Below are 57,671 nucleotides of genomic sequence, written 5' to 3'. Positions count from 1 at the left end.
ATGGATATGAACCGCAAAGTGATCAATGAAGAGGATATCCGCCAATGTGCTGAGTGGATCCATGGAGCCCGTCAGACATTAGCAATAGGGATGGGGGGCGGTTCTACTATGGTCGCACAAGAGTTCCAACATCGGCTGTTTCGCTTGGGATATCCTGTGACTGCTTATAATGATGGGTTGCTCGCACGGATGGTTGCCGCGACTGCTGATAGTAATGATCTGTTGATAGTGATGTCGGTGACAGGGTATACGCCAGCGATTATTGAGGTGGCTGAGACGGCCAAGCAATATGGAGTGAAGGTTATTGGAATCACGAGCAGTGGAAGCCCACTCGCGAAAGTCTGCGATATCGTTCTGCCTATTGTGACGCAAGAAACCGACTTTATATACAAACCCTCAGCTTCTCGCTACGCCATGTTGGCACTGGTGGATGTGCTTTCTATGGAGTTAGCCGTCAGCCATAAACGCCGTTCTCGTGATCGCCTTCGTCGATTAAAAGTTGCGTTGGATTCGCATCGCGGTGGTGGTGATAGGCAGCCTTTAGGCGATTAGACGGGCATTTCTTTCTATTCGAAAACAAAAAGAGGTCGCTCATCGCGACCTCTTTCAAAAATAATGTCGATCGTTGACAGTATTACTTTTTCTTTTTAACACCTGATTTTTTCTTTTCTGCTTTTTTTGCCGCTTTCTTTTTGTTCTTCTTCTTAAAAGTTGGCTTCTTATGCTGAGGTCTCAAGCCTTCAACAAAGCGTTCTTTTATGTCTTCTTTTGTATAGCGAGCAACGCGATCTAACATTGGTTGATCGTGTGCTTCAACAATAGAGAGCGCATTTCCTTTTTTACCAGCACGAGCGGTTCGCCCAATGCGGTGAAGGTATACGTCAGCAGTTCGCGGCATGTCGAAGTTAATTACATGAGAAACATCGGGTAAATCGATACCGCGGGCCGCAACGTCGGTGGCTAGAAGCACATTAACTTCACCGTCACGGAAACGGCGAATGGCATTGTTGCGGCGATCTTGTGGCATTTCACCTTGGATCCAAGCGCAATTTATCTGCGCGCTTTCTAAGTGCGCACGTAACTCCGCAAGGCGATCGCGTGTTTTAAGAAAGACAATGGAGCGCTCTGCTTGCTCAGTTATGATGTGCTTAAGGAGAGCTAATTTGTGATCCATGGTATCGGCACGGTGATACCACTGAGTAATCTTTTTGCGCTCGCGACGTGAAGGTTCGGCATCCAGTTCTGCAGGCTCTTTGAGTAGATCGGCAGTAAAACCTTCAACTCCACGCCCCTCTAAGGTCGCGGAAAACAGCATGGATTGTTTACGCCAGCGACACTCTGAAGACAAACGATCAACGGTCGGGCCAAAACCCATGTCCAGCATGCGGTCGGCTTCATCCAATACCAACCATTCAATAGCACGACAGTCAAAACGTTCCGCTTCAATGTATTCCATTAAACGACCTGGTGTCGCAACCACAATATCTTGAGTAGTGGAAAGGATGTCGGCATGTTCTTGGTACTGAACACCACCCGTGATGGTGAAGATCTTTAAATTCGTATTTTTCGCCAATGCTCTCGCTTGATCCGCAACCTGCATTGCCAATTCGCGAGTAGGAGTCAGGATCAAAATTCGCGCTGGGCCGGCTTTACGACGCGGAAAGTCTTGCAGGTATTGCAGCGCAGGAATGACAAATGCGGCTGTTTTACCTGTACCAGTAGGCGCAGAAGCTAAAATGTCGCGACCGTCTAGTGCTTGTGGAATGGCTTCAGCCTGAATTTGAGTTGGGCGTTCATACCCCATCTCTTCAATGGCCTCCAGCAAATTTGGATCTAAATCGAGTTCAGCAAAAGTTCTGATCACAGTGGGTCTCCACAAGCGTGCGAATAAATATTTGGGCGCGAATTATATACTCATCGGCGTTTAGATAAAATGTATTTTCTGATGAGCTTTTTACATCTTCAAGTAAAAGTCCTGAGTTAGCGCAACAAAATCAGAGCTGTATTGACCATTTTGATTGATGATTAACGTTGAACGCACCGTCTTGCATGGCAGCTTAGACAAACTCAACATAAGCCGTGTGGGGGCTTTGCGTTCTGTGGTTTGAATATCGCAGCGAGAATGCAAATACCAGCCTGATTTCAAAGCAAGGTCGATGAACGCTTCTCCTTCAACTGACGGCAAGATAAAACTTGCGTTGCCATGAGTAGCGAGCAAGGAGTGGCATTTGTTAAGTAAGCTTTCATGATCCAGAGTATTCGTATGACGAGCATCAGCCCTAGAGCGATCGTCCGCTTGTTGTCCATTATTGAAATAGGGAGGGTTACAGATGATCGCATCAAACTGGTGTGAAAAGGTGTGATTGAGTACATCATCATGGATGAGCGTTAAACGCGAGTGCCAAGGGCTCTCACTGAAGTTATATGCAGCAGCTTTGGATGCATTTTCTTCAAGCTCGATAGCCACAATTTCTAGGCGGCTTGCAGAGCGCTGCGCGCACATTAGGGAAAGCAAGCCAGTGCCAGTACCGATGTCCAATATACATCCATTTTTCGGAAGCGCGGTCCATGCTCCAAGCATGACGCCATCAGTGCTCACTGGCATACCGCTGTGACCACCGGAAATAGAGAATTGTTTAAATTGAAAATCTTTGGTTTTGGTACGCATACTTTGCTTTTCACTTAACGGGTTAACGCGATTAAGAGGTGTATCAAAAAGGGATTATATTAAATTCTTGTTAATAGAAGGATAATTAATTTGAATGGTTATATGGTCTGATTAATTAAGATTTAATAGTGTTTATATCTGCAAAAGGATATGAAAGTCGAATTATTATTGTGTTTTTTATCACACTCTTGTTTCTGACCTCTCTTTTGTTCATTATTCGCCCCTTATTTATAGAATAAAATTTCATAATATTTGCAAACACAAGATTATTATAAGGGTTTTCAGTGAGTCAGAAACTAAAATCAACTGATGTGATCGCTTTGGGTTTCATGCTCTTTGCGTTCTTTTTAGGAGCGGGTAACATTATTTTCCCTCCTCTAGCGGGTCAATTGGCCGGCGAAAACTTAATTCCAGCGATGTCTGGATTCCTGTTTACTGCGGTAGGTCTACCTTTGATCACCATTATTGCTATTGCAGTTGCTGGTGGGTCTTGGGAACACTTGTCCAAGCATTTGCCTAAACAAGCAGCAACACTCATTGTGGTGCTTATCTTTATCATCATTGGCCCTGCATTTGCAGCCCCACGTACTGGTTTGGTTGCTTATGAGATGGCAGTGAAGCCATTTTTTGCTGACGCACAACAGCTTCATTTAACGACTTTCTCTGTATTGTTTTTTGCCGTAGCGATGTTTTTCGCTTGGTCTCAAGGCAAACTGATCGATACGATCGGAAAGGTACTGACGCCTGTTCTGTTTATTGGTCTGATTACACTTGCAGTGTCAGTTTTTGTTGACCCTCAAGGTGTACAGTCTGCTGCTCAAGGTGACTATGTGAGTCAGCCGTTGATCACGGGTTTCCTTGAAGGCTACAACACCATGGATACGTTTGGCGCGTTGATGTTCGGAATTCTGATTGTCGATGCACTTCGTAGCAAGGGGATTACTGAATCGCGTCCAACAACGAAGTACTTGATCAGCGCAGCAGTGATTGCTGCTGTTGGTTTAGCGTTTGTTTACGTGTCTCTATTCTATTTAGGATCGACCAGCGGTACCGTTGCTGCGGGTTCTGATAACGGTGGCGTTATCTTGAGTCTGTATGTCCAAGCTCTGTTTGGTGCTTCGGGTCAAACGGTTCTATCGGTTATCGTATTATTGGCGTGTTTGACGACAGCGATTGGCTTGATTTCAGCCTGTTCAGATTACTTTAGTTCGGTTACACCTGTGAGCTATAAGGCGTGGGTTGTGATCATTGGCGTTGCATGTGCTGTCGTGGCTAACGTAGGTTTGAGCCAGCTGATTGCATTGTCGGTTCCTGTATTGTTTGCACTCTACCCTGTCGCCATTGCATTAGTGGCACTTGCGTTTGTTCGTAACCATCTGCCAAACCCAGAAGTGGCGTATCGCATTGTAGTCTTGGTTGCGTTTGTATTCGCACTGTTGGATGCAGCAAAAGTGGCGGGTATCAATGTGAATGCGTTTAATATGCTGCCGCTATTTGAGGTGGGAATGGCGTGGTTAATGCCGACGTTTGCAGCCATTATCTGTATGTTCTTTATTGGAACATCTCGCAAGTCACTGACGGAAGAAACAGCGTAAATTATCGTTGGGTTGTTCGTAAAAATGATAAGGGGCTGATATTCATCAGCCCCTTTTTGATTCATTACCCGACCGATACATGTTTAGTGTCGATTTGGCACTGAAGTTTGGAATTCAGATACCGAAAGTTTTATAACGCGTCGTGGTATTCCACTAGGATCTGTTCGCACCACGCTTCAATTCGAGAATCACTCAGTTCGTATTGAGAGTCTTCATCCAAAGCCAACCCTACAAAATGTGACTTGTCTTCTGTCAATGCTTTCGATGCTTCGAACTCATAGCCTTCATTTTTCCAGTAACCGATGAACTGAGCGCCCGTTTTTTTCAATTCGTCATGAAGAAGTCCCATCGCATCGAGAAACCACTCGCCATAACCTTCTTGATCGCCTAAGCCGAATAACGCGACGTGTTTGCCTTTTAGCGACACGCCATCGATGTGCTCCCATACAGCACTCCAATCCTCTTGAATTTCACCGAAATCCCACGTGGAAATTCCAAGCACTAACAGATCATAGTCGTTCATTAATGATAGTGGTGTGTCTTTTACATTAAATATATCCACTAAGTCTTCACCAATGATGGCGCGAATCTTCTCTGCTGCCATTTCAGTGTAAAAAGTTGTAGAGCCGTAAAAAAGTCCGATTTTCATGATCTGTGATTGTTGATTGTAGAGATGGCAGATTCTAACGGGAAATGAGAAGGAATTGCAGGATTTATACTTATTGAGAGGAATTTAATAGTATTATTTTCGCGTGTCACATAGTCTGTGACTGATATAAGTAGAAAGAGAGATAAGAATGACGCAAGTAAGTCATCCCGATAGCTATTTAATAGAGCAGTTCTTAGATGCAATGTGGATGGAAAGAGGGCTATCTGAGAACACGCTCGCTTCCTACCGAAACGATCTTTTTAAATTATTGAATTGGATGGCTGAATCTAATTTCCGTTTGGATTTTATCAGCGTTTCAGGGTTACAAGATTACCAATCTTGGTTAATGGACCAAGGCTTTAAGCAAACCTCTCGAGCGAGAATGCTTTCGGCTATACGCCGTTTGTTTCAATATCTTCATAGAGAGAAAGTAAGGGCAGATGACCCTAGTGCCTTGTTAGTTAGCCCTAAATTGCCACAACGTCTCCCGAAAGACTTGAGTGAAGAGCAGGTTGAAGCGTTACTCAACGCACCAGATCCAAATGACCCGATAGAACTACGCGATAAAGCCATGCTTGAACTCTTGTATGCGACTGGGCTACGAGTAACTGAACTGGTGAGCCTGACGATGGAAAATGTCAGCTTACGTCAGGGTGTCGTTCGTGTAATGGGTAAGGGTGGAAAAGAGCGATTAGTTCCAATGGGAGAAAATGCCATCGATTGGATTGAAACCTTTTTAGAGCAAGGGCGTCCAAGCATATTAGGCGAAAAATCGTCTGACGTTGTGTTCCCGAGTAAACGTGCACGACAGATGACAAGGCAAACCTTTTGGCATCGAATAAAGTTTTACGCAGCGCTGGCAGATATTGACTCTGACGCATTGTCACCACACGTACTTCGCCATGCTTTTGCAACGCATTTACTGAATTACGGTGCAGATTTGAGAGTGGTGCAAATGTTGTTAGGACATAGTGACTTATCAACCACGCAAATTTATACTCACGTCGCAACCGAGCGACTGAAACAGATTCACGAACAACACCACCCAAGGGCGTAGTTCGTATATGACTATTTTTTTAAGGTGAAATCATGCAATTTTTGCGCAAACTTGGTGTAGTAGCAGCTGGCGCGCTGGCTTCTTTTTCTCTTTTCGCGGCCGATGCAGATGTCAGCACCATTACAGAGCAATTCGGTAAATTGGGCTTGGCAGTAAGCAGCGTAACAGACAGCGATATCGCGGGTCTTTACGAAGTAGAAACCAATCAAGGGCTATTTTTGTCTACACAGAAAGGCGACTACTTTATCCAAGGTAAAATTTACGCTCTAGACGACAAAGGCAACTTTACTGATGTAATTGCTAAGCGTTATGCCGACAAAATTGGCGACTTCTCTTCTAGCTGGATCGAATACAAAGCCAAAGAAGAGAAACACGTTGTAACCGTATTTACCGATATTGATTGCGGTTACTGCCTGAAATTGCACCGTCAGATGCAAGAGTACAACGAGAAAGGGATTACGGTTCGTTACATGGCGTACCCTAGAGCAGGCGTACAAAGCCAAGTCGGTCAGCAGATGTCACAAATCTGGTGTTCTGTCGATCAGAAAGCGGCTATGGATGAAATGAAACTTCAGCGCAGCTTCAGCCAAAAAGTCAGAGAAAAGGAAGAGTGTTTAAGCACTATCGCCGCACATCGTGATTTAGGCTCTAAAATGGGTGTCCGTGGCACACCTGCAATCGTGACTAGCAACGGCAGTGTGATTGGTGGTTACTTATCACCAGATGACCTTACTGCTCAGCTGGAAAGACTGAACTAATACTAAACGGATGCCTGAGGGAAACCTCAGGCAAACGTATTCTCTCTGATTGAAATTCTAATATATGATCGAAATTCAAAGACGCCCTCAAGATACACCTCACTCTCTTCCCGACTCTATTTCGCCTCTGCTTCAGCGAATTTACGCAGCACGAGGAGTTCAATCACTCGCTCAGCTTGATACCACAGCCAAGGCATTACACTCCTATCAGTTGTTGGGTGGGATTTCGCAAGCCGTTGAACTTTTGTTTGAATCAATTCAACAGAAAAAACGGATTATTGTTGTTGGCGATTTTGATGCCGATGGCGCGACTAGCTCTGCCTTGTCTGTGTTGGCGTTGAGAATGCTAGGTAGCCATAACGTTGATTATCTGGTTCCTAACCGGTTTGAAGATGGATACGGGCTAAGCCCCGAAGTGGTTGATCAAGCGATTGAACTTGGCGTAGAAGTGATCATGACTGTGGATAATGGTGTTTCGTCAATTGATGGCGTTCGTTATGCCAAAGAAAAAGGGATCACAGTCATTGTTACCGATCACCATTTGCCGGGTCATGAATTGCCAAATGCTGATGCCATAGTGAACCCTAATCTTGAAAGCTGCGAATTCCCATCAAAATCATTGGCAGGTGTGGGTGTCGCATTTTATATGATGATGGCGCTGTGCGTGCATATGCGAAAGATCAATTGGTTTGCCTCACAAGGTATGCAAGAACCAAAGTTGATGGAACTGATTGATTTGGTTGCGTTGGGTACCGTTGCAGATGTAGTTCCTCTGGATGAAAACAACCGAATTTTGGTTCACCAAGGATTACAGCGTATTCGTGCTGGTAAAGCACGCCCTGGCATTCAAGCGTTGATTGAAGTGGCAAAGCGTGATGCGCGACGTTTAGTTGCGTCCGATTTTGGCTTTGCGTTAGGCCCTCGAATTAACGCAGCGGGTCGGCTTGATGACATGTCATTCGGTGTCGAGCTATTGATGAGTAACAATATCCATGCGGCTAGACGCATGGCCAGTGAACTCGATGGCTTGAATCAAACTCGAAAAGAGATTGAAGAGGGCATGAAGCAAGAAGCCATGGCATTTTGTGAGCGGCTGCAGTTTGGTGAAAATGCAGAACTGCCTTACGGTTTGGTTTTGTTTCAACGAGACTGGCACCAAGGTGTGATTGGCATTTTGGCGTCGCGTATTAAAGAAAAGTTTCATCGTCCAGTCATCGCGTTTGCCGATGGTGGCGAAGGAAATATTAAAGGCTCTTGTCGCTCCATTCCGGGGCTACATATGCGTGATACACTGGATAAAATCGATACTCAAAACCCGGGATTGATCGCTAAGTTTGGTGGGCATGCCATGGCGGCAGGTCTGACAATCAAAGAATCTGATTTTGAAAAGTTCAGTCAGTTATTTGATGAAGCCGTTCGTAATGACTTAGATGAAGCCTCTCTAAAGGGCATTTTGTTATCGGATGGCGAATTACAGCCGGAAGAGTTTTCCATGCACGTTGCGGAAACATTGCGCTCAGCAGGGCCATGGGGACAAGCCTTTCCAGAGCCGTTGTTTGATGGTGAATTCAAAGTAATGCATCAAAAGCTGGTGGGTGAAAAACACTTAAAGTTGATGTTAGAGCCTTTACACAAAGGGCACCCGACCAACATTATGATTGATGGTATTGCCTTTAACGTGGATTTACGTCGGTGGCCAGATGCATCGGTAAAAACGGTACGTTTGGCGTACAAGCTTGATATTAATGAGTTCCGTGGCAACCAGTCACTTCAATTGATGATCGACCATATCGAAGCTAAGTAACCTGATCTCGGGATAATAGCTTGCTTTCTAATGGCTCTTTTCACTGAATACTGCGTTGAACCCTCTCCCAATAACCCGTTATTGGTTCGTGGTTTCGCCTTGTCTTAAGTGAAAATTTCTCATTAGAATGTCTCGATATAAAATTTTTATTTGTTTTATTGGGTTAGCTAACCTCTTATCCCGAGTTCAGTTTAAGTAACCTAAACGACCTTTCAACCCTGTCCCGCTGCTGATTGAGAGTAGCGGGCATCTTCATTTTCTAAGCTCAAATTACGCAAATTTTTCCTGTATCTCTGTCACATTTTTCAGTAGAATTCCTCGGTTAAATTATACAGAAATTGAGCAGACATGTTTGAAATCAATCCCATTAAAAACCGCCTACAGGACGTGACAGAGCGCACGAATGTCCTGAGGGGGTACCTTTGACTATGACGCTAAGAAAGAGCGTCTAGAAGAGGTTAACGCAGAACTAGAACAACCTGATGTATGGAATGAACCTGAGCGTGCACAAGCTCTAGGTAAAGAGCGAGCTTCTCTTGAAGCAGTCGTTGAAACTATCGATTTGCTTGATCAAGGCGTAGAAGACGTAGATGGTCTTCTAGAGCTAGCGATCGAAGAAGAAGATCAAGAAACGTTCGATGAAATCGACCCTGAGTTGGTTGAACTTGAACTGAAACTTGGGAAACTCGAATTCCGCCGCATGTTTGCAGGCGATCACGACTCTTCCGATTGCTACATCGATTTGCAAGCGGGCTCTGGTGGTACAGAAGCACAAGACTGGACCAACATGATGTTACGCATGTATTTGCGCTGGGCCGAATCAAAAGGCTTTAAAGCAGAAGTCATTGAAGTGTCTGAAGGTGATGTCGCGGGCTTGAAATCGGCCACGGTTCGTATTTCTGGTGAATACGCTTACGGCTGGCTTCGCACAGAAACGGGTGTTCATCGTTTGGTTCGAAAATCGCCATTTGACTCAGGTGGTCGTCGCCATACATCTTTTGCGTCTGCGTTTATTTACCCAGAGATTGATGAAAACATCGACATTGATGTGAACCCTTCGGACCTTCGTATCGATGTTTATCGTGCGTCGGGTGCGGGTGGACAGCACGTTAACACCACGGAATCAGCGGTGCGTATTACTCACCTTCCAACCAATACTGTGGTGCAGTGCCAGAACGATCGTTCTCAGCATAAGAACAAAGATCAGGCGATGAAACAGCTTCGCGCGAAGCTATTCGAGCTTGAATTACAAAAGCAAAATGCGGAAAAGCAAGCCAATGAAGACGCGAAATCGGACATCGGCTGGGGAAGCCAAATCCGTTCTTACGTTTTGGATGATTCACGCATTAAAGATTTACGCACCGGCGTCGAGAATCGCAATACACAAGCGGTTCTAGACGGCGATCTAGACAAATTTATCGAAGCCAGCCTGAAATCAGGTTTGTAAGCTTTCACCGACAATCGACAGGATACATCGAAAATGACTGATGCTGTTCAAAACGAAACCCAACAAGAAGCCCATTCGCAAGAAGAGAACAAGCTGATCGCAGAGCGTCGCGCGAAATTGGATGAAATTCGCAAGAACTGTGATGCAAACGGTCACCCAAACGACTTCCGTCGTGACAGCTTGGCTGGCGACCTTCAGAAGGAGTTCGGTGAAAAGAGCAAAGAAGAACTGGAAGCGCTGAATCATACGGTTTCTATTGCTGGCCGAATCATGGCTAAGCGTGGTCCTTTCCTTGTGATTCAGGAAACATCTGGTCGCATTCAGGCTTACGCAGCAAAGCCGGTTCAAAAAGAACTCAAAGAGAAATACCAAGGCTTAGACATCGGTGACATCATCGGTGTAACAGGTGCACTGCACAAGTCTGGTAAAGGTGACTTATACGTAAATATGGAAGAGTACGAATTGCTGACCAAAGCATTGCGACCTCTTCCTGAGAAATTCCATGGTTTGACGGACCAAGAAATGCGTTACCGTCAGCGCTATGTTGATCTCATCGTAAATGAAGATTCTCGCCAAGCATTTATCGTTCGTTCTAAGTTGGTGTCATCAATCCGTAACTTCATGAGTGGCAAAGGCTACCTAGAAGTTGAAACACCAATGATGCACGTGATCCCAGGCGGTGCTACAGCTCGCCCGTTCATTACTCACCACAATGCGCTAGACATTGACATGTACTTGCGTGTTGCACCTGAGCTTTACCTAAAGCGTTTGGTTGTTGGAGGGTTTGACCGCGTATTCGAAATCAACCGTAACTTCCGTAACGAAGGTTTATCACCTCGTCACAACCCAGAATTCACCATGATGGAATTCTACCAAGCGTACTCTGACTACAAAGATTTAATGGATCTAACGGAAGAGATGCTCAGCACGGTTGCACTGGATGTTCTTGGTTCAACGTCTATGCCTTATGGTGATGAGACAGTCGAATTTGGTGGTCAATATGCTCGAATGAGTATGTTTGAAGCGATCAAGCACTACAACCCAGAGCACGCAGACATTCAAGCGCTAACAGAAGAAGACCTTCAAGACCGTGAAAAGATGGTTGCGATTGCAAAATCCGTTCATGTTGAAGTGGAAACGTTCTGGACTTGTGGTCAGTTGCTTGAAGAAATCTTTGGTGAAACGGCTGAGCCTCAACTCATCCAGCCTACATTCATTACAGGCTACCCAGCGGACATTTCTCCATTGGCTCGTCGTAGTGATGACAACCCGTTCTTTACAGACCGTTTCGAGTTCTTTATCGGCGGCCGTGAAGTGGCGAATGGCTTCTCGGAATTGAATGATGCAGAAGATCAAGACGCTCGCTTTAAAGCTCAGGTTGACGCAAAAGATGCGGGTGATGATGAAGCAATGTATTACGATGCGGATTACATCACTGCACTTGAACACGGCTTGCCACCGACAGCAGGTCAGGGAATTGGTATAGACCGATTGGCGATGCTATTCACAAACACGCATACCATTCGTGATGTAATTTTATTCCCAGCGATGCGACCACAGCAGTAAAAATTTTATGTCTCAAAATTAAAGCCACCTTCGGGTGGCTTTTTTGATCTTAATTTGAGCGCTGAAATTTTATAAATATGTGATTTTGCTCTGCAAAATGAGCGATCTTTTCACTTTATCTTTATGTGTCTCACTATTGACAACGGTTATTGGTTAGTCTGTTCCTGCTTGACTGTTTAACAAATTATACTATGTCTTAACTATGAGACGTTTTATTGTCGCAAGATTAATTCATATGTAAATCGTTTTTAAATCGTCACGCACCTTAAAACCACGATGAAGATCGTAACAACAATATAGATTGATTAAGGAAGTATTAATGGGTACTCAATTCCGAATGGATTCTGTACCGGGTTCACTTGTTGTTGTTGGAGGCACATACGAACCTTGGCTTGCAGTATTAGAGCAGGTAGGTTGGCGTTGCCAGCGATGTGATGACCTTCGTGAAGCACAAACATTGTTCTCAGAGATTGGTCCTTGCATTGGGATTGTTGATTTAAGCCAGGATGAGTTCAGTCTCAACGGTCTGGCAAATTTAGTCAGCAGCCACAAGCAGGTTCGTTGGCTGGCATTTATCAGGGAGTCTCAATTGAGCTCTGATACCATATGTCAGTTCATAGTAAACTTTTGTATTGATTTTTTTACTGCGCCCATACCAGACGCACAACTTCTCAATACAATTGGCCACCAACTTGGAATGCTGAAACTGGAGAAGAAAGTTTGGCCGAGCTATGGTCAAACTAGTGATATGGGTATGATTGGGGAGTCAATGCCTATAAAACGTCTGCGAGATCAGGTTCGAAGAATCGGACCTACCGATGTCAGCATTTTGATTTTTGGGGAATCAGGATCGGGTAAAGAAAAAGTCGCTCAAGCGATACATACCACATCGGCACGTTCTAAAGGTCCATTTTTTAGTGTGAACTGCGGAGCGATATCAGAGCAGAGAATGGAGATGGACATATTCGGCATCGACAGAGGCGACGACTGGGGAGAGTCACCACTGTTGGAACAAGCCGATGGAGGAACCATCTTATTCAACGACATTTTGAACATGCCATTATCTCAGCAACAGCATTTGCTGTTCTATTTACAGGAAGGAAAAGTCGAAACAAAAGAAGGGGCGAAAGAAGTGGATGTCAGAATTTTGGTTGCTAACCATTCTGATATGGAAAAAGCCCTGTTAGATGATGACTTCAACGAAGAACTTTATCATCGCCTTAACGTGTTAAGGATTAATGTTCCTAGTTTGAAAGAGCGCTCAGGTGACATTGCTGTACTAGCAAATCACTACTTGAACGTATACTCACGTGAGTACAACGCACAAGCGAGAAGCTTCTCTGATCAAGCATTAAGAGCATTGACTCAGCACCATTGGCCTGGAAATGTTCGAGAGTTAATGAATCAAATAAAACGCGTTGTGTTGATGTCAGATTCAGTCGTTATTGAAGAGTCTCAACTGGATTTACCAAAACGTGCCGATAACCAGAGAAGTTTGCGAAGTATTCGTGAACGTTCAGAACGCGATGCGCTAGTACTTGTACTGGAATCGCATGATGGTCAAGTGACTCCCGCAGCTAAAGAGTTGGGTGTTTCTCGCGCTACCATGTACCGTCTTTTGAATAAGCACAATCTCATATCGGAAACCAGAGCATAATTCTGACATCAATCAGTATGACTGCTTTACAAAACGCTCACTTATTTTAAGTGGGCGTTTTTTTATTGGCTAGTGAGAACTAGAAAATAGGTGAGTAATAGCAGGTAAAAACAATACTTAAGTGGTGAACCGTATTCTTATCGTCTTTTAATTTAGGAGTTATATGAATTTTTGTTCTGATATATAACTCATAATTTGCGATATATTCTGCTATTCAGTCTCCGGTTAAGTTGCATACAGATGAATTGGCTTTTTTTATAAACTGCGTGAATATGCGCTTGAAATATATCCTCTTGGGGTTAGAATTTAACCGTGACAGCAAGTCACCATTTATCATTTCAATTTTGGATTAGTTAACAGTAGGAGGCACAAAATGCTAAACATTTTTATCGCACAGCATGATTGTGTCGCCAATGATCTAGGTCTTGCCATGGATACCCGTGGTACCTCTACACCTAAGCAACGTTAATTAATCCGTGACCATTTGGGCCGCGGAGAAGCGGTCTAACTTGGACAGTCTATAAAAATCTATCCTGTTTTTTTGACCGCTTTTTCCAGCCTATATATTTATTTTCTGGAGAAAAAGTTATGCGTCACTCTATTTACATCCAACTGGCCACATTTTTAGTAAAAGCAGATATTAACCGTGAAGATCGTGCGTGGAAGCGCAGAGTGAAAAGGGCTCAGCACAACATTCCATGGCACAACGCACATTTGCTTCAAGATATTGGTCTTGACCCTGAAGGTCGCCAAATTGGTACAAATGAGCAACCTTCAGCCACCGCGGAACGTCGTGTTCGTCACCTTAGACGATTGTTACGAACGCGAATTCCAACGTAACAAAAGGGGCTAAGTACTTATTCGATTAGTACTTAGCCCCTAAAATCTAAACGTTACCTGTTAATCAGGGGCAAGGATTGGAGTATTGCACTCCAATCTCTTGCAGAGACGCTAGCAACTCTTCTGATAGATCCACTTCTAAACTGTCGATATTACTCTTCAACTGTTCCATTGTGGTTGCACCAATGATGTTGGATGCAACGAATGGACGCTGATTCACAAACGCCAATGCCATTTGAGCAGGATCTACCCCATGCTCTTGCGCTAATTTCACGTACGCTTCCGTCGCTTTCACTCCGTTTGGAGTAAAGTAGCGAACGAATCGTTCGTAAAGCGTGCAGCGCGCACCTTCCGGTTTCGCATCATTCAAGTATTTTCCACTGAGTGCGCCAAACGCAAGCGGTGAGTACGCAAGTAATTCAACACCTTCATTGTGAGCGATTTCAGAGAGCCCTACTTCAAACGTACGATTCAATAGGTTGTATGGATTCTGGATTGTGATAGCTCTTGGTAAGTCGTGCTTCTCCGCCAATCTTAAATAACTCATCACTCCCCAAGGTGTTTCATTGGATAACCCGATGTAACGAACCTTTCCTTGTTTAACAACATCAGCCAAGGCTTCCAAGGTTTCTAGAATTGGAGTGTCATTTTGGTCATCAGGATAAGGGTAATTCAGTTGTCCAAAACAATTCGTTTTTCGTTGCGGCCAATGGATCTGGTAGAGGTCGACATATTCGGTTTGTAGGCGATTTAGACTCTCGTCGATGGCTAGGTGGATATTACGCCAGTCGAGTGCCATGTCTTCACGGATATAAGGGACACCGCTTGGACCTGCAACTTTAGTCGCGAGTACCACTTTTTCTCGCTTACCCGACTTTTTGATCCAATTTCCTATGTATTCTTCTGTTCGACCTTGCGTATCCGAGTTAGGAGGAACGGGGTACATTTCTGCGGTATCGATAAAGTTAATGCCTCTTTCTAAGGCGTAATCAAGTTGAGAAAAAGCCTCTGATTCGGTGTTTTGCTCACCGAATGTCATGGTACCTAAACACAACGGACTGATCTCAAGAGTTGAATGCGGTAACTTCTTTAATTGCATATACATTCCTCATTTTTTCTTCACTATAAACTGATTGTTATGGATGCGGTCAAGTAAAAACTGTTAATGATTTGTTCAACATTAAGTCGATTCTTGTCTATGCTTTAGAGATGACCTGCAAAGAGTGCATGGTTAATTGACGATCCAGGGAAGAGAATTATGCAAAGAGAACAGCTTAATCATTGGTTGCATGCAAAGCATATTGAGCAGGGAAAAGAGCCTAAAATTTATGTAATTAGCTGTGCCAATCTATCCAGCTATTTGCTGGCGGTAGAATATAAGCACAAGTTGGAGCCTATCCGAGGCAAAGAAGAACCATTGCATTTTGATTCTTTGGAGTTGGTAAAAAGCGCGTTGCACAAAATGGGGGTTCATACCGCGTATTTAAGGCTACACAACGTCTATGACGAATGTGGAGAGAGTGGCATGGCGCTTTACCATGACATTGAGATGTCTATTCACTAGGGCGGCGAATTGAACCGCCTCCAAATACTCAAAGGCTCATTGATCAAAAAACTGTTCTAAGATCCTTTGCGTGAATCCTTTCTTTAAATAAAAGCCTCTTGGGAGTGTCATGATTGGCGTGCCATTTGCTCCATAGGCTTCAGTGAGTGCTCGACTGTTGGCTGCTTTGGGACGAAGTTGTAGAGCTTCTCCATGACGAGCTGTAATCTGTTCTACTTGCCCTAGAACGATTTGTTCCATCAGCTCTTCCCAATCTTGCTTTAAGATTTGCGCTTCTTTTTCATTGGGCGACCATAGAACAGGAAAGCCAACTTTACGTTCAGCGACAGGCAATTCTCTTTCGCCTTCAACAGGAACCCAGAGTACCCGCGATAGTTTTTGCCGTATGTGGCTATTTTCCCACGTTAGTCCTTGTACACCGATTAAGGGAGCGACAGCAACAAATGTGGTTTCTAGTGGGGTCCCTTTATGGCTGATAGGAATGCTTTTGAGTTCGATCCCAAGATCAATAAAATCCTGCTGCGGCTTACTGCCTGCACTTGCCCCTAAATGCCACTCAAGTAATTGGCCCACCCAACCTTTATCTCTTCTCAGGTTTTCAGGCACGGAGATTCCAGCTTCTTCTGCTAGCTCACTTAACGTATAGCCTGCAATATTAATGGCGCGAGTATGAAGTTCTTGCTCGGATGTTGGTGTGGGTTTCATGGAATGTGAATACAGCAATAAAAGAGTCACTTTATCATAACTATGGAACGAATGACTTAACATCGAAATTGGATCTGACATTTTTATAAATGTACGCCAAAGATCTTTTCCCAACTTATCCACAGAACTTAGTTTAATGCTCAAGTAAATAAAAGAACTGGATCTATAATCAGGGTTTTATTGATTGTTTTTCTGCCTGTATTTTAACTTTGAGCTAAAATTTAACCACTTTGTGTGGATAAGGAAACCTGTGGTTGATCTTTAACCGATCTGAGGAGTGGATTAAATTCATTGAAAATTCCAGCTTATAGTCAAAAGTAATAATTGCTTATATTATTGTATTTCAATAGTTTTTGTTATTTTTGGTGATTCTTACCTAAGGTGCTTTTAAAGATCTTAGATCACGTCAATTGTCTTGTAATCGGTTTCTTCACACACTTATTCACAGAAAAGGTGAATAAATGTGGAGTTGGTCTCATTCCTGTGTTGATAACTTCCTCTTTGATGAAAACTTATCCAGTGCGGTGCTTGTCTGACAGAAAAAAACGCATTATGCGACATGTAAGTTTGCCCCTATTGGGGATATGTGGAAAAATCACACTTAACAGAGATTTATATTAGAGGTTAGCCAGTGATCGATGGCGATGGTTACCGCTTAAATGTGGGAATTGTAATTTGTAACAACCATGGTCAGGTATTCTGGGCGAAACGATACGGACAGCATTCATGGCAATTCCCTCAAGGAGGAATTGATGAAGGCGAAACACCAGAAGAAGCAATGTTTCGTGAGCTGTATGAAGAAGTGGGTTTAACTCAAAAAGACGTTAAAGTCGTCGCGACCAGTCGTCATTGGCTACGCTATAAGCTACCCAAACGATTGGTACGATGGGATTCAAAACCCGTTTGTATCGGACAAAAACAGAAATGGTTCTTGCTACGATTAGACTGTGATGAGTCTAGAATCAATATGCAGCGTGGCAGTACCCCTGAATTTGATGGTTGGAGATGGGTCAGTTATTGGTACCCAGTAAGACAGGTTGTTTCGTTTAAGCGTGACGTTTATCGGCGTGCGATGAAAGAGTTTGCTACGCTTGCAATGCCGTTCAGAGAACGAAAAGTAAAAGGTAAGCGAAAGAATCGGAGAGGATAACTAAATGCTCACTCAGTTGAGGGATATCGTAGAACAGGTTTCTAGAGTTGAACACATCCATGAGGCTTTGGATGTTTTGGTTAAAGAAACGTGTCACGCTATGCAAACTGAGTGTTGCACATTTTATTTTGCTAATGATGAGTTATCCCGACTGGAGCTGATGGCCACTAAAGGCTTAAAGTTTGAAGGCGACAAAATTCATATTGGTTATCATGAGGGCTTGGTGGGTTTGGTTCGCAGAACTGCCGAGCCACTTAACTTAGCAGAAGTATCTTCTCATCCTAATTTTAAATTCTTTCCTCAACTTGGGGAGGGAATTTACCATTCCTTTCTAGGCACCCCGATTATTCACCGCAAGCAAGTACTTGGGGTACTTGTTATTCAGCAAAAATCCCCTCGACTTTTTTCAGAGATGGAAGAGTCGTTTCTCGTCACTCTCTCTGCGCAGCTTGCCGTTATTATTGCTCACGCACAGGCGCAAGGGCATTGGTTACTGAATGACGCTAACAGTCAGAAGATGGCAGGAATAGCTGCCTCACCTGGTGTCGCTGTTGGCGATTTTTGGTGGGATGATACGCAGCCTAAACTTTCGGATATCTACCCTGCCAGTACGTTAAATGTAGAGCAAGAACAAGAATGGTTAGCGCTTGCCATAGAAAGTGCAAAGGCGGATTTCAGGCGACTTAGAAAGAAGCTAGACAACGATATAAACAAAGATACATTGGCCATTTTTGATTTGTTTACTCACCTTCTCAACGATCCTATGTTGAGGAATGATCTTAAAGAGCAGATTCAAAAAGGAGACCGAGCCGATTGGGCGTTGCGCCAAGTGGTGGAGACGTATTCTAACCGTTTTGCTCAAATGTCTGACGTTTACTTACGTGAGCGTGCGCAGGATATTCGAGAGCTTGGTCAAAGGTTGCTGTATTTTCTTCACTCTAACGAAGTGGGAGAGCTTGAGCTCCACCAGCCAGTGATTCTTGTCGTGAATGAGCTTACCGCCTCTACGTTAGCAAGCTTGCCCAAAGATAAGCTTTTGGGGGTTGTTTCAATAGAAGGGGCGGCAAACTCGCATGCAGCGATTTTGTCTCGTGCTTTAGGTATTCCCGCTATTATGGGCGCAAGTGTTACACCGCAAAAGCTTACGGGGAAGCCAGGTATTGTTGATGGGTATAGCGGTGAGATCTTTGTTGACCCACCGGTCCAACTTCTTAATGAATACCGATCGTTACGAGATGAAGAGTTTGAGCTTTCTAAAATGGTTGAAGGAGAGCTCAAAGAAGAGGCAAAAACGAAAGATGGCTGTCATGTAAATGTTTTGCTCAACGCGGGTTTGAGTGCCGACACTAACATTTCAGTGAACCAAGGTGTTAATGGTGTTGGTTTATATCGTACCGAGATATCTTTTCTGCTTCAGCATCGTTTTCCATCAGAAGAAGAACAGTATCAACAGTATCGACGGGTTTTGGAAACCTACCCAAACAAACAAGTAGTTATGCGAACCCTAGATGTAGGGGGAGATAAACCACTTCCTTATTTGCCGATTGAAGAAGACAATCCATTTTTAGGTTGGCGAGGCATTCGTTTTACACTCGACCACCCTGATATCTTCCTAATGCAACTGCGTGCCATGTTGAAAGCCAGTGATGGCTTGAGTAACTTGAGTATTCTTCTTCCTATGTTGTCAGGAAACCAAGAATTAGACGATGCGCTGGCACTCATCCAGCAAGCTTATGATGAGGTATCGCAAACCCATCATAACGTGGTAAAACCACAAATTGGTGTCATGTTGGAAGTCCCTTCCATGCTCTATTTACTGTCATTTATGGCTGATAAAATTGATTTTGTATCGGTTGGTACCAACGACTTGACCCAATATTTGCTGGCAGTGGACAGAAACAATGCCCGAGTATCGGGAGTTTATGAGTCTGTTCACCCTGCCGTGATTCAAGCTCTGGCACAAATCGAGGCAACATGTCGAACGCATAACTTATCTGTTAGCATTTGTGGGGAATTGGCTGGAGATCCTATTGGCGCTTTATTACTTGTTGGGTTAGGGTATCGCTCGCTGAGTATGAATACCGCTAACGTAGCTCGTGTTAAATATCTACTTAGACAATCTAAGGTGACCGATTTACAGATGTTGGCTAAAAGTGCGTTGTCTCAGCCTTACGGAAAAAATATTCATGACCAAGTTATTGAATACTTGGAAGCACAAGACTTAGCTGGTTTCGTTCGCGCCGGTAAAAAATAGAGGTTCACTTGAACATAGAGCTAATCTTTCAGTTCCTATTGCTGGGGAGTGTTGTCGGTGTCTTAGCGGGATTGTTAGGGATTGGAGGAGGCTTAATTGTTGTGCCTGCGCTGCTTTGGCTTCTTCCCGCAGCGAATATCTCTACCGATCTTATTATGCACATCGCTTTAGCGACTTCTTTAGCAACCATCATACTTACGTCTGGGTCATCAGCTCTTAATCACCTTCGGTTAGGAAACGTAGACATGTTTGTTATTAAATGGTTGATGCCGGGAGTGGTTATCGGGGGGCTCGCAGGTTCGTTTATTGCTGAAGCCATCCCCACTCAGCACCTTATTAAAATATTTGGGGCTATCGTGTTGGCGCTGGCAATTCAAATGTTGATGTCTTTACGCTCAGCTACCACTTCTCCAATGCCATCTGCTGGAACCACTTTAGGGTGCGGTGGTCTTATTGGCGTTGTATCAAGTTTAGCTGGAATTGGTGGCGGCTCATTGACCGTACCATTTTTAAGCCGGCATGGTGTTGAAATGCGCAAAGCGATAGGTTCCTCGTCGGTTTGCGGATGTGTTATTGCCTTAGCAGGAATGGCGGGATTTGTTGTACATGGATTAGAAGCACAAGGATTGCCTAAATACAGCTTAGGCTATGTTTACTTGCCGGCATTATTTGGTATTGTGGCGACATCTGTATTAACGACTCGTATAGGCGCCAAATGGGCGACTAAGCTTCCAACGGCAGTATTAAAGAAAATATTCGCTGTTTTCCTTCTTTTTATCGCTGGAAAAATGTTATTACCAATTTAGATGCTGTTGAATTTTTTGCCGTGATTATCCCCAACCATTGCGGATTCAGATGTCAGTTTTATACATCAACAGCCCTTAGAAACAGTAAAGAGAACTAAATATGAATCAGGGGTTTATCACCTTTCCTCAAATTGATCCTGTTATTTTTTCTATCGGACCACTGGCACTTCGCTGGTACGGTCTGATGTACCTTGTTGGTTTTGTATTTGCGTTATGGTTAGCAAATCGTCGTGCTGATATGCCAAACAGTGGCTGGACGCGTGAGCAAGTTTCAGACCTGTTGTTCGCAGGCTTTCTTGGAGTTGTATTGGGAGGGCGTATAGGCTACGTATTCTTTTATAACTTTGATGTTTTTCTGGATGACCCTCTTTACTTGTTTAAGATCTGGACAGGAGGGATGTCTTTCCACGGTGGTCTTCTTGGTGTGATCGCAGCCATGGCGTGGTATGCACGTAGAAATGGTAGAGCCGTTTTCGCTGTTACCGACTTTATTGCACCATTGGTACCGTTTGGGCTTGGAATGGGACGCATCGGTAACTTTATGAATGATGAGCTTTGGGGGCGTGTAACTGACGTGCCTTGGGCTGTATTATTCCCGAGCGGTGGCTACCTTCCTCGACACCCTTCGCAGCTGTATGAGTTTGTCCTCGAAGGTGTCGTTCTTTTCTTTATCATCAACTGGTTCATTAAGAAGCCTCGCCCTGCTGGTAGTGTCTCAGGGGTATTTTTGCTCGGCTACGGTAGCTTCCGTTTTATTATAGAATACTTCCGTGAACCGGATGCGCATCTTGGTCTTTATGGAGACTGGATCTCCATGGGGCAAATCTTATCACTACCAATGGTGATTGGTGGTATAGCATTGATTGGTTGGGCATTTAGCGCCAACAAGCAACCTGTTAAATCTAAAGTTTAAGGTCTACAGTGAAACAGTATTTAGAGTTATGTCAGCGTATCGTCGATGAGGGTACGTGGATTGAAAATGAGCGCACGGGAAAGCGATGCCTAACCGTAATCAACGCAGATTTGACCTACGATGTCGCATCGGGAGAGTTTCCCTTAGACACAACACGTAAGAGTTTCTGGAAAGCTGCGGTAGCTGAACTACTTGGCTATATTCGCGGTTACGATAATGCGGAAGATTTTCGCAAATTGGGCACCAAAACATGGGACGCGAACGCAAACTTAAACGACGCATGGCTTAATAACCCTTATCGTAAAGGTGATGATGATATGGGGCGTGTGTACGGCGTGCAAGGGCGTGCTTGGGCGAAGCCTGATGGCGGGCACATTGACCAGCTCAGAAAGATTGTTGATGACTTAACAAACGGTGTAGATGACCGTGGCGAAATCTTGAATTTCTACAACCCAGGTGAATTTCATATGGGTTGTTTACGTCCATGTATGTATAGCCATCACTTTTCCTTGCTTGGTGATACGTTGTATTTAAATAGTACACAGCGCTCCTGTGACGTTCCTCTGGGCTTAAATTTCAATATGGTTCAAGTGTACGTTTTCTTAGCATTGATGGCGCAAATAACGGGTAAGAAGCCAGGAAAGGCGTATCACAAGCTTGTCAACGCGCACATATACGAAGATCAGCTAGAGTTGATGCGTGATGTTCAGTTGAAGCGTGAGCCTTTCCCTGAGCCTGAATTCAGAATTAACCCTAAGATACAATCTCTCGAAGATTTGGAAACATGGGTGACCATGGATGATTTTGAAGTAGTGGGGTATCAATGCCACGATGCGATTAAATATCCATTTTCGGTCTAGTTGTTAAAAGAAACTCAACGACGCCACTTGTCTTCAAGTGGCGTTTTTTTTGGATAAATTCTGTAGCGTGCAGCATTTGATTGAACAAGTTAGCCTATTTGATTTGGTTAAACCTATCTGACTTCGGGTGCTTCATTATGTACGCAGGCTAGCACCTAGAGATAAACAAGCTTGATTAAAGAAACAAAAAAGCCCCTGCACTCAATAAGTGCAGGGGCTTATACGTTCTGTATCAGATTTTATGCGGTAAGCGCTAAGATAGTTCCTGGCATAACAATGAATACAGCCAGTAGATACCCAACAACGACAGCCTTGTTCTTCATTGCCATATCTGAAATCAGATCCGCTCCTTTGATTGGTAGCTCTCTTAGGAATGGAATGCCGTAGATAAATGCCGTTGCCATCACGTTAAACACTAAATGAACAAGTGCAATCTGCAAAGCAAACACGGCAAATTCACCTGAAACGGCAGTTGCAGCTAGCAGTGCAGTAATACATGTGCCGATGTTCGCACCCAGAGTAAACGGGTAAACATCACGCACTTTCAGTACACCTGAACCTACTAGTGGAACCATCAAGCTTGTTGTTGTTGACGAAGACTGAACCAGTACAGTAACCACGGAACCTGACGCGATACCGTGAAGAGGACCACGACCAATAGCATTTTTAAGGATGTCACGAGCTCGACCAACCATCAGGCTCTTCATCAGCTTACCCATAACGGTGATAGCAACAAAGATAGTTGCGATACCCAATATAATTAGCGTGATACCGCCACCCACATCACCAAACGAAGCAAGAGGCTCTTTAATAGCACTAACCACAGGTTTAGTGATTGGCTTAATAAAGTTAAAACCCTTAATACTCATGTCACCAGTTGCAAGCATAGGTGAAATAAGCCAATGAGAGATTTTCTCTAGAATACCGAACATCATTTCCAATGGTAGGAAGATAATAACGGCAAGAAGGTTGAAGAAGTCATGAATAGTGGCACTTGCGAATGCACGTTTAAATTCGTCTTTGCAACGAACGTGACCCAAGCTGACCAACGTATTGGTAACCGTTGTACCAATGTTGGCACCCATGATCATAGGGATGGCTGTCGCTACGGGAAGACCGCCAGCAACAAGTCCCACAATGATAGAAGTAACAGTACTAGACGACTGAATTAATGCAGTTGCAACGAGACCAATCATTAGGCCAGCAACTGGGTGAGAAGCAAATTCGAAAAGCGTTTTAGCGTGTTCTCCTGAAGCCCACTTAAAACCACTTCCTACCATTGAAACTGCAAGTAATAGTAGGTAAAGCATGAAAGCCAAGTTAGCCCAGCGTAGCCAGCGAGCTGAACCCGAATGTGGCGCTGCTGTTGAAGTAGCTTGGTTTATCATATTTTTCTCCGTGACCGTTCTCAATTAGGTCGGTTAGTGAATCTGAAAGCGATACTAGAGATGAAATATTTCAGTTATATGACATTTAGGTTTAAGAAGGGCTTTTTTGCTATTTTTTCTGCGCAATCGATAAGTTGAAATGATGGTTGATTTAACTCATTGTATTTATTGATTTAAATTGGGTTACTTACTGGTGTGTTAGTAGTGATGTTGGGCGCTTTTGATTGGATATTTGCAATTTGTCACACTTTCTTATTGTCACATTGTCATAAAAGTCTCGGGTATGTTCGGTTTTATTCGAAATATTTACACTAATATATCGAAAATTCCGAAGATATAGTGTCTCTCGCAGGATGCGTTGTATCATATGGCTTCTTCACATTTTGAGTAAGAAAAATCGATGTCGCACTTAAATTACAATCATCTTTATTATTTCTGGATGGTATGCAAGCAGGGTTCGGTTACGAAAGCTGCAGATGCGCTTTTTTTAACGCCTCAGACGGTTACGGGACAAATAAAAGCTCTAGAAGAAAGAATGGATGGCAAATTAACCAAGCGAAATGGACGCAGTGTTGAACCAACTGAGTTAGGGCAACTTGTCTTTAAGTATGCAGACCGAATGTTTGGTTTAAGTTATGAGATGTTAGACATCGTAAATTATAGCCAGAGATCCAATATCTTATTCGATGTAGGCGTTGCGGATGCACTTTCAAAACGTTTCGTTAGTCGAATATTGATGACAACAGTGCCGACCGACAATAGCATCCATCTACGCTGTTTTGAGTCTACCCACGAATTGCTTCTTGAGCAGCTCTCACAACATAAACTGGATATGATTTTATCTGATTGTGCGGTCGATTCGAGCCAAAGCCCGGGGTTATATAGCAAAAAGCTTGGTGAGTGTAGAATGAGCTTTTTTAGCTCAAAACCATTGGATAATGAGCTGTTTCCTTCAGTACTAGAGAATCGAAAACTGCTATTGCCAGGAAGTCGAACATCAATGGGAAGAAAGGTCATGCAATGGTTTGATCGCCAAGGAATTCAGCCCAATATTCTCGGTGAGTTTGATGACGTTGCTTTGATGAAAGCATTCGCTCAAGATCATAAAGATGTGATTTTTCTTGCGCCAAGTTTGTATCAATCCGAAGTAGCGGACGACGTGTCTCTGCACTTGGTTGGAGAGATAAATGAGCTCAAGGAAGAATATTTTGTTATATTTGCAGAAAGGATGATTCAGCATCCAACAGTTAAGAATCTTTGTGATGCTGATTTCATTCAGCTGTTCGATTAACAGAATTCATTGTATTACTTCACATTGTTGTAATAACATTTATATGAATAAGGACTTCAACTGACATAACACAAATAACAAGTTGAAGATGCAGTAACTTAGTTTTAGCCCATGGAGGCTGCTGAATGAACTTACAGGAAATGGAGCAGAAGTCTGCTCAAGCTGTCGTACTCTTGAAAGCGATGGCGAACGAAAGACGCTTGCAAATATTATGTATGCTACACAACAATGAACTTTCTGTTGGGGAACTTTGTTCTCACCTTGAATTGAGCCAATCGGCGCTTTCCCAGCATTTAGCTTGGTTGAGAAGAGATGGTTTAGTGCAAACTCGAAAAGAAGCTCAAACAGTCTATTACTCTCTTAGCAGTTCGGAAGTACAACAAGTGATCAAATTGCTTCATGCACTGTATTGTGAAGACTAATTACTAGAAGATTAGTGACTAATAGGAAAGTGGTTGAGCTGATCCTGATTGGCCAACCATGCCTAAGAGATATAAATAGGTGCGGAAGAAACGTGTTCTGAACGATTCGAAGTGAAGATAAGATGCATTTTGTTTTATCTAGATATAAAAAAACCGGCAAAAGCCGGTTTTTTTGCAAATCTAAACTCGGATTAAAGAGCTTTGATTGCCGCTGCGAAACGAGACTTATGACGAGCAGCTTTATTCTTATGAATAAGACCTTTAGTCGCCATACGATCTAGGATCGGTGTAACTGCAGTGTATGCAGCTGTTGCAGCTTCTTTATCGCCAGCTTCGATAGCTGCGATAGTTTTCTTCATGTAAGTGCGCATCATAGAACGACGGCTAGCGTTGTGCTGACGACGTTTTTCAGCTTGGATAGCGCGCTTCTTAGCAGATTTACTGTTTGCCAAGGGTCTAACTCCCAAAAACTTAGTTCGGTGACAATTTAAGGGCGAGGAATATCCCTCATTTGCGCTTAATTGTCAAATGATTTGTGCAAAAACCAGCCTCATCCAAACAATCTTTGGAATAGAAGGTCATCGCGGTTAAGATGGCGTGGATTCTAACAGCATTTTTATACCATTGCTAATAATTATCTCTGCTGAGCAAATGAAAGCGCTCTAGCAGATTTTTGAGTGTATTTTTTAGGGGATGTTCGTGAGTAAAAAGCTACTCAAGTCTGGCTTGATCGTCAGTATGATGACTTTTATTTCCAGAATACTGGGACTTGTAAGGGATGTAGTCGTCGCCAATTTAATGGGGGCAGGTGCCAGTGCAGATGTTTTCTTCTTTGCCAATAAAATCCCTAACTTTTTGCGCCGCCTTTTTGCTGAGGGCGCGTTTTCCCAAGCTTTTGTACCTGTTCTAACGGAATATCACGCCAGTGGCGATCAAGACAAAACCCGAGAATTGATTGCAAAAGCATCGGGTACATTAGGTGTCATTGTGACTGTGGTGACATTAATAGGGGTACTTGGCTCTGGTGTTATCACAGCACTATTCGGTTTTGGGTGGTTTCTTGATTGGCTAAATGGTGGTCCTTCTTCTGAAAAGTTTGTGCTTGCCAGCTTTCTACTGAAAATTACGTTCCCTTATTTATGGTTTATTACGTTTGTTGCGCTATCAGGCGCCATTTTAAACACGATAGGTAAGTTTGCGGTCTCCTCTTTTACACCAGTGTTTCTCAATATTATGATCATCGGGTCGGCGCTTTTAATATCACCACAATTAGAACAACCGGAAATTGGCTTAGCTATAGGCGTATTTTTAGGTGGTTTGGTTCAGTTTCTTTTCCAAATCCCTTTCTTAATAAAAGAGGGGATGTTGGTGAAACCTAAATGGGGATGGCACGATCCCGGCGTCGTAAAAATCCGAACCTTAATGATTCCTGCGCTGTTTGGTGTGTCTGTGAGTCAAATTAACCTTTTGTTCGACACGTTTATTGCCAGCTTTTTGGCGACAGGTTCGATCAGCTGGCTCTATTACTCTGATCGTTTATTAGAATTTCCGTTAGGTTTGTTTGGAATTGCCATTGCCACTGTCATTCTTCCAGCGCTTTCTCGAAAACATGTAGACTCCCAAAATGATGGCTTTGCGCACACTATGGACTGGGGAGTCCGAATGGTTTTGTTGCTTGGTGTTCCTGCCATGTTAGGGTTAATTATACTTTCCAAACCAATGCTAATGGTGCTCTTCATGCGGGGAGAGTTCACGCCTCAAGATGTTGAGTTTGCGTCCTTATCTTTAATGGCTTACGCATCGGGCTTGCTTAACTTCATGTTAATTAAAGTATTGGCGCCAGGCTATTACTCTCGACAAGATACAAAAACTCCCGTGAAGTACGGAATCATTGCCATGGCTTCTAACATGGTTTTTAACGCTATTTTTGCTTGGTTTTATGGGTACGTTGGGCTGGCTATTGCAACGGCATTGTCTGCCTTTGTGAATATGGCGTTGCTGTATCGTGGACTACATAGACAAAAAGTGTATCAAATCACCAAAGAAACACTTGTTTTTGCACTGAAACTTGTCATTGCTGGAGTGGCGATGGTGGCGGCGGTTTTATGGTTAAAGCCGACAATGGATATATGGTTGTCTTGGAGCTTTGGTTCTCGTTGCTTGCAATTAGCTATTTTGATTGGTGCAGGTGTTCTGGTTTACTTGATGTCAGTCTTGGTGATGGGGATTCGAATTCGCCACCTCAAAGCCGCCTCTTAATGAGTGGAATATTTTCAGAGTGAAACTCGCATCTTATTGCGGTTTGGGTATATAATCCGTCGGTTTCGTGCACAATAAAATGATTGAACAACGGCAAGTAAGCCTAAGCTAGAGATTTCATGGAGTTAATCCGAGGTATACACAATATAAAGCCCCGCCATAAAGGGTGCGTATTGACGATAGGTAATTTTGATGGTGTCCACTTAGGTCATCAACAAGTGCTGAAACAAGTGTCACAGCAAGCTCAAAAGATGGGGTTGCCCACCATGGTCATGACGTTTGAACCTCAACCCATGGAATTTTTTGCGCGGAATAAAGCTCCCGCGCGGCTGACTCGCTTGCGCGACAAAATTGTTCAATTAGAAAAGCTCGACATCCAGCGGTTACTTTGCGTTAACTTCAATGCAAATTTTTCAAGTATGAGCGCAGAAGGGTTCATCAGAGATCTATTGGTTGCCCAGTTGGATGTGAAATTTCTCGTCGTTGGCGACGACTTTTGTTTCGGTAAAGGTCGGAAAGGCAACTTTGAGATGTTGAAAAGTGCTGGCGAAGAACTCGGTTTCGAGGTTGTCAGTACCCAGAGCTTTAAAATGGATCAACTGCGTGTTAGCAGTACCGCTATCCGTGAAGCGTTAGCGACCGATGACTTTTCTCACGCAGAGAAAATGCTAGGGCGCCCGTACAGCATAAATGGTCGGGTTTCTCATGGTAGAAAGCTCGGTCGAACCATTGGTTTCCCCACCGCTAATATTCCATTAAAACGCTGTGTATCGCCTGTTTCAGGCGTGTATGTCGTTGAGGTGATTGGAATAGACGGCTCAGTATACGGTGGGGTGGCTAATATAGGTCAACGTCCAACTGTTGATGGTATTCGTCAACAACTGGAAGTGCATTTGTTTGATTTCAATTCAAACTTGTACGGTAAACAACTTGAAGTGTCATTACTTCACAAACTAAGAGATGAAATAAAATTTGACTCTCTAGATGCGCTAACAGCGCAAATTGAATTGGATGCTGAGGCAGCAAGGGTGTGGCTGCGTCGGCTTTAAAAGTTAAACGGTTTATTCCACCGTTCAGCACAATGTCTAACTTTCGCCCAATATAACGGAATTAAGAATCAATGAGTGAGTATAAAGATACCCTGAATTTACCTGAAACAGGGTTTCCAATGCGTGGCAATCTGGCCAATCGAGAGCCAGAAATGCTTAAGCGTTGGTACAAAGAAGACCTTTATGGCGAGATCCGTAAAGCAAAGAAAGGCAAAAAGTCTTTCGTATTACATGATGGCCCTCCCTATGCCAATGGTGATATTCACATTGGTCACGCACTGAATAAGATTCTTAAAGACATTATTATTAAATCCAAAACCCTTTCCGGTTTTGATGCACCTTATATCCCAGGTTGGGACTGCCACGGTCTGCCAATCGAATTAATGGTGGAAAAGAAAGTAGGCAAGCCAGGTAAAAAAGTGACGGCAGCGGAGTTTCGTGAGAAATGCCGTCAGTACGCTGCGGGTCAAGTTGAAGGTCAGAAAGAAAGCTTCAAACGTCTAGGTATTCTTGGTGAGTGGGACAAACCATACCGCACCATGGATTTTACGACTGAAGCTAACATCATCCGTGCTCTAGGTAAGATTGCCGATAACGGTCACCTACTAAAAGGTTTCAAACCTGTTCACTGGTGTACAGATTGTGGTTCTGCCTTGGCTGAAGCTGAGGTGGAGTACAAAGATAAAGTTTCTCCTTCAATTGATGTTCGTTTTAAAGCGGCAGATGAAGCTGCGTTGTTGTCTAAATTCAACTTAAACGAAGGTCATGAAGGTCAAGGTGATATCTCCGTTATTATTTGGACGACGACGCCTTGGACGCTTCCTGCAAACCGTGCTGTGTGTATGCGTGATGATCTGGAATATGTACTTATCCAAGTTGAAGCGAGTGATTCGTCGGAGCCTGAACGTATTATCGTTGCTTCCGAGCTTGCCAAAGATGTGATGGATCGTGCAGGTGTTGAACACTTCCACAACCTAGGCTTTGCGAAAGGTGCGGATCTTGAATTGTCTCAGTTCAACCACCCGTTCTATGACTTCACTGTTCCTGTGGTTCTTGGAGAGCATGTTACGACTGATTCTGGTACGGGTGTGGTTCATACTGCTCCTGGACATGGTCAAGAGGATTTCGTGGTTGGCAAACAATACAACCTTGAAGTGGCTAACCCAGTAGGCTCAAACGGCGTTTACCTTCCTGATACAGAATTATTTGCTGGTCAGCATGTCTTTAAAGCAAACGATTCTGTTTTAGATGTTCTAAAAGAGAAAGGTGCACTTCTGCATCACCACTCCTACGAACACAGCTACCCGCATTGCTGGAGACACAAAACCCCAATCATTTTCCGTGCAACACCACAGTGGTTCATTTCTATGGATCAAGCGGGTCTGCGTGCAAAAGCACTTGAGTCAATTAAAGGTGTTGAATGGATGCCTGAATGGGGTCAGAGCCGTATCGAGGGTATGATCGAAGGTCGTCCAGAATGGTGTGTTTCTCGACAACGTACTTGGGGTGTGCCAATTGCATTATTTGTGCACAAAGAGACGGCTGAACTGCATCCGAACTCATTAGAACTTATTGAAAAAGTCGCGAAGCTAGTAGAAGAGAAAGGCATTCAAGCTTGGTGGGATGTCGACGCAGCAGAGCTTATGGGCGCTGAAGATGCAGACAAGTACGAAAAAGTACTGGATACACTAGACGTATGGTTCGATTCGGGTGTCACTCACTATTCGGTGGTGGATTCTCGTGAAGAGTACAATGGCAACTCTGCTGACCTGTACCTCGAAGGTTCTGACCAACACCGTGGTTGGTTCCAGTCTTCGCTGATTTCATCCATCGCGATGAAAGACGAAGCCCCATACAAGCAAGTGCTCACGCACGGCTTTGTAGTGGATGGCAATGGCCGTAAGATGTCTAAGTCTATCGGTAACGTGGTTGCTCCTAAAGACGTTACTAACAAGCTAGGTGCGGACATCCTACGCCTATGGGTTGCTTCTACTGATTATACTGGCGAAGTTGCGGTATCTGATGAAATCCTTAAGCGCTCTGCAGACGCATACCGTCGTATTCGTAATACCGCGCGTTTCTTCCTTGCTAACTTAAGCGGTTTCAATCCAGAAACGGATCTTGTACCAGCAGAAGAAATGGTGGCGCTTGATCGTTGGGCTGTTGGTCGCGCTCAAGCAGCACAAGAAGAGATTGTTAAAGCGTACGGAGAGTACAATACACACGCTGTAACCCAACGCTTAATGCAGTTCTGTTCGATCGAAATGGGTTCTTTCTACCTGGATGTAATTAAAGATCGCCAGTACACAGCGAAGCCGGGCGGTCACGCTCAACGCAGCTGTCAGACGGCACTTTACTACATTGTTGAAGCGCTGGTTCGTTGGATGGCACCTATCATGTCATTCACTGCAGACGAGATTTGGAACGAAATGCCGGGCGCACGTGATAAGTTTGTCTTCACGGGTGAGTGGTTTGAAGGCTTGTTCGGTCTTGTTGAAGGCGAAGAGCTAAACAACGAATTCTGGACTGACATTCAATCTGTACGTGGCGCTGTAAACAAGCTTCTTGAAGACGCTCGTAAAGAGAAAGCGATTGGTGGTTCGTTACAAGCCGAAGTGACACTTTATGCAGATGATGCTCTCGCAGCAACGATCAGCAAGCTTGAAGATGAGCTTCGTTTTGTTCTTCTAACTTCAGCGGCACAAGTTAAACCGTTGAGCGACAAGCCTGGCTCGGCTCAAGAGACAGATATAGAAGGTTTGTTCGTTGAAGTTGCGGCGACGGATGCTGAGAAATGTGAACGCTGTTGGCACCATACACCAGACGTAGGCACTATCGAAGGTCACGAAAAAGTATGTGGTCGTTGTGTGTCAAACGTCGATGGTGAAGGCGAAGAGCGTAAGTTCGCTTAATATTGGGATTCGATATGAGTGATAATGCGTTATCGATGAAACAATCGGGTGTTCGCTGGCTCTGGCTGGCGGTACTGATTTTCATCGCAGATATTGGTATTAAGTTCATCGTTATGGACAACATGGGGTATGGCTGGACGAATCGCATTGAGATTACGTCTTTCTTCAACCTATTATATGTTCATAACTATGGTGCAGCATTTAGCTTTTTAAGTGATCAAAGTGGATGGCAACGTTGGTTGTTCTTCAGCATCGCACTGGTTGTTTGTGGTGTATTGATCCGCTGGATGAGAGCCTTACCAGCATCAGATAAATGGCTAAATATTTCTTACGCCATGGTGATCGGCGGTGCGGCAGCCAATAACTTCTATGACCGATTGGTTCATGGTTATGTTGTTGATTACCTCGATTTCTATTGGGGAAGTTACCATTGGCCGGCATTCAATTTAGCAGATGCTGCGATTGTGCTTGGCGCTGCTCTCATTTTGCTTGATGGATTCCGTAAAAAACCGGAAGAATCACCTCAATAATGAGTACATAATTTGAATAACCCTAAGCGCTGTCCGTTGATTCGGATGGCGCTTTTTAATATAAAGGCTAAAAATTGGAAGACACTGGCATAAGCTGAGTTGTGTTCCCGTATAAAAAGCCAAAGCCCAATAATGAAAATAAGGACATAACTCTGTGACTACGATTACTGCAAATTCTGCTGTGACATTGCACTTTACGATCAAACTCAAGGACGGTTCTGTCGCGGATAGCACGCACAGCATGGGTAAGCCTGCAAAATTCGCAATGGGTGATGGAAGTCTGAGTGAAAACTTTGAAAAATCTCTATTAGGTTTGGTTCAAGGTGAGCAAAGAAACATTGAACTCGGTGCTGAAGATGCATTTGGTCAACCGAACCCAGACAATATCCACCACATGGACAGAGCACGATTTATTGGTGAGGAAAAGGTAGAGGTAGGAACCATTATGGCCTTTTCGGGTAAAGATGGCATGGAGATTCCAGGCATCATTACAGAAATTTCTGGCGAATCTGTCACTGTGGATTTTAACCACCCACTCGCAGGGCAAGACGTGATTTTTGAAGTTGAAATCCTAGAAGTGGAATAAGCGGTAACCAATCCGTATCCCTGTAGATAGCTGCCTGCTTGAGCGGTAATAGGGATGACGGTAAACTACGTGCCATAAAAACGAAAGTACGATGAGCAATGAAATGAAAATACTGTTAGCGAACCCACGCGGTTTTTGTGCTGGGGTCGATCGCGCCATCAGCATTGTAGAAAGGGCATTGGAGATGTACCAGCCTCCTATCTATGTGCGTCACGAGGTGGTTCACAATCGCTTTGTGGTTGAAGGCTTGAAACAGCGTGGTGCCATCTTTGTGGAAGAGCTGCACGAAGTGCCAGACGACAATATTGTTATTTTTTCTGCTCATGGTGTTTCTCAGGCTGTTAGGCAAGAAGCCAAGCGCCGAAAATTAACAGTGTTCGATGCTACCTGTCCGCTTGTAACAAAAGTGCATATGGAAGTTGCTCGTGCAAGTCGAAGAAACATGGAAGTTGTACTGATTGGCCATGCTGGTCATCCAGAGGTCGAAGGTACCATGGGGCAGTACGACAGCGGTACAGGTGGAATGTATCTTGTTGAAAGACCTGAAGACGTTGCTTCTTTGGTGGTAAACGATCCATCTAACTTTCACTACGTTAGCCAAACCACACTGTCTGTGGACGAAACTGCCGACGTCATTGAAGAGCTTCGACGTGTGTTTCCTGAAATCCAGGGACCACGCAAAGACGACATTTGTTACGCGACTCAAAACCGCCAAGATGCAGTACGTATTTTAGCTACACAAGTTGATGCAGTTGTTGTTGTAGGTTCAACGAATTCATCTAACTCTACGCGTTTAAAAGAGCTGGCTGAAAAGCTTGGTACTCCGGGGTATCTGATTGATTGCCCAGAAGCGATTGAAGCCAAATGGTTTGATGGCGCGAGCAAAGTTGGTGTTACCGCGGGTGCGTCGGCTCCTGAAGAGCTGGTTAACCAGATATTAGATCGAATTAAAGAACTTGGTGCCGACGAAGTAGAAGAAGTCCTTGGTCGGGAAGAAAATATGTTTTTCGAAGTTCCACGAGAGCTCCAAGTGAGAGAAATTTAAAAAAATCTCGAACATATCAATAAAATAAAGCCCCGAACTGCTCGGGGCTTTACTATTTTTAAATTAGGGTGAAAGAAGTACTTTATCTATTTCATTGTGTTAGAGCGTTCAAGTAGAGAGGTAGGGCAGCGAATGGATTTCAATTCGTGGTTTTCAAGTAATGTTTCAATCAAGAGAAAACTTTTGCTAATCACCGTTTTTATTTTAGTGATTGTCTCCGTCTTTACTTGGATTTCAATATCTTCGCTTTCTGCTTACAAACAAGCTAACTCTGATTATCGTAATGAAGTTGCTGCTCGCATTGGTTTATTAAACAATCTTCGGTACCAACTAGGGTATAACGGTGCGATTCACCAGTTCAAAAACTATGTCCTCAGAGGCAAGCTCAAAGATAAAGATGCGGCGAGTGAGCACTTTAAAGAAGCCAAAATCGTTATCGCACAATACAAATCTTTAAATCTAACTATCGCAGAGAAACACGCGCTAAATGCGGTAGACCGAGTGATTACTGAATACCAAAGCAAACTGTTTCAAATGCCGGTTGAGTACCACAGGCGTTTGAGTGTTACTCAGATTGATGATCAGGTCAAAGTTAATGATGAGCCCGCAATACATGCTTTGAACAATCTTGAACACACCGCGAAAGAGCGTGAGTCCGATCAACTCCATCGCGTGAATGCACTTTTTTCGGAAATGCGTTGGAAAGTGCTTACCGCCACCATTACTATTTTTTTAGCATCAATAGTGTGCCTTACTTGGCTCTACTTAACTTTAACGCGTCGGCTTAAGCAGTTTGCTCGTTACAGTGAAAAGATGCGTGACGGCGTATACAACCATGATGAAGGGTTGAATGAAACGCTATCGTGGGAGGGGGACGAATTGAATGAGATCGCCACTAACCTTGAAAGTATCATTGAACTGTTGAAATGCGAAAAGGAGAGGGCGGAGGATTCAAGTAAAGCGAAAACTGAATTTTTAGCGGTGGTTTCCCATGAAATTAGAACACCAATGAATGGTGTACTTGGTATCGCTCAGTTATTGCAGAAAACAGATTTGAGTGACAGCCAAAGAAATCACTTGGTTAATTTGCATGAATCTGGTGAGCATATGATGACTTTGCTTAACGAGATTCTTGATTATTCCAAAATTGAGCAAGGCAAGTTTGACTTAGACTGCCAGCCATTTGCCTTTACTCACTTGATGGGTTCGGTGAGTAGTATTTACCAATCTTTAGCTGAAGAGAAAGGCATCGATTTATACATCGATAATAAAGTCGATCACGAAAGGTGGGTGTTTGGCGACAAGGCTCGTGTTAGACAAGTTATGTTTAACTTACTCAATAACGCGATCAAATTTACAGAGAAAGGGTTCATAGAACTTCAAACTTCTGAGCAGATCAAAGGCGATCGTATTGATTTGATTATTCAACTCAAAGATACCGGAATTGGGATGAGCCCAGATACGCTGACCAAGCTTTTTAATCCATTTGAACAAGCCGACAGCTCTACAACTCGAAAGTTTGGCGGCACGGGGTTAGGGCTCTCAATCGTGTCTAGGCTTATCAATCAAATGGGAGGTGAAATTAAGGTTGCCAGTGAGTTAGATATGGGCAGTTGTTTTACCGTGATACTACCTTTGCCCCTTGCCAAGCCTCAGCTAACCGTAGTGCAAGATTGCAGACCGCTTAATTACAATGGACTGAAAGCACTCATTGTTGAGGATAATCGCTTAAATGGCATGGTGCTTCAATCCATGCTTAAGCAATGCGGCTTTATCACCGAATGCATTGAAAATGGCGCATTAGCGCATAAGTTAGCACAGGAAAAAGTCTTCAACCTTATTCTAATGGATAACCATATGCCGGTGATGGATGGTGTTGAAGCCACCTATATGATCCGCCAAGATTCCCTAAATAAAAATGCATTGATAATAGGCTGTACCGCAGATTTATTTAAAGAAACTCGCGATAAAATGAAGCAAGCCGGTGTCGATGATCTTATCTCAAAACCAGTTGTTGAAAGGGAACTACATGAAACGCTGAGCAATTATGCGAATAAGCTATTTCCTAATGGGATTTTGTACAAACCCAGCTTAGACACGGAAAAGCACATCGATACAGATTCAGTGGATGTGAATCTCATTATGCGTAAAAACGCAGTGGCTTTTGATGTGATGCCAGTATTCATTAACAGTGTTATTGAAGAAGCTCTGTCCGCTGTTACGGAATTAAACATCGCCCAACAGAACCAAGAACTCGATGCAATTGTGCGCTCCGCTAACATATTAAGCGTGCTGTTTGAAAAGGTAGCGTTACCCGGAATGGTTGTATTAGCCGATTTGGTAGCAAAGCAGGTAAAAATTGACGATCAGCAGATCCATCAGTTGTTTGAGCTCACTCATCAATGGTTGGACGAACTCTGTTTGATTGCCGAGGAATGTGGATAAGCATTCAGAAAACAAAAAGGCTCGAATGAGCCTTTTTTCATATTCTACGCAGACATATTCTACTTCTAGCGGTTATACCGTTTTGGGAGTGGACGATGGTGTTTCTTCGTCTGCGAGTTCAGATTCACCTTTGCCTTTCGAAGTTTTAATCACGTAAGTCGTTATAAGTAGCGCAACGATAATCCCCGCTACTGTCGAAATATTAATTGGAAGACCAAAGCCAAGCTGATTGTTGCTTAAGATGAAGCTCACACACACCGTGGTCATGAAAATAGCGGGTACGGTGGTTATCCAGTGGAGTTTGTTGTGGCGAAGTAGATAAGCAGATGCCGTCCACAGCATCATAACCGCAGTGGATTGGTTTGCGAATCCGAAGTAACGCCAAATGATGCCAAAATCAACCTGAGTCAAGATGCCACCCAACACAAACAAAGGGATAGCCATCATAAGACGGTTACGCAGTGTTTTTTGTTCCATGTTGAAGTATTCAGCCAGAATCAAGCGGCTAGAACGAAAGGCTGTATCACCAGAAGTGATTGGAAGAATAACGACCCCTAAGAACGCAAGAACACCGCCGAATACACCTAGTAGCCCAAATGAAGCACTGTACACGACATTTCCTGGTCCACCATTAGCCACGGCATCAGACAGAGACTCTACCGAGCCGAAGAACGACAGCGCTAATGCACACCAAATAAGAGCGATAACACCTTCACCAATCATCGCGCCATAAAAGATAAAGCGACCATTCTTTTCATTTTCCATACAACGAGCCATAAGAGGCGACTGAGTGGCATGGAAACCAGAAATAGCACCGCATGCAATAGTAATGAATAACGCAGGCCACAACGGTAAGTCATTAGGGTTCATGTTAGTGAACATATCGCTGACTTCGTACCCTCCTAGAATGGTATGTTCATCGGACACGCCAATCGCGGTAATAAGTCCAACAGACATAAAGATGAGTAGCGCGCCAAACAACGGGTAGAAGCGACCAATGATTTTGTCGACAGGAACAACGGTAGCAATGATGTAGTAAGCAAAGATAAACACCACCATGGATGTCATGGTGACGGTGAAATCTGTTTGATCATTGATGAGGTTGGTTATCATACCAGCAGGTGCTGAAACAAAGACCACCCCGACCAATAGCAGTAGAACAATGGCAAAAATGTTCATAAAGTGTTTTGCGCCATTGCCTAAGTAGCGACCAGTAATGGTAGGCACGGATGCCCCGCCATTTCTTACGGAAAGCATACCAGAGAAATAATCATGGACCGCGCCAGCGAATATACAGCCAAGTACAATCCAAAGCATGGCAGCAGGACCATACAAAGCACCCATAATCGGACCGAAAATAGGGCCTACACCAGCAATATTTAGTAATTGCACCAAATACACTTTCTTGTTCGACATTGGCACAAAATCAACACCATCTTGCTTTGTATAAGCGGGTGTTTGACGATGCTCTTTAACGCCAAATATACGCTCAACGAACGTACCATATATAAAGTATCCGCCGATAAGTGCAGCGACACACATGAGGAACCACAACATATTCACATCCCGTGTAATTATTTAAACTCTTCACCTTGGATACTAAAACAGGGAAAAATCGACTTCATTGGCTACAGAGTTGAGTGGTGATATGGGAGGTTAAGTGGTTGCTATTAGGAATAAGTGGTTTTACTCACTAAAGGATGGGATCTTACGTTTGAGCATGGGCGTTTTGGGGTTTCGATGCTAATCAATACCCTTCGCAAAGTTGAGAATTATAGCGGAATATAAAAGTCATTTTAAACAGTGTGGTTATTAACTGTTTGATCGAATGGATATTTAATCTTCTTTCCTGTCTTATTTGTAAGAATTATTTTGCTATTGATGACATTGCACTTCTTGTGTTTTCTCTCTGGCTCCATTAGTTATGAGCAATAAAAAGAATGAATTGAGCTAAATATAAAAGCTAATACCCGCAAGGCAGGTTCGTACTCATAGTAAATTCAGTTCATTCGAATATGTCACTCTACTTTTAGACAGGACGTTCAAGAGGAATTTCGATGAAGACCATTCCCATCGGTGTACTTTATTCAAGTCAAAGCCAATACCGAAAAGTAAGCTATCAAACTTTGATAGGTACACAGTTTGGTATTTCACAAGTGAACGCCAATCCTCGATTCAATTTTAAGTTAGGCGCTATCCATAAAGACCCGTTTGGCGATTTATCTCGTTATGCAAAACAGACCGAGCGTCTTTTTAACCAAGGGGTAGAGCATATCTTTGGCACGACGACCCTAGATTCTAGAATGTTAGCCTTGGATGTTGTTCAGCGTCATTCGGGGCTGCTTTGGACCTCGTCTCTGTCTGGGGCTCAGCCTAAACATTCAAATTTGTTGGAATTCGGCTCCTCTCCGGATCAGCACCTTCTTCCATTGCTTGAATATTCCTTTGCGAAATATGGTACTCATGCTGCGGTTGTTAGCCCTAACGATCAGCTCGGCTGGGATTTAAGTGCGCTGACATCTTCTTTCTTCGATACAGGAGGCGGTGCCTTGAGTTTTAATAATTTTTATCGAGAAGGTTGCCAAGCTTTTGAATACACATTGAAGTCTTTGCTGATTGCGCGCCCTAAATTTGTCGTAAACCATCTGATGGGGAATGCGAGCTACGCTTTTTTAAAAGCGCTTAACCAACGTTGGAAAGGTAAACCGATTCCAGTCATTTGCACGCACCTAAGCCGCAGTGAGTCAGTTGCTTTGGGGGCTCTGCCTAACTTAGTTTTGCTGTGTGGAAGTAATTTCTTTGAGCAAGTTAACCCAATGTTTTCTCAGCGTGTATACCGAGATTTTGCGAAAGTGTACGTTTCTGGTGGCTTTGTTTCAGCTTATTTATCTGTGCTGGCATTGGCGTACTCAATCAAACGAGCTGAAAGCTCAGATCCGAAAGACGTCAAGCGAGCACTCACCTCGATTACTTTGCCTGCTCCATTTGGCGGAAAAGCGCTTTTTACCAATCATTACTTAAAGCAGCCCAGTTTCGTTGCCCAGCTCAATGAGGAGGACGTTACCTTATTGGAAACGGAAAACGTGTGCTCGGAAAGAAGAACAATCAACACTTCGCAACTTGCTGCCTTGGAATAAAATCAGGCAGAGCTTGTGCTTTCATCGTAAACTGATAGTTCTAGGTAAATATCAGGTATAACAATGAAACAACGTTTAGTGGCTTTAGTAATGGGAACATTGCTTGTTGGGTGTTCACCCAGCGAGTTTTTGACCGATGACAGTGACTGGTATTCAGTTGGCTACCGAGATGGCGTGAAAGGTCAGACCCAGCGTTCTTTTCAAGATTTGGCGGAATATGGTCAAGTAAATCATGCGGATTATGATCAAGGCTATCTCGCTGGTGTCAAAGAGTATTGCAATCCCGCCTTTGCCTATCAGATAGGGTTGTCCGGCAGTTTTTACGAAGGCGTTTGTGAGGGCATGCCAGAAGCACAAAAGTTTCGGATGGAATGGCAACGAGGCTGGAATCAAGGTTCTGGGCGAAGCGAGTAACTTCGCCAGATTCATGGTTAGAAACTTTTGGAAAGAGAGTCCTTGAAAGGAATTTATTGAGGGGCTATTTTGTTCTGCTTTTCGATCTCTGACTCATCTGCTTGGGATTCTTCGACTGCACGGCGTAAAAAACCTTGTTGGTTTGATAACTGTTTTTGGGCTGTGTTGAGATCATTGCCAGTCAGCAACATCAATATCGCTAGCTTCACATCATAGTGAGTTTGTTCTAGCTTCTCTCTGGCTTCCTCCTTTGAACAATCCGTTGCCTGAACAACAATTCTAACGGCACGGGCAATGAGCTTTTCGTTACTGGCTTTTACATCCACCATGAGGTTTTGGTAGCTTTTCCCTATTCGGATCATGCTCGCTGTAGAAAGCATGTTCAGTACGAGTTTCTGAGCCGTACCCGACTTCAAACGCGTCGACCCGGTTAACGCTTCGGGACCAACAACTGGGCTAATGGCGAGTTGGGCACATTTCGCAATGGGAGAGCTAGGGTTGCAAGACAATGCGATAGAGTATGCTCCAACTTCATTGGCGTACTCCAAACCACCTATCACATAAGGGGTTCTGCCACTGGCAGCAATGCCAACCACAACGTCTTTTTCGGTCAAGGTAATGCCCGATAAATCCTCTTTACCTAAGAGTTTATTGTCTTCTGCGCCTTCTTGAGCTTTAAACATAGCTTCTTTCCCACCCGCAATAAGCCCGATGACCATTTGATCTGACACGCCGAACGTGGGAGGGCATTCAGAAGCATCCAAAACACCTAAACGACCGCTAGTTCCCGCGCCTAAATAGATAAGTCTGCCACCCTTCAAGAAAGCGTTGGAAATCTTGTCTACCGCGGAGGCGATATTGGGGAGCTCTTTTGCTATGGCTGTCGGGACTTGCTGATCTTGCTGATTGAGTTTTTCAACGATTTCAAGCGAAGACAAAAGATCGATATCCATGGTGTCAGGGTTTCGTCCTTCCGACACAAGGTGTGCAAGAGCAGAGAGTAGTGCGTCATTAGCCATGATGTTGTCCGTATTAGTATTTGCGACGTTTCGTATTCGTGACGAGTTTAATTTGCGAGGTATATTACACCTAATGAAGCGAGTTGACGTGCTCCAGTTACCTCAGGCGCATTACTAGGAAGGCCATGAACACGTCGTTGGGCTAGCCAAGCAAACGCCATTGCTTCCATGAATTCACTGTCAACGCCCGTATTTTTGGTATCTTTTACATGCCAAGTAGGGAGCAATTCATTGAGCCTACTCATCAGTACTGGGTTCATAGCGCCTCCTCCACAAACCAACAAAGTAGGCTCTTCGCCGAAACTTTGTTTATCTACTTCTAAGGCAATGCTGGATGCGGTGAGTTCCAAGAGCGTAGCTTGTATATCCTCTGGTTTTAGATGAGTAATACCATCAAACTGATCCAACCAACTCAGGTTAAAAAGCTCTCTCCCTGTACTTTTCGGGGAGGCAAGAGAAAAGTAAGGATCCGACATAAACTGCGCGAGTAGAGCAGGGTTAACTTTGCCAGAATTGGCGAACGCACCGCCTTTATCGAAGGGCTGACCGGTATGCTTTTGGCACCAAGCGTCCATTAGCATGTTGCCTGGCCCTGTATCGTAACCAATTAGTGGGGAAGTAGGGTGTAGTACGGAAATGTTAGCAATTCCACCGATATTCAAAATAACTGTGGTGGACTCTTGGGATTCATACAACCACTGATGAAAAGCGGGGACTAACGGCGCGCCTTGCCCCCCTAACGCCATATCTTTTCGGCGAAAGTCAGCAATAGTATCAATACCTGTTTGGGAGGCTATTATGTTTGCATCCCCTAATTGCATAGTAAAACGAGTATCTCCAGTAGGCTGGTGGAAAACGGTTTGCCCATGGCAACCAATTGCTGCGATGTTTTGCTTCTCTATCGACGTGGTTTCCAGTAATGCATTGACACTGTCAGCAAAGAGAGCGCCAAGGTCATGATCGAGCTCACCGATGGTTTTCACGCTTGTCGGTTGCCCTTCACATAGGGCTAGAATTCTCTGTTTGAGTTCTATAGGCATTGGATGAACATAGCTTTTGATAAGTGAAATATTGCTTTCAGATATTTCCGTCAAGGCAACATCAACACCATCCAAACTCGTTCCGGACATCACGCCAATGTAATACTGATTTTGATTCACCCTGCGACTCCCAGACATTAAATTAACTGACTACGTTAAAAGATTTTTGTAATAATAAAGCGAATATTCTTAATTGGTTATACCCAAGCAACCTCAATATACGAGTTTCAGCGACTTCTCTACTAAAAGATAGGGAACTGGATATCAGGCAAGGCACTGATATGAAGATCTAGTTATTCTAAATCAAATATCAGTAACGTAGCATGAAATCCAGTTAAACTCGCCCTTGGGAGCCCATATTCTGTCCAATTTCATCGTCAAAGAACTTGGAAAGGACCGGTCATTCCGCTACGTTCTTCTCCTTGAACTGGAACAGAATATGAGGCTCTGAGACCTGTATCTTGAGGTTACTTGGGTATAATTAAACTACGAGGCTTTGAACATAATGGGACCACTTTGGATTGATGTTGCCGGATACGAGCTGGATGCAGAAGACAAAGAAATACTGCAACACCCAACTGTAGGTGGGGTAATCCTGTTTTCGCGCAATTATTACGATAATGAGCAATTACTTGCGTTGAACAAAAGCATCCGACAAGCCGCCAATCGCCCAATATTGATTGGGGTGGATCAAGAAGGTGGACGTGTACAGCGCTTTAAAGAAGGGTTTAGCTTGATTCCACCAGCACAAAGCTTTGCCTTACAACCCAATGGCAAAGAGGCGGCAAAGCAAGCTGGGTTTTTGATGGCTGCCGAATTAATTGCCCATGATATCGACCTAAGTTTTGCCCCAGTTTTAGACAAAGGACATGAATGTAAAGCGATAGGAAATCGTGCCTTTGGTGACGATATTGAAAGTATCGTGACGTACAGTTCGGCATTTATGGAAGGAATGAAAACAGTTGGCATGGCGACAACAGGAAAGCACTTTCCTGGTCATGGCGGTGTAATAACCGATACTCACTATGAAACAGCCAAAGACGAAAGAGACTTCATTTTCGAACAAGATATGGCTGTGTTTAAGGCACATATAGAATCGGGTGTGTTGGATGCCATGATGCCAGCGCATGTTATTTACCCTGAATACGATTCACAGCCAGCCAGTGGCAGCCCTTATTGGTTGAAACAAGTATTAAGAGAGCAGTTAGGATTCACAGGCATCGTTTTCTCTGATGATCTTAGTATGGAAGGAGCGGGAATCATGGGATCACCAGCAGAACGTGCAATGCAATCGCTTGAAGCTGGGTGTGACATGTTACTGATGTGCAACAACCGAGATTATACCGTTAGTGCGTTGGACAAACTGCCGATAAGTACCGTACCAAATGCAACTAGCTTGCTGAAAACGCAAAGCTTCTCTATGAGCGAGCTACGTATCAGTGATGAATGGAAATCGGCATCGGAAGCCATGAAGCGAATGCTGGATTGTTAAATTCAACAAACCCTAATCATTCGAGCTAACGGCTTAACGGCTTAACGGCATAACGGTTTTTACTGAATACCCAGTGTCTCTTTTAAACTCTTCAAAAATCTTCGGCTAACGGGCACTGGGTGCCCGCTTTGCGTAATAATTTCAGCTAGACCGTGTTCCAACAATTTAATTTCCCGAATCGCTTGGGTGTTAACCAGATACTGGCGATGACACCGCAATAACGATGTTTTCTGTTCGAGTACTTTTAGCGTTAGCTGACTCGTAGCGGTTTGCTCAGCGGTTTTCACTTGCACCCCTGAAATGTCAGTGTAAGCAAACTCAACATCTTGGATTGGGATAATGACAATGCGATTTAGCCCGATACAAGGGACTTGCTCCAATTTATCTTGCGTGAGTGCAGATATGTTTTGAGGTTCTTTTAACCGAGCGGTTTTAACTAGGCGAGAAACACACTTTTGAAGTCGGGATGGTTCGACGGGTTTTAAGAGGTAGTCGAATGCATTGTCCTCAAAAGCTTGAATCGCATATTGGTCGTAAGCAGTAACAAACACCACATTGGGCATGGTATCTGGATCGAGCATAGAGAGCAGTTCAATACCACTAACCTGAGGCATATGAATATCCAAAAAAACCACGTCCGGTTTACAGGCGTTGATTTTCTTTAACCCTTCAATGGCATTACTGGCTTGGTCGATGACATCGATCTCCTGGGTTTCTGCCAGTAATTCGCACAGTTCTTCTCGAGCAAATTGTTCATCATCAATGATCAAAGCGGTCAGCATTCCTTTGCCTCTGTCGTCGGGAGTTTAAAGCTCATTCTTGTGTATTTCTGTGGCTGGCAGTCTATATGTAATGTTGATGATCGCCCCAGTAGGTTAGCGAGGCGCTTATTCACAATATCCAGCCCTAATCCAGAGTGGTTCTGTGCAGGCGCTTGATAGAGCCCCGCATTGTCTTCAACCACTATGGTGTGTTCGCCATTTTCGGTATGGCTATATATTCGAACTTTACCATTTTCTAGAAGCTGAGAAATACCATGCTTGATAGCATTTTCGACCAGAGGCTGTAGGGTAAAGCTGGGAATAATTTTTTCTAGCAAGGCATCATCTATCGCCCATTCAACTTCCAGACGATCGCTAAAACGCGCTTTTTCAATGGTGAGGTACGCGTTCACGTGATCCAATTCTTCTTTCAGCCGAACCGTTTCTATATTTTGCTTAAGATTACTCCGGAAGAATTGAGATAAATGTTGAATTAGATCCCTAGCCTTATCTGGGTCTCGTCTTGTAATGGCACTGATGGTGTTCAAAGCATTGAACAGGAAATGCGGGTTAACTTGAGCGTGAAGTAGCTTAATTTCAGCCTGAGTGAGAAGCGTTTGTTGTTCTTGATAATCGCCATACAAAATCTGGCTGGAAAGCAGTTGGGCTATGCCCTCCGCCATCGACATATTGATAGTGGAAAACAGCTTTCGTTTGGGTTCATAAAGCTTGATGGTACCTATTACATCTTCTCCGGCTTTCAACGGAATAATCAGCGCCGAGCCTAGCTTACAATTCTCAGATAAGGAGCACTGGTAAGGCTGTTCTCTGCCGTCAAGGTAAATGATTTTGTTGTTGGAAATCGCATCTAGAGTGCTTTTCGATGATATGGGGGTATTGGGTTTATGGTGATCATCACCTATTCCCACAAAGGCAAGAATCTTATCTTTGTCGGTAATGGATACAGCACCCACTTTGGTTTCTTCATAGATAATACGCGCTATTTTGTTTGCGTTACTGGCATTAAATCCAGAGCTCAGAATACCAACTGAACGTTCTGCTATCGTGAGTGCTCGCCGAGAAAATGCGGCGGAGTACTTTTCGAAAATGGTTTTTCTATCTTGTAAGATGCTCATGAACAGGGCTGCACCAACAGAGTTAGCGATGATCATTGGTGCTGCAATGGCGGAGACCAACTGATAAGACTGAGCAAAAGGCTTTGCAACGATCAATATAATCAACATCTGAACAACTTCTGCAAAGAGTGTGACGGAGAAGACCACCAAGGGGTTGAAGAGCTGGCTCGACCTGTTTTTTCTTACGTAGTAACTATGCAGTACGCCCCCAATGAGTCCTTCAGCTGTTGTTGATATCGCGCAGGCAACATCGGTAAAACCACCAAGAGAGTAACGATGCATTCCCCCTGTAAGACCGACGGCAAAGCCAACAACCGGTCCACCAAATAAACCTCCCATGACTGCGCCAATGGCTCGCGTGTTGGCGATTGCATCATTAATCTGTAAGCCAAAGTACGTCCCCATAATGCAAAACAAAGAAAAAAGGACGTAACAGCTAAGTTTGTGGCTTAAACGCGTAGAAATACTAAGTAGTGGCAAAAAAATAGGGGTTTTACTCAGCATATAAGCCAGTACGAGGTATACGCACATCTGCTGAAGTAAAGATAGTATGAGATCCATAGCCACTTTCCGTAATTATTTAAGGCTATTTTAATCGATAATGTTCGCTGTAAGTTGTTAAGGAGCTCGTAATTCTTATTGTAAATATAAATTTACACTAAATGTTTTTTTATGTTTACACTTGAAATCTATTTTTTTGCTGTTATTTTGTTCTTTATTGGATTTGAGGCTCGCTGGTTGTGGTGGGTGTAATTTAAAGTTTACAGGTAATAAAAATGCAAAAGAGCGAATTGAGCAACATACACATCAGTGACGAGCAGGTTCTAATTACACCTAATCAGTTGAAAGACAAAATCCCACTGAGCGATGAAGCGCGTCAGTTTATTCAGCAATCTCGTCAGGAGATAGCAGACATTATCGATAAGAAAGATCATCGTTTGTTGGTTGTCTGTGGACCTTGCTCAATTCATGATCTGGATGCCGCTAAAGAATACGCAAAGCGTCTGAAGGCATTGTCTGAAAAATTGGATGACCAGATTTACATCGTCATGCGTGTTTACTTTGAGAAGCCACGTACCACTGTTGGTTGGAAAGGGTTGATTAACGACCCTCACTTGAATGGCACATTCGACATTGAGCACGGGCTTCATGTGGCTCGCCAGCTGCTTGTCGATCTAGCTGAAATGAAAATCCCGCTAGCGACGGAAGCTCTAGACCCAATCAGCCCTCAGTACCTAGCTGATACGTTCAGTTGGGCGGCGATCGGTGCTAGAACAACGGAATCACAAACTCACCGTGAAATGGCCAGTGGTTTGTCTATGCCTGTTGGTTTCAAAAACGGTACGGATGGCAGCCTTGCGACCGCAATCAATGCAATGCAGGCAGCATCTTCTGGTCACCGCTTCATGGGGATTAACCGTGAAGGTCAGGTTGCTTTATTGACGACGCAAGGTAACCCTAATGGTCATGTTATTTTGCGTGGCGGTAAACAAACCAACTACGATTCCGTTTCTGTCGCAGAATGTGAAGAGGAAATGTCGAAGTCTGGACTGGATGCTGCTTTGATGGTGGATTGCAGTCACGCGAACTCGCGCAAAGATTTTCGTCGTCAGCCGCTTGTGGCCGAAGATGTTATTCATCAAATCCGCGAAGGAAACAAGTCGATTATCGGTCTGATGATTGAAAGCCATATTAACGAAGGTAATCAGCCTTCAGACATTCCAGTAAATGAGATGGCTTACGGGGTTTCCATCACCGATGCGTGTATCAATTGGGATTCAACTGAGGCACTATTAACGCATGCACACCAAGAGCTTGTGCCGTTTTTACAAGACAGAATAAAAAATCAATAAGGTAATACTGGATGGCAGTTGAACTGAATGAATTGAGAGATCAAATTGACCTAGTAGATAAGCAAATGGTCGATCTGCTGGCGCAAAGGCTAGCACTGGTAGAGAAAGTCGGGGAAGTAAAAAGTCAGCACGGTTTGCCTATTTACGTCCCTGAGCGCGAAGCCACTATGTTGGCTTCTCGTAGAGAAGAAGCTGAAAAACAAGGTGTTCCACCTCAGCTTATTGAAGACATTTTGCGTAGAACCATGCGCGAATCGTATGCCAGCGAAAAAGATTCAGGATTCAAATGCCTCAACCCAGAACTGGGTTCGGTTGTCATTGTTGGTGGACATGGCCAACTTGGGGGATTGTTTGGGCGTATGTTCCGCTTGTCTGGGTATGACGTAAAAGTACTCGGTAGCCAAGATTGGGAACGTGCCGATGAAATCCTCGATGGAGCAGGGCTCGTTGTTGTAACGGTTCCTATCCATTTGACGGAAAGTGTGATTACTAAGTTGAACAACCTCCCTGAAAATTGCATTTTGTGTGATTTGACGTCGATAAAGTCAAAACCACTCAACGCGATGTTGCGATCGCACTCTGGACCGGTTGTTGGGTTGCATCCTATGTTTGGTCCCGATGTGCCAAGCTTAGCAAAGCAGGTTGTTGTTTACTGCGATGGTCGTGGTGAGGAAACTTACCAATGGTTATTGAAACAAATTGAGATTTGGGGCGCGAGCCTGTGTAAGTGTGAAGCCCAAGAACACGATCATGGTATGACCCTGATCCAGGCTCTGCGCCACTTTACTTCTTTTGCATATGGTTTGCATTTAAGTGGAGAGAACCCCAATATCGAAAATCTATTGCAGCTAAGCTCCCCAATTTATAGGCTTGAACTTGCTATGGTTGGTCGTCTGTTTGCACAGGATCCGAATTTGTATGCTGATATCATTTTATCTTCCGATGAAAACATCGAAATGATTAAACGCTTCCACCAGAGCTTTGGTAATGCATTGGCCATGCTTGAGGGCGATAACAAACAAGAGTTTGTAGAAAGCTTTGAAAAGGTTGGAGAGTGGTTTGGTGGGTATTCCCAGCAGTTTATGGAAGAAAGTCAGAAGCTACTAAAACAAGCAAATGATGCCATTCATCGTTAACCCTTTATCTACCAATTAAATTAAAAACGGCTCCTGAAGGAGCCGTTTCTATATAACCAGATTGGGATTAAAGAATTCCAAGCTTATTGCAGTCAGTTAACTACGGTCAGTTTACTGCTGGCGTCGATGAGGTATTTTTCACGGTATCAACCGAGCTAGGTGCCGAGCTTGGGTTTTGTGTCAACAAGACCTGCAGCTTCACAACGTTGCTCATGACATCGACCAGAGATGCCCATTTAATACTGCGTTCTTTTTCGAACAAAGTATCAAAGTTTTCGGGAGTCCAGTCCATAAAGTGTTTAGGGTTTAATGTTCTACCTAAAAATCGTACTTCATAATGTAGGTGAGGACCGGTAGAGTTGCCCGAGTTTCCACATGTTGCAACGACATCACCCTTCTTTACAAACTGACCGCTACGGACGTTAAAACCCTGCAAGTGTGCGTATGACGTCATGAATCCAAAAGCATGGCGTAACTTCAATAAATTGCCATACCCTTTCTTACTTGGGCGTCTTAGCTCAACTACGCCATCTGCGGGAGCCAGTACTTGCTCTCCACGTTGGCACGTGAGGTCTATACCCAAATGTCGGTGGCGTCTGCCTGTAATTGGGTTTTTTCGATAGCCGTAGTTGGATGAAATTCGTTGATAAAGAACAGGGCTGTCATTAGGAAGTAATCGAAACATAGTGGCACGCACAGCGGAGTTGATCGCGGCAGCATCAATTCTCTGCTCTAAAGACAATTCTGCATAGTCTACGACGGATGTTTCTTGCGTAATCCCAAGCACTGATTCCACATCATTCACACGCTTGCCTAGAGTTAGGATTTCTCCTTTCTTCTCTTCCAGTTCTTGAGTCAGAGAATGGTTCGTGCTGATTTGAGCTTCATACAGAGCTTTAAATTGATCGCTCTTTTGGTCGAGATAGTCGATTTGAGATTGGGCATGACTGAAGTTTTGCTCTGATCTTGCCAGTGTATTCTCTGCACTGGATTGGGCAGAGAAATACTGATAAACAGAGGTGCCAAGTAAGCTAGGGAGGGCAAAAAGAGAAAGAACAACCAATGCAGTTGCTTTTCTTCCCACAAAAAAGTGCTGAACCCCAGACGAAGTCGGGATTGATATTTGTATTTGTCGTGACATTTATTGCTTTTTTAAGCACCTAAATCAGATAGCTGCTCAATTTCTCTGTGCAAAAGGGCTTCATCGCCAACATTCAGCTCGACCAGTCGCTTCAAGTGGCTGATGCTGTCGATATCAATATGATGAATGCTAAGACGCATAAAATTATCGTTTAGCTCCACTATTTCAGCTTCCAATGATATCACAATGTCACTATCAGGTAACTCGATGTCGACATACAGCATGTTACTTGTATCGAAATCATGATTATCAGGTGAGCCAGAAAGCAAAAGACCATGCAGAGAAAGATCTCGAATGTCACTGTTTACAGTTAAGTCGCCTTGCACCAATTTTGCGGGGGCTTGGTAGATTACGCGAGAAAATCGACGGCGTTCAATCATAGTGTGCTCTCTTTCGGTTCATGCTTAAATTTTGCCTTATGGTAACTGTTGTACAAGGCTAATGGGTAAAGAGTCGGCTTTTTTGTGACGCTTAAGCGCCTCGTTTCAACGTTCGATGAATTAACTCGAATATATAAGAAAAAAGACCGCATAGGCGGTCTTTTTTACACAATACAAATAATGTTACTTCGCAATGCGCTTATATTTGATTCGATGAGGTTCAGCTGCCTGTGCCCCGATCGTCTGTTTCAACCACTCTGTGTACTCAGTATAGTTGCCTTCATAGAAATTCACCTGACCTTCGTCACGGTAATCTAGAATATGGGTGGCAATTCTATCTAGGAACCAACGGTCGTGCGAGATAACCATTGCACAGCCCGGGAATTCCAATAGAGCCTCCTCAAGTGCACGTAGTGTTTCAACATCAAGGTCGTTGGTTGGCTCATCGAGTAGCAATACGTTGCCGCCCGCTTTCAGAAGTTTTGCTAAGTGAACACGGTTGCGTTCACCACCAGAAAGCTCACCAATGATCTTTTGTTGGTCGTTGCCTTTAAAGTTGAAGCGAGAACAGTATGCACGAGCAGGGATTTCGAAGTTGTTGATCTTAATAATATCAGCGCCTTCAGAGATCTCTTGGAATACCGTTTTCTTGTCGTCCATGCTGTCACGGAACTGATCAACAGAAGCTAATTTCACTGTTTCACCAAGTTCAACGGTTCCTGAATCAGGCTGCTCTGCGCCACTCAACATTTTAAATAGTGTTGATTTACCTGCGCCGTTAGCACCGACGATACCGACAATAGCCCCTTTAGGCATACTGAAAGAAAGATCATCGATAAGAACGCGATCACCGAACGATTTAGTTAGGTTCTTAACTTCAAGGACTTTGTCGCCCAAGCGCTCACCTGGTGGGATGAACAATTCATTGGTTTCGTTACGTTTCTGGTATTGACCTGTCGTCAGTTCTTCAAAGCGAGCCATACGCGCTTTAGACTTGGCTTGACGACCTTTCGGGTTTTGGCGAACCCACTCTAGCTCTTTCTCAATTGTTTTTTGACGTGCGCTTTCGCCAGCCTTCTCTTGCTTCAGACGCTCATCTTTTTGCTCAAGCCAAGAAGTGTAGTTACCCTGCCATGGAATACCTTCACCACGGTCAAGTTCTAGGATCCAGCCAGCTGCGTTGTCTAGGAAGTAACGGTCGTGCGTGATAGCTACAACGGTACCGTTATAATCCACTAGGAAATGCTCAAGCCATGCAACGGATTCTGCATCCAAGTGGTTGGTTGGCTCATCAAGAAGGAGCATGTCTGGCTTTTCTAGAAGTAGGCGACAGATCGCCACACGGCGGCGTTCACCACCCGATAGGTGCTCAATTTTTGCATCCCATTCTGGAAGACGAAGTGCGTCAGCCGCACGCTCTAATGCTGTTTCTAGGTTGTGCCCATCTTTTGCTTGGATAAGTGCTTCGAGTTCACCTTGCTCTTTAGCCAGTGCATCGAAATCTGCATCTGGTTCTGCATACGCCGCGTATACAGCGTCAATGCGTTTAAGTGCGTCAGCGACGTCAGAAACAGCTTCTTCAACAATTTCTCGAACAGTTTTTGACTCATCAAGTACTGGTTCTTGAGGAAGATAACCGACATTAAGACCTTGCTGTGCACGGGCTTCACCATCAATATCAGTATCAATGCCAGCCATGATACGTAATAAGGTCGATTTACCAGAACCATTTAAACCTAAGACACCGATTTTAGCGCCTGGAAAAAAGCTAAGCGAAATGTCTTTAAGAATTTGACGTTTAGGTGGCACCGTTTTGCTCACCCGCGACATGGTGTATACGTATTCAGCCATTACCGACCTTTCCTGTTATTCGAAAAATTAGGGCTGTATTTTATACCCAAGTCACTCAAAGATGCTAGGTTCAGCGCGTTTAGAGTTGGGAAAGAGCCATTTTTTGCATTTTACTCAGTGCAATCAAGATACTTCTGTTTTTTCATGGCAGGCGCGATAGAAAAGGATACGTAGAATTGAGCGTTAGATTGCGGTTTTCGATAACAAACCGTCTACTAACTGGGATGGGAAAAGAAATTTTACAGAATAGATGAGACTTTTCTGGAACTGCTTGATTAGATAAGAGTCTAGCTTTATGTCCTTGTTTATCCATGCTCCCGCGATAATCAATTGGATGAGTTACCTTAAGGGCGAAATCGAATCTAGAATTATTCTTGGCAGTCAGGTTGTCTCTAGCCTGAATTTAAAGTATCACTATAAAACGTTGTTCATAAAATTGTGCTCTTATACTCAAGCTCCCAAGGGCGAGTTTGCTTGGCTTTCATACTGCGTTACCGATTCTTGATTTAGAACCACTAGATCTTCTAATCGGTGCCTTGCCTGAAAACCAAGCAATTCTCGCTGAACCTAACACCTTGAGGCAGCTTGAGTATATAGCTGAATTAAAATTGCCATGGATAAGCATTCATAAAGGCAAAGCTTTCAAAAGGACAGGTATTCATGCGAAACATTTCCCAGCGGATTTGTATGGCAACTTTCGGTTTACTATCTACGTTCTCGACCGTAGCAGAAGAAGGAAGTGCACTCGTACAACAAAGGCTGAAATACGAACTAGCTCAGAACTTACTCGATGCAAGAAAAGTGGATGACTATCATGCCATGCGCTCGGATATTGCCGACTATGTGTTAACTCCGTATACCGATTATCGAGCGTTTCTTGTCAATATTGGTGAACGCAGTATTGATGAAGTCAGCTATTTTCAAAAGCAGTTCTACACTCTTCCATTTTCAAAAAGAATCCGCGCGGCGTATTTGGATGGTTTGGCTAAGGAAAACGATTGGAAAACCATTTACCGTTATCAACTTACCGAGCCTCGTGGTGAAACATATCGATGCTACTACTATTATTCTCAGTTAAAGCACGGCGATAAAGCGGCAGCATTCGCTGGGGCTGAAAAATTATGGCTGAGTGGAAAGAGTGTTGTCTCAGCGTGTGATGATTTATTTGATGCTTGGGAAAAAGCGGGTAACAGAACTGACGACAAAATCCTCGATCGTATGGTGCTTGCCTATGAAGCTAGGCAGGGTCGAATGGTCACATACCTGAAAAAACTTCCGGATGATAAGAAAGCGCAGGCTGAAGCTGAGAAAATTGCCAAGCTTTATCAAAGTCCTGATGGTATTGGGAAGTTCGCCAAAAGATCCTACGTTACACCAAGGAATCGCAAGTTGTCTTGGCATGGCTATAGAAAGCTTGTTCGGACGGATACAGAAGAGGCGGTTAAGCAGTTAGATCTTGTCGTATCTGGTCAGAAACTAACGTCAGATCAAAGACAGCAACTGTCAGATTATACGGCGTTTCGCCTCATCAATACCGATTCTAGCGAGTTGATTGCGTGGCGTGACAAAGCTATCTCAACAACGAAAAACAGTGACTTGTTGGAAAGAAGGATTCGCTTAGCGCTCCAACACGCCGATTGGAAAGGCGTTGAAAAGTGGATTGAAAAGCTCCCATCAACAAAGAAAGAAGATCTTCGCTGGCAGTATTGGTTAGCAAGAGCAGAATTGGCGCAGGGACGAAATCAAGCTGGTGAACAACGATTAGAGTCGATATTAGGTCAACGCCATTTTTATAGTGTTGTAGCGGCTCAAACGTTAGGCACACCTATCAATTACGAAGTAAGTAAAAGCGAACCGGATGCCAACTTAACTAAGAAGTATCAAAAGACGCTGGATCGTGTCCATGAATTGATTGTGCTCGATAAAATTTCAGCGGCCAAAAGCGAATGGCAATGGCTGTTACAACGAAGCTCTAAGGAAGAAAAGCAAGCACTTGCACATTATGCTGCGATGCAGAAATGGTCACATTTAACAGTGAAAGCATCTATTGCCGCTAAAGCATGGGACGAAATACATTTGCGTTTCCCAATTGCTCACCGATGGTGGTTCGAATTTTATGGGGACAAATACAATATCGAGCCAATAACGTTAATGTCTCTTGCTCGTCAGGAAAGTGCCCTGGATGTTCAAGCTCGTTCTCCTGTCGGCGCGCGCGGTATCATGCAAATTATGCCAGCAACTGCAAAATATACAGCTCGAAAATTCGGTATCCCTTATAAAGTGCCAAGTGAACTCCATGATGTGAAAAAGAACATTGAAATTGGTAGTCAGTATCTTAGCTACCTTCTCGATCAATACGATGGAAACCGCATTTACGCACTAGCGGCATACAATGCTGGTCCTCATAGAGTGAAAAGGTGGCGTAAGAACAGCGATCAAAAGTTGGATGTGTTCGCGTTTATCGAAGCTATTCCATTTAGAGAAACTCGCGGTTATGTACAAAATATTTTGATGTTTGAATCTTATTACCGTTTCTTGAGTGGAACGAAAGGGGATTTTTTGACGAAAAATGAGCAGGAAGAGAAATACTAATTTGTCCGATAATTAAATCGCTTATATTAGAGTTATGCCCTCAGTACTTCATCTTTGAGGGTACTTGGGTATAAGCGATGTAGGGTATACAATATCTGGGATTGAGTAACAGAGAGAGTCTTATGTCACCAAAGCCAGAGTTTCAAAAGTGGCAAGATGTTATGGACTTGGTCGCCGAAGCTGCCGAACATGATAAGCATGGCATGCTTTTAACCATGTTAATGACGCCGGATGAAAGAGATGCGATTCAAGCCCGAGTGAACATTTTTAATGAATTGCTCAAAGGTAACTTATCCCAGCGCCAAATCAGCCAGATGTTGGGCGTAGGGATAGCGACAATTACGCGCGGTTCTAATGAGCTAAAAAACAAGTCAGATAACGATAAAGCCGTGCTAGAACAGTTACTCAAGAATACCCGCGAGTAAGGGGGACTCTAGAATGTGAAAAAGCAGCAACCTAGATTGCTGCTTTTTTATAGGTTGTCGGGAAACAGGTCTGGGTTGATAAACGGGATAAGAGCCAGAATTAATGCTTGGTGATATACCGAGCTCCTGGTGAGTGTATTTCCCGTAAGCAGGGCGATAGCGCCACCTTTTTGTTTGATGTTGTCCGTACCGAATGTTTTATCCATAACGTCACCTAATTCGATACCTTGATGTAACTGCCTCACAACCGTAGGGGGGAGAGGCAAGCTTGATGAGCGAGACTCGCCTCTTTTGTTTCCCGATTCTATGATCATCCACGCGAATGTGTCATTGCCTTCGTTACCTGCTTCTAAGCCGACATAAAATTCAGCCTGTGGCTTTTCAGCACGCGCATTTTTTACACGGTTGATAGCGCCAGATTTCGTTTCGCTATTGGACATGGGCTGGTCTGCTACTTCACTTGGAACTGAGATGCCTTCATATTCAAAACCTTCATTTGGAAGCGCTTCTTTGAAAGCACTCTTAACCGCATTAATTTTGGCAGGGTTTAATGACGCGATTATTACTTTTTTCATTGGGCTGCATTCCTTTAAATAGGTACCCAAGCTCTGATCTCGGGCGCTTGTATTCTACTTCATTTTATCGACATAGAGTTATAGAGCTTGAAAAGGGCTGGGTGTTTCGCTGCGCTAGTGCATCTTAAATACACTGAATCGAGCGGAAATCAAATGTGACGCTTTGAATCCTACATTTGAGGCAGCTTGGGGGGCTTGTGCGTGATTTTCGCGCTAATTCTAAGTTGGCGTTCGTGTAATTCAGTCCTTTACCAAAATAGTAACTATCGAGAGTTTAGCGCCGCTGTCCAGTCTTTAAGTCGCTCAATGGACATCGGCTGCCCAAAGTAAAAGCCCTGCATGTAATCGCAACCGCTTGAGTGCAACCATTGGTGCATATCACGATTTTCAACGCCTTCGGCTGTTACTGAAATGTCTTGCGAATGGCACAGTTCTATCAGTGGTTTAATGATGTGTTGCTTATTAGACTTCAGCATGGCGAGTAAAAACTCACGATCAAACTTTATTTTTTGAACCGGGTACTGAACCAATTGAGTGAACGACGTGTATCCCGAACCAAAATCGTCTATGGCTAATTGAAAACCTTGTGAAGACAGTTCGTGCAGCAAAGGATACCCCTGACTTCCTGCTGCAAATGTTTCTGTAATTTCAAAATCGACTTGTTCATAAGGGACGCGATATTGTTGCGCTTTTTGTTCTATAAATGTAGCTAGCTGACAGGAGTCGAGCTCAGCCGAAGAAAGGTTAATAGACAGTTGAACTTGGTTTTCAAACAAACTCTGCATTTGATGATAGCCAGAAAATGCTTTTTCAATTACCCATCTATCGATTACTTCAAACAAGCCAGTCTGTTCTGCCAAGGGTATAAATTCAGATGGGGAGACTTCACCAAGCGCACTGGAATGCCACCTTAGTAGTGCTTCGACTCCAACTACGTCTGTCCCTTCAGCATTCATATAGGGCATGTACACCAAAGAAAACTCATCTTGATAATCGGCACGACGTAATGCTCGCTCTATGCTGCTAATACGCTGGACTTCTTTATCCAGTGCTTTTGAGTAAAACGTATATTGGTTTTTTCCTGCTCGCTTAGCCTGATACATTGCTGTATCAGCGTTTGAGAGTAAATGTTCTATATTGTCACCGTCTGTAGGGTAGGTCGCAACACCAATACTGACTGTAATGGGGAGTGTACCAACTGGGGAGACAAAACCTGCCTGTAAGGGCTGAAGAATATTTTGGCAGAAATGATGAATTAAAGTGACGTCCAAATCAGCCCCACAAAGATACACAGCAAACTCATCTCCAGATAGTCGCGAAGACATGACTTTCACGCTGTGTTTCAACGACAAGCGCTCTTCTATCTGGGTAAGGTTTTTTGCAAACTGGACTAAAAGAGCATCTCCAATCTTATGTCCATACTTATCGTTTACAAACTTAAAGTTATCGAGATCGATGTAAAGGATACAGTGCTGTTCTTTCTGGTCTGTTGTATGGGCTAGAGTGAGTGCTTTCGCCACATGAGATTGAAAATAGCGACGGTTGGCCAATTTGGTTAATTGATCCATCTCAGCCAGTTGCTTTGTTTTTTGGTAGTTGTCCGCCAAGCTCTGGTACATTTCGTAAAATTTATGCGAGAGGTGACCGATTTCATCGTCGCTGTCTAGGCGTTGAATATTCGTCCGTTTGTGGCTTTCGACCTCTCGTAATTGCTTCGCTAGTCGGGTGATTGGGAATATAACGTATCGATAGAAAAGCAAAATAAGCAAAGATACGGTTATCAATGACGATAATCCAAAAGAAATTAGTAACTTAAATAAAATTTCACTGAGTTTGTTTTCAACCACGAAGCTAGAAGGGTCTAGCGTTGCCCAGCGGGTAGGAGAGAGCTGTACACTATGAGTCAACTCGCGAGTTTGCGTTGGTGGCTCTAATGCGTACGTGAGAACAGTTAAGTGCTCTCGCTCCAAAATGTGCCTTAAGTTGTCGTATTCCGTTGTTTCAATCATCGCGACAACAATGAAGTAATCTTCCGGAAGAATGCTTTGCTGTGGCGACGAGAATGTCACCTTATTGTATACATCATACTTTACTAATACGCCGCCAGCTTCCTTATTAAATAAGTATTCTGTTTGTGACCAGCGACCTGCAGTGACGCCTTCTTTCACAAATAGTGTGATTTTCTTATCTAGCCAAGAATAGGGATCAACCTGATTTTCTACATAAAAGAGCGTATTGAATTGCTTATCGAGTAACCCCAGAGCAGCAAAGTCACGATTGTGGACGGTGAGATCGGTTAATGTTTGGTGGAGGCTGCGGCTGAGTTCAAATTCTCGATAAGGGTTATTGGTGTCATTGAAAAAGCGTTCGAGTACGTTACTGTGGCTTAAGGTATAAGTGTAACTATTAAGGAAGTTCGCGGCTTGTCCGTAATGGCTGGCGAGCTTTTCCATATTGAGTTGTATCGAGCTTTTTTCTAATTTGATTAGAGCGTTATGT

Annotated in this window: 48 protein-coding genes (2 of these 48 cut by a window edge); 31 read left to right on the top strand and 17 right to left on the bottom strand. The window is 43.8% G+C overall.

The annotated features are described in order from the left end of the window. On the top strand, positions 1-552 hold the 3' portion of the coding sequence (locus LDO37_RS15295; protein WP_126607512.1) for a MurR/RpiR family transcriptional regulator. The gene continues 312 nt to the left of window position 1, outside the view; the window shows 552 of its 864 coding nt (coding positions 313-864); the start codon falls outside the window, past its left edge; the stop codon is at positions 550-552. Between the two features lie 82 nt (positions 553-634). Here LDO37_RS15295 and srmB read toward each other — a convergent pair whose 3' ends face one another. After that, on the bottom strand, positions 635-1,864 hold the full coding sequence (gene srmB, locus LDO37_RS15290) for an ATP-dependent RNA helicase SrmB (protein ID WP_126607513.1): 1,230 nt from the start codon (positions 1,862-1,864) through the stop codon (positions 635-637). 90 nt (positions 1,865-1,954) lie between these two features. After that, entirely contained in the window at positions 1,955-2,668 is a 714-nt protein-coding gene (locus LDO37_RS15285) for a tRNA1(Val) (adenine(37)-N6)-methyltransferase (RefSeq protein ID WP_126607514.1), read from the bottom strand. A gap of 284 nt (positions 2,669-2,952) precedes the next feature. Between LDO37_RS15285 and brnQ the strand changes: the two genes are divergently transcribed. Beyond that, positions 2,953-4,263, top strand: a complete 1,311-nt coding sequence (gene brnQ, locus LDO37_RS15280) for a branched-chain amino acid transport system II carrier protein (protein ID WP_126610331.1) — start codon at positions 2,953-2,955, stop codon at positions 4,261-4,263. Between the two features lie 130 nt (positions 4,264-4,393). Here the strand turns inward: brnQ and fldB are convergent, their stop codons facing one another. Then, positions 4,394-4,912: a flavodoxin FldB gene (fldB, locus tag LDO37_RS15275; RefSeq protein ID WP_126610333.1), complete on the bottom strand. Its 519-nt coding sequence runs from the start codon at positions 4,910-4,912 to the stop codon at positions 4,394-4,396. Between the two features lie 148 nt (positions 4,913-5,060). Here fldB and xerD point away from each other — a divergent pair, with 148 nt between their 5' ends. The 7 genes from xerD to LDO37_RS15240 all read left to right on the top strand — a co-directional run bounded on the left by xerD (position 5,061) and on the right by LDO37_RS15240 (position 14,041). Next, positions 5,061-5,969: a site-specific tyrosine recombinase XerD gene (gene xerD / locus LDO37_RS15270; RefSeq protein ID WP_126610335.1), complete on the top strand. Its 909-nt coding sequence runs from the start codon at positions 5,061-5,063 to the stop codon at positions 5,967-5,969. A gap of 32 nt (positions 5,970-6,001) precedes the next feature. Beyond that, positions 6,002-6,727: a thioredoxin fold domain-containing protein gene (locus LDO37_RS15265; protein WP_126610336.1), complete on the top strand. Its 726-nt coding sequence runs from the start codon at positions 6,002-6,004 to the stop codon at positions 6,725-6,727. 64 nt (positions 6,728-6,791) lie between these two features. Further along, positions 6,792-8,531: a single-stranded-DNA-specific exonuclease RecJ gene (gene recJ / locus LDO37_RS15260; RefSeq protein ID WP_126610337.1), complete on the top strand. Its 1,740-nt coding sequence runs from the start codon at positions 6,792-6,794 to the stop codon at positions 8,529-8,531. 348 nt (positions 8,532-8,879) lie between these two features. Next, a protein-coding gene (prfB, locus tag LDO37_RS15255) for a peptide chain release factor 2 (RefSeq protein WP_101112350.1) occupies positions 8,880-9,978 on the top strand; the annotation gives its coding sequence in 2 pieces (ribosomal slippage) (positions 8,880-8,954 and positions 8,956-9,978; 1,098 coding nt in all). A gap of 33 nt (positions 9,979-10,011) precedes the next feature. After that, on the top strand, positions 10,012-11,544 hold the full coding sequence (gene lysS, locus LDO37_RS15250) for a lysine--tRNA ligase (protein ID WP_101112349.1): 1,533 nt from the start codon (positions 10,012-10,014) through the stop codon (positions 11,542-11,544). Positions 11,545-11,863: 319 nt separating this feature from the next. Next, on the top strand, positions 11,864-13,201 hold the full coding sequence (vpsR, locus tag LDO37_RS15245) for a cyclic-di-GMP-binding transcriptional regulator VpsR (protein ID WP_126606188.1): 1,338 nt from the start codon (positions 11,864-11,866) through the stop codon (positions 13,199-13,201). 588 nt (positions 13,202-13,789) lie between these two features. Next, positions 13,790-14,041 (top strand): DUF1127 domain-containing protein, encoded by a 252-nt coding sequence (locus LDO37_RS15240; protein WP_101112347.1) that lies wholly within the window; start codon positions 13,790-13,792, stop codon positions 14,039-14,041. 64 nt (positions 14,042-14,105) lie between these two features. On the opposite strand, the gene LDO37_RS15235 is transcribed toward LDO37_RS15240, so the two are convergent. Further along, the gene (locus LDO37_RS15235; RefSeq protein WP_126606187.1) at positions 14,106-15,140 is read right to left on the bottom strand and encodes an NADP(H)-dependent aldo-keto reductase; all 1,035 of its coding nucleotides are present in this window, start codon (positions 15,138-15,140) and stop codon (positions 14,106-14,108) included. A 159-nt stretch (positions 15,141-15,299) separates the two neighbouring features. On the opposite strand from LDO37_RS15235, the gene LDO37_RS15230 reads away from it, so the two are divergent. Beyond that, complete coding sequence (locus LDO37_RS15230; RefSeq protein WP_101112345.1) at positions 15,300-15,605, top strand: DUF6482 family protein; 306 nt, start codon at positions 15,300-15,302, stop codon at positions 15,603-15,605. Positions 15,606-15,641: 36 nt separating this feature from the next. Here the strand turns inward: LDO37_RS15230 and mutH are convergent, their stop codons facing one another. After that, positions 15,642-16,310: a DNA mismatch repair endonuclease MutH gene (gene mutH, locus LDO37_RS15225; RefSeq protein WP_126606208.1), complete on the bottom strand. Its 669-nt coding sequence runs from the start codon at positions 16,308-16,310 to the stop codon at positions 15,642-15,644. Between the two features lie 631 nt (positions 16,311-16,941). Between mutH and rppH the strand changes: the two genes are divergently transcribed. From rppH to LDO37_RS15200, 5 genes are all read left to right on the top strand, one after another. Beyond that, on the top strand, positions 16,942-17,460 hold the full coding sequence (gene rppH, locus LDO37_RS15220) for an RNA pyrophosphohydrolase (RefSeq protein ID WP_101112344.1): 519 nt from the start codon (positions 16,942-16,944) through the stop codon (positions 17,458-17,460). Positions 17,461-17,464: 4 nt separating this feature from the next. Then, positions 17,465-19,714, top strand: coding sequence for a phosphoenolpyruvate--protein phosphotransferase (ptsP, locus tag LDO37_RS15215; RefSeq protein ID WP_126606186.1), 2,250 nt, complete (start codon positions 17,465-17,467; stop codon positions 19,712-19,714). A gap of 8 nt (positions 19,715-19,722) precedes the next feature. Then, positions 19,723-20,520 carry a sulfite exporter TauE/SafE family protein gene (locus LDO37_RS15210; RefSeq protein ID WP_126606185.1) on the top strand — a complete coding sequence of 266 codons (798 nt, stop codon included), beginning with the start codon at positions 19,723-19,725 and terminating at the stop codon, positions 20,518-20,520. Positions 20,521-20,620: 100 nt separating this feature from the next. Further along, on the top strand, positions 20,621-21,433 hold the full coding sequence (gene lgt, locus LDO37_RS15205; RefSeq protein WP_126606184.1) for a prolipoprotein diacylglyceryl transferase: 813 nt from the start codon (positions 20,621-20,623) through the stop codon (positions 21,431-21,433). 8 nt (positions 21,434-21,441) lie between these two features. Beyond that, positions 21,442-22,293, top strand: coding sequence for a thymidylate synthase (locus LDO37_RS15200; RefSeq protein WP_126606183.1), 852 nt, complete (start codon positions 21,442-21,444; stop codon positions 22,291-22,293). 239 nt (positions 22,294-22,532) lie between these two features. Here LDO37_RS15200 and LDO37_RS15195 read toward each other — a convergent pair whose 3' ends face one another. After that, positions 22,533-23,678: a Na/Pi symporter gene (locus LDO37_RS15195; protein ID WP_180958394.1), complete on the bottom strand. Its 1,146-nt coding sequence runs from the start codon at positions 23,676-23,678 to the stop codon at positions 22,533-22,535. Between the two features lie 403 nt (positions 23,679-24,081). On the opposite strand from LDO37_RS15195, the gene nhaR reads away from it, so the two are divergent. Beyond that, positions 24,082-24,972 (top strand): transcriptional activator NhaR, encoded by an 891-nt coding sequence (gene nhaR / locus LDO37_RS15190; protein WP_126606234.1) that lies wholly within the window; start codon positions 24,082-24,084, stop codon positions 24,970-24,972. Between the two features lie 125 nt (positions 24,973-25,097). Then, a complete protein-coding gene (locus LDO37_RS15185) occupies positions 25,098-25,394 on the top strand; it encodes an ArsR/SmtB family transcription factor (RefSeq protein WP_101112337.1) in 297 nt (98 codons plus the stop codon). A gap of 191 nt (positions 25,395-25,585) precedes the next feature. Here LDO37_RS15185 and rpsT read toward each other — a convergent pair whose 3' ends face one another. Further along, positions 25,586-25,846 carry a 30S ribosomal protein S20 gene (gene rpsT, locus LDO37_RS15180; protein WP_101112336.1) on the bottom strand — a complete coding sequence of 87 codons (261 nt, stop codon included), beginning with the start codon at positions 25,844-25,846 and terminating at the stop codon, positions 25,586-25,588. 247 nt (positions 25,847-26,093) lie between these two features. On the opposite strand from rpsT, the gene murJ reads away from it, so the two are divergent. The 7 genes from murJ to LDO37_RS15145 all read left to right on the top strand — a co-directional run bounded on the left by murJ (position 26,094) and on the right by LDO37_RS15145 (position 36,220). Beyond that, on the top strand, positions 26,094-27,653 hold the full coding sequence (gene murJ / locus LDO37_RS15175) for a murein biosynthesis integral membrane protein MurJ (protein WP_126606232.1): 1,560 nt from the start codon (positions 26,094-26,096) through the stop codon (positions 27,651-27,653). A gap of 119 nt (positions 27,654-27,772) precedes the next feature. Further along, positions 27,773-28,702: a bifunctional riboflavin kinase/FAD synthetase gene (gene ribF, locus LDO37_RS15170; RefSeq protein WP_126606231.1), complete on the top strand. Its 930-nt coding sequence runs from the start codon at positions 27,773-27,775 to the stop codon at positions 28,700-28,702. A 71-nt stretch (positions 28,703-28,773) separates the two neighbouring features. Beyond that, entirely contained in the window at positions 28,774-31,614 is a 2,841-nt protein-coding gene (gene ileS / locus LDO37_RS15165; RefSeq protein WP_126606230.1) for an isoleucine--tRNA ligase, read from the top strand. A gap of 14 nt (positions 31,615-31,628) precedes the next feature. Next, a complete protein-coding gene (gene lspA / locus LDO37_RS15160; protein ID WP_101112333.1) occupies positions 31,629-32,144 on the top strand; it encodes a signal peptidase II in 516 nt (171 codons plus the stop codon). Between the two features lie 154 nt (positions 32,145-32,298). Then, positions 32,299-32,730, top strand: coding sequence for an FKBP-type peptidyl-prolyl cis-trans isomerase (gene fkpB / locus LDO37_RS15155; protein ID WP_101112332.1), 432 nt, complete (start codon positions 32,299-32,301; stop codon positions 32,728-32,730). A gap of 91 nt (positions 32,731-32,821) precedes the next feature. Further along, positions 32,822-33,775, top strand: a complete 954-nt coding sequence (gene ispH / locus LDO37_RS15150; RefSeq protein WP_126606229.1) for a 4-hydroxy-3-methylbut-2-enyl diphosphate reductase — start codon at positions 32,822-32,824, stop codon at positions 33,773-33,775. A 183-nt stretch (positions 33,776-33,958) separates the two neighbouring features. Then, the gene (locus LDO37_RS15145) at positions 33,959-36,220 is read left to right on the top strand and encodes an ATP-binding protein (protein ID WP_185829702.1); all 2,262 of its coding nucleotides are present in this window, start codon (positions 33,959-33,961) and stop codon (positions 36,218-36,220) included. A gap of 72 nt (positions 36,221-36,292) precedes the next feature. On the opposite strand, the gene LDO37_RS15140 is transcribed toward LDO37_RS15145, so the two are convergent. Further along, entirely contained in the window at positions 36,293-37,777 is a 1,485-nt protein-coding gene (locus LDO37_RS15140; protein WP_126606227.1) for a carbon starvation CstA family protein, read from the bottom strand. Positions 37,778-38,277: 500 nt separating this feature from the next. Here LDO37_RS15140 and LDO37_RS15135 point away from each other — a divergent pair, with 500 nt between their 5' ends. Together LDO37_RS15135 and LDO37_RS15130 are read left to right on the top strand one after the other, a co-directional pair. Beyond that, positions 38,278-39,357, top strand: coding sequence for a transporter substrate-binding protein (locus LDO37_RS15135; protein ID WP_126606226.1), 1,080 nt, complete (start codon positions 38,278-38,280; stop codon positions 39,355-39,357). A 63-nt stretch (positions 39,358-39,420) separates the two neighbouring features. Then, positions 39,421-39,771 carry a DUF2799 domain-containing protein gene (locus LDO37_RS15130; protein ID WP_126606225.1) on the top strand — a complete coding sequence of 117 codons (351 nt, stop codon included), beginning with the start codon at positions 39,421-39,423 and terminating at the stop codon, positions 39,769-39,771. Between the two features lie 53 nt (positions 39,772-39,824). Here LDO37_RS15130 and murQ read toward each other — a convergent pair whose 3' ends face one another. Further along, positions 39,825-40,790, bottom strand: a complete 966-nt coding sequence (gene murQ, locus LDO37_RS15125) for an N-acetylmuramic acid 6-phosphate etherase (protein ID WP_126606224.1) — start codon at positions 40,788-40,790, stop codon at positions 39,825-39,827. A 47-nt stretch (positions 40,791-40,837) separates the two neighbouring features. Continuing rightward, positions 40,838-41,950 (bottom strand): anhydro-N-acetylmuramic acid kinase, encoded by a 1,113-nt coding sequence (locus LDO37_RS15120; protein WP_185829701.1) that lies wholly within the window; start codon positions 41,948-41,950, stop codon positions 40,838-40,840. A gap of 385 nt (positions 41,951-42,335) precedes the next feature. Between LDO37_RS15120 and nagZ the strand changes: the two genes are divergently transcribed. Then, on the top strand, positions 42,336-43,322 hold the full coding sequence (nagZ, locus tag LDO37_RS15115) for a beta-N-acetylhexosaminidase (protein ID WP_126606222.1): 987 nt from the start codon (positions 42,336-42,338) through the stop codon (positions 43,320-43,322). Between the two features lie 59 nt (positions 43,323-43,381). Here nagZ and btsR read toward each other — a convergent pair whose 3' ends face one another. After that, positions 43,382-44,104, bottom strand: a complete 723-nt coding sequence (gene btsR, locus LDO37_RS15110; RefSeq protein ID WP_126606221.1) for a two-component system response regulator BtsR — start codon at positions 44,102-44,104, stop codon at positions 43,382-43,384. Further along, a complete protein-coding gene (locus tag LDO37_RS15105; protein ID WP_126606220.1) occupies positions 44,098-45,780 on the bottom strand; it encodes a sensor histidine kinase in 1,683 nt (560 codons plus the stop codon). Before LDO37_RS15105 ends, btsR begins: the two co-directional genes overlap by 7 nt. Before the next feature lie 215 nt (positions 45,781-45,995). On the opposite strand from LDO37_RS15105, the gene LDO37_RS15100 reads away from it, so the two are divergent. Both LDO37_RS15100 and tyrA read left to right on the top strand, forming a co-directional pair. Further along, positions 45,996-47,072, top strand: coding sequence for a 3-deoxy-7-phosphoheptulonate synthase (locus LDO37_RS15100; protein ID WP_101112321.1), 1,077 nt, complete (start codon positions 45,996-45,998; stop codon positions 47,070-47,072). Between the two features lie 11 nt (positions 47,073-47,083). Further along, positions 47,084-48,208: a bifunctional chorismate mutase/prephenate dehydrogenase gene (tyrA, locus tag LDO37_RS15095; protein ID WP_126606219.1), complete on the top strand. Its 1,125-nt coding sequence runs from the start codon at positions 47,084-47,086 to the stop codon at positions 48,206-48,208. Positions 48,209-48,314: 106 nt separating this feature from the next. Here the strand turns inward: tyrA and LDO37_RS15090 are convergent, their stop codons facing one another. The 3 genes from LDO37_RS15090 to ettA all read right to left on the bottom strand — a co-directional run bounded on the left by LDO37_RS15090 (position 48,315) and on the right by ettA (position 51,580). Further along, on the bottom strand, positions 48,315-49,349 hold the full coding sequence (locus tag LDO37_RS15090) for a M23 family metallopeptidase (RefSeq protein ID WP_126606218.1): 1,035 nt from the start codon (positions 49,347-49,349) through the stop codon (positions 48,315-48,317). Between the two features lie 11 nt (positions 49,350-49,360). Then, complete coding sequence (locus LDO37_RS15085; RefSeq protein WP_126606217.1) at positions 49,361-49,729, bottom strand: PilZ domain-containing protein; 369 nt, start codon at positions 49,727-49,729, stop codon at positions 49,361-49,363. 183 nt (positions 49,730-49,912) lie between these two features. Next, entirely contained in the window at positions 49,913-51,580 is a 1,668-nt protein-coding gene (ettA, locus tag LDO37_RS15080; protein ID WP_101112317.1) for an energy-dependent translational throttle protein EttA, read from the bottom strand. 660 nt (positions 51,581-52,240) lie between these two features. Here ettA and sltY point away from each other — a divergent pair. Both sltY and trpR read left to right on the top strand, forming a co-directional pair. After that, positions 52,241-54,172 carry a murein transglycosylase gene (sltY, locus tag LDO37_RS15075; protein WP_126606216.1) on the top strand — a complete coding sequence of 644 codons (1,932 nt, stop codon included), beginning with the start codon at positions 52,241-52,243 and terminating at the stop codon, positions 54,170-54,172. A gap of 122 nt (positions 54,173-54,294) precedes the next feature. Continuing rightward, positions 54,295-54,597, top strand: a complete 303-nt coding sequence (trpR, locus tag LDO37_RS15070; RefSeq protein WP_101112315.1) for a trp operon repressor — start codon at positions 54,295-54,297, stop codon at positions 54,595-54,597. Between the two features lie 47 nt (positions 54,598-54,644). Here trpR and yjjX read toward each other — a convergent pair whose 3' ends face one another. Continuing rightward, positions 54,645-55,172, bottom strand: a complete 528-nt coding sequence (yjjX, locus tag LDO37_RS15065) for an inosine/xanthosine triphosphatase (protein WP_126606215.1) — start codon at positions 55,170-55,172, stop codon at positions 54,645-54,647. Between the two features lie 263 nt (positions 55,173-55,435). Beyond that, positions 55,436-57,671, bottom strand: partial view of a putative bifunctional diguanylate cyclase/phosphodiesterase gene (locus LDO37_RS15060; RefSeq protein ID WP_126606214.1) — the 3' portion only. It continues 89 nt past the right edge of the window; the window shows 2,236 of its 2,325 coding nt (coding positions 90-2,325); its start codon lies beyond the right edge, outside the window; its stop codon occupies positions 55,436-55,438.

The organism is Vibrio penaeicida, from assembly GCF_019977755.1.
GTDB classification, from domain to species: domain Bacteria; phylum Pseudomonadota; class Gammaproteobacteria; order Enterobacterales; family Vibrionaceae; genus Vibrio; species Vibrio penaeicida.
Note: the sequence above shows the minus strand (reverse complement) of the source record. Positions and strands in the feature narration are given on the sequence as shown.

Excerpts from the sequence above, each read along its gene's own strand:
- lysS (WP_101112349.1), top strand. The coding sequence starts at position 10,012 with ATGACTGATGCTGTTCAAAACGAAACCCAACAAGAAGCCCATTCGCAA.
- xerD (WP_126610335.1), top strand. The coding sequence starts at position 5,061 with ATGACGCAAGTAAGTCATCCCGATAGCTATTTAATAGAGCAGTTCTTA.
- LDO37_RS15100 (WP_101112321.1), top strand. The coding sequence starts at position 45,996 with ATGCAAAAGAGCGAATTGAGCAACATACACATCAGTGACGAGCAGGTT.
- LDO37_RS15240 (WP_101112347.1), top strand. The coding sequence starts at position 13,790 with ATGCGTCACTCTATTTACATCCAACTGGCCACATTTTTAGTAAAAGCA.
- LDO37_RS15105 (WP_126606220.1), bottom strand. The coding sequence starts at position 45,780 with ATGGATCTCATACTATCTTTACTTCAGCAGATGTGCGTATACCTCGTA.
- tyrA (WP_126606219.1), top strand. The coding sequence starts at position 47,084 with ATGGCAGTTGAACTGAATGAATTGAGAGATCAAATTGACCTAGTAGAT.
- murQ (WP_126606224.1), bottom strand. The coding sequence starts at position 40,790 with ATGGCTAATGACGCACTACTCTCTGCTCTTGCACACCTTGTGTCGGAA.
- LDO37_RS15185 (WP_101112337.1), top strand. The coding sequence starts at position 25,098 with ATGAACTTACAGGAAATGGAGCAGAAGTCTGCTCAAGCTGTCGTACTC.
- LDO37_RS15265 (WP_126610336.1), top strand. The coding sequence starts at position 6,002 with ATGCAATTTTTGCGCAAACTTGGTGTAGTAGCAGCTGGCGCGCTGGCT.
- ispH (WP_126606229.1), top strand. The coding sequence starts at position 32,822 with ATGAGCAATGAAATGAAAATACTGTTAGCGAACCCACGCGGTTTTTGT.
- ptsP (WP_126606186.1), top strand. The coding sequence starts at position 17,465 with ATGCTCACTCAGTTGAGGGATATCGTAGAACAGGTTTCTAGAGTTGAA.
- btsR (WP_126606221.1), bottom strand. The coding sequence starts at position 44,104 with ATGCTGACCGCTTTGATCATTGATGATGAACAATTTGCTCGAGAAGAA.
- LDO37_RS15130 (WP_126606225.1), top strand. The coding sequence starts at position 39,421 with ATGAAACAACGTTTAGTGGCTTTAGTAATGGGAACATTGCTTGTTGGG.
- LDO37_RS15135 (WP_126606226.1), top strand. The coding sequence starts at position 38,278 with ATGAAGACCATTCCCATCGGTGTACTTTATTCAAGTCAAAGCCAATAC.
- nhaR (WP_126606234.1), top strand. The coding sequence starts at position 24,082 with ATGTCGCACTTAAATTACAATCATCTTTATTATTTCTGGATGGTATGC.
- ettA (WP_101112317.1), bottom strand. The coding sequence starts at position 51,580 with ATGGCTGAATACGTATACACCATGTCGCGGGTGAGCAAAACGGTGCCA.
- LDO37_RS15085 (WP_126606217.1), bottom strand. The coding sequence starts at position 49,729 with ATGATTGAACGCCGTCGATTTTCTCGCGTAATCTACCAAGCCCCCGCA.
- ileS (WP_126606230.1), top strand. The coding sequence starts at position 28,774 with ATGAGTGAGTATAAAGATACCCTGAATTTACCTGAAACAGGGTTTCCA.
- fldB (WP_126610333.1), bottom strand. The coding sequence starts at position 4,912 with ATGAAAATCGGACTTTTTTACGGCTCTACAACTTTTTACACTGAAATG.
- LDO37_RS15235 (WP_126606187.1), bottom strand. The coding sequence starts at position 15,140 with ATGCAATTAAAGAAGTTACCGCATTCAACTCTTGAGATCAGTCCGTTG.
- yjjX (WP_126606215.1), bottom strand. The coding sequence starts at position 55,172 with ATGAAAAAAGTAATAATCGCGTCATTAAACCCTGCCAAAATTAATGCG.
- mutH (WP_126606208.1), bottom strand. The coding sequence starts at position 16,310 with ATGAAACCCACACCAACATCCGAGCAAGAACTTCATACTCGCGCCATT.
- LDO37_RS15285 (WP_126607514.1), bottom strand. The coding sequence starts at position 2,668 with ATGCGTACCAAAACCAAAGATTTTCAATTTAAACAATTCTCTATTTCC.
- nagZ (WP_126606222.1), top strand. The coding sequence starts at position 42,336 with ATGGGACCACTTTGGATTGATGTTGCCGGATACGAGCTGGATGCAGAA.
- sltY (WP_126606216.1), top strand. The coding sequence starts at position 52,241 with ATGCGAAACATTTCCCAGCGGATTTGTATGGCAACTTTCGGTTTACTA.
- vpsR (WP_126606188.1), top strand. The coding sequence starts at position 11,864 with ATGGGTACTCAATTCCGAATGGATTCTGTACCGGGTTCACTTGTTGTT.
- LDO37_RS15140 (WP_126606227.1), bottom strand. The coding sequence starts at position 37,777 with ATGTTGTGGTTCCTCATGTGTGTCGCTGCACTTATCGGCGGATACTTT.
- LDO37_RS15230 (WP_101112345.1), top strand. The coding sequence starts at position 15,300 with ATGCAAAGAGAACAGCTTAATCATTGGTTGCATGCAAAGCATATTGAG.
- recJ (WP_126610337.1), top strand. The coding sequence starts at position 6,792 with ATGATCGAAATTCAAAGACGCCCTCAAGATACACCTCACTCTCTTCCC.
- LDO37_RS15090 (WP_126606218.1), bottom strand. The coding sequence starts at position 49,349 with ATGTCACGACAAATACAAATATCAATCCCGACTTCGTCTGGGGTTCAG.
- lspA (WP_101112333.1), top strand. The coding sequence starts at position 31,629 with ATGAGTGATAATGCGTTATCGATGAAACAATCGGGTGTTCGCTGGCTC.
- trpR (WP_101112315.1), top strand. The coding sequence starts at position 54,295 with ATGTCACCAAAGCCAGAGTTTCAAAAGTGGCAAGATGTTATGGACTTG.
- ribF (WP_126606231.1), top strand. The coding sequence starts at position 27,773 with ATGGAGTTAATCCGAGGTATACACAATATAAAGCCCCGCCATAAAGGG.
- lgt (WP_126606184.1), top strand. The coding sequence starts at position 20,621 with ATGAATCAGGGGTTTATCACCTTTCCTCAAATTGATCCTGTTATTTTT.